The 54,634-nt window shown below is 67.7% G+C and carries 60 protein-coding genes, 3 tRNA genes and 1 pseudogene; 7 read left to right on the forward strand and 57 right to left on the reverse strand.

The features are described 5' to 3' along the window. From O3W51_RS27755 to rpsJ, 32 genes and pseudogenes are all read right to left on the reverse strand, one after another. Nucleotides 1-399, reverse strand: a pseudogene (locus O3W51_RS27755) (tRNA pseudouridine(38-40) synthase TruA); the annotation flags it as partial. Nucleotides 400-505: 106 nt separating this feature from the next. Further along, nucleotides 506-1,024, reverse strand: a complete 519-nt coding sequence (gene rplQ / locus O3W51_RS27760) for a 50S ribosomal protein L17 (protein ID WP_138352919.1) — start codon at nucleotides 1,022-1,024, stop codon at nucleotides 506-508. Between the two features lie 152 nt (nucleotides 1,025-1,176). Next, nucleotides 1,177-2,199: a DNA-directed RNA polymerase subunit alpha gene (locus tag O3W51_RS27765; RefSeq protein WP_033177813.1), complete on the reverse strand. Its 1,023-nt coding sequence runs from the start codon at nucleotides 2,197-2,199 to the stop codon at nucleotides 1,177-1,179. Between the two features lie 116 nt (nucleotides 2,200-2,315). Then, a complete protein-coding gene (gene rpsD, locus O3W51_RS27770; RefSeq protein ID WP_138352918.1) occupies nucleotides 2,316-2,942 on the reverse strand; it encodes a 30S ribosomal protein S4 in 627 nt (208 codons plus the stop codon). Between the two features lie 26 nt (nucleotides 2,943-2,968). Further along, on the reverse strand, nucleotides 2,969-3,373 hold the full coding sequence (rpsK, locus tag O3W51_RS27775) for a 30S ribosomal protein S11 (protein ID WP_138352917.1): 405 nt from the start codon (nucleotides 3,371-3,373) through the stop codon (nucleotides 2,969-2,971). A gap of 99 nt (nucleotides 3,374-3,472) precedes the next feature. Continuing rightward, a complete protein-coding gene (gene rpsM, locus O3W51_RS27780; protein WP_138352916.1) occupies nucleotides 3,473-3,853 on the reverse strand; it encodes a 30S ribosomal protein S13 in 381 nt (126 codons plus the stop codon). Between the two features lie 173 nt (nucleotides 3,854-4,026). Further along, nucleotides 4,027-4,140 carry a 50S ribosomal protein L36 gene (gene rpmJ / locus O3W51_RS27785; RefSeq protein ID WP_003956441.1) on the reverse strand — a complete coding sequence of 38 codons (114 nt, stop codon included), beginning with the start codon at nucleotides 4,138-4,140 and terminating at the stop codon, nucleotides 4,027-4,029. Between the two features lie 59 nt (nucleotides 4,141-4,199). Then, a complete protein-coding gene (gene infA, locus O3W51_RS27790; protein WP_014047798.1) occupies nucleotides 4,200-4,421 on the reverse strand; it encodes a translation initiation factor IF-1 in 222 nt (73 codons plus the stop codon). 288 nt (nucleotides 4,422-4,709) lie between these two features. After that, nucleotides 4,710-5,546, reverse strand: a complete 837-nt coding sequence (map, locus tag O3W51_RS27795) for a type I methionyl aminopeptidase (RefSeq protein WP_138352915.1) — start codon at nucleotides 5,544-5,546, stop codon at nucleotides 4,710-4,712. Nucleotides 5,547-5,636: 90 nt separating this feature from the next. Beyond that, nucleotides 5,637-6,296, reverse strand: a complete 660-nt coding sequence (locus O3W51_RS27800) for an adenylate kinase (protein ID WP_269287651.1) — start codon at nucleotides 6,294-6,296, stop codon at nucleotides 5,637-5,639. After that, nucleotides 6,296-7,609 carry a preprotein translocase subunit SecY gene (gene secY / locus O3W51_RS27805; protein WP_138352913.1) on the reverse strand — a complete coding sequence of 438 codons (1,314 nt, stop codon included), beginning with the start codon at nucleotides 7,607-7,609 and terminating at the stop codon, nucleotides 6,296-6,298. The genes O3W51_RS27800 and secY overlap by 1 nt, the downstream gene beginning before the upstream one ends. A 316-nt stretch (nucleotides 7,610-7,925) precedes the next feature. Further along, the gene (rplO, locus tag O3W51_RS27810; protein WP_138352912.1) at nucleotides 7,926-8,390 is read right to left on the reverse strand and encodes a 50S ribosomal protein L15; all 465 of its coding nucleotides are present in this window, start codon (nucleotides 8,388-8,390) and stop codon (nucleotides 7,926-7,928) included. A 1-nt stretch (nucleotide 8,391) separates the two neighbouring features. After that, complete coding sequence (rpmD, locus tag O3W51_RS27815; protein WP_138352911.1) at nucleotides 8,392-8,574, reverse strand: 50S ribosomal protein L30; 183 nt, start codon at nucleotides 8,572-8,574, stop codon at nucleotides 8,392-8,394. Continuing rightward, complete coding sequence (rpsE, locus tag O3W51_RS27820) at nucleotides 8,574-9,176, reverse strand: 30S ribosomal protein S5 (RefSeq protein ID WP_138352910.1); 603 nt, start codon at nucleotides 9,174-9,176, stop codon at nucleotides 8,574-8,576. The genes rpmD and rpsE overlap by 1 nt, the downstream gene beginning before the upstream one ends. A 43-nt stretch (nucleotides 9,177-9,219) precedes the next feature. Continuing rightward, nucleotides 9,220-9,603 carry a 50S ribosomal protein L18 gene (gene rplR, locus O3W51_RS27825; RefSeq protein ID WP_138352909.1) on the reverse strand — a complete coding sequence of 128 codons (384 nt, stop codon included), beginning with the start codon at nucleotides 9,601-9,603 and terminating at the stop codon, nucleotides 9,220-9,222. 2 nt (nucleotides 9,604-9,605) lie between these two features. Beyond that, nucleotides 9,606-10,145, reverse strand: coding sequence for a 50S ribosomal protein L6 (gene rplF / locus O3W51_RS27830; protein ID WP_138352908.1), 540 nt, complete (start codon nucleotides 10,143-10,145; stop codon nucleotides 9,606-9,608). Between the two features lie 21 nt (nucleotides 10,146-10,166). Further along, nucleotides 10,167-10,565 (reverse strand): 30S ribosomal protein S8, encoded by a 399-nt coding sequence (gene rpsH, locus O3W51_RS27835; protein ID WP_138352907.1) that lies wholly within the window; start codon nucleotides 10,563-10,565, stop codon nucleotides 10,167-10,169. A 220-nt stretch (nucleotides 10,566-10,785) separates the two neighbouring features. After that, entirely contained in the window at nucleotides 10,786-10,971 is a 186-nt protein-coding gene (locus O3W51_RS27840; protein WP_073492416.1) for a type Z 30S ribosomal protein S14, read from the reverse strand. 2 nt (nucleotides 10,972-10,973) lie between these two features. Continuing rightward, nucleotides 10,974-11,531 (reverse strand): 50S ribosomal protein L5, encoded by a 558-nt coding sequence (rplE, locus tag O3W51_RS27845; protein WP_138352906.1) that lies wholly within the window; start codon nucleotides 11,529-11,531, stop codon nucleotides 10,974-10,976. After that, entirely contained in the window at nucleotides 11,531-11,854 is a 324-nt protein-coding gene (gene rplX, locus O3W51_RS27850) for a 50S ribosomal protein L24 (protein ID WP_138352905.1), read from the reverse strand. Before rplX ends, rplE begins: the two co-directional genes overlap by 1 nt. Nucleotides 11,855-11,857: 3 nt before the next feature. Next, nucleotides 11,858-12,226, reverse strand: a complete 369-nt coding sequence (rplN, locus tag O3W51_RS27855; RefSeq protein ID WP_073492414.1) for a 50S ribosomal protein L14 — start codon at nucleotides 12,224-12,226, stop codon at nucleotides 11,858-11,860. Nucleotides 12,227-12,323: 97 nt separating this feature from the next. Next, nucleotides 12,324-12,608 carry a 30S ribosomal protein S17 gene (gene rpsQ, locus O3W51_RS27860; protein ID WP_138352904.1) on the reverse strand — a complete coding sequence of 95 codons (285 nt, stop codon included), beginning with the start codon at nucleotides 12,606-12,608 and terminating at the stop codon, nucleotides 12,324-12,326. Further along, nucleotides 12,608-12,835, reverse strand: a complete 228-nt coding sequence (gene rpmC, locus O3W51_RS27865; protein ID WP_138352903.1) for a 50S ribosomal protein L29 — start codon at nucleotides 12,833-12,835, stop codon at nucleotides 12,608-12,610. The genes rpsQ and rpmC overlap by 1 nt, the downstream gene beginning before the upstream one ends. Next, nucleotides 12,835-13,254 (reverse strand): 50S ribosomal protein L16, encoded by a 420-nt coding sequence (gene rplP / locus O3W51_RS27870; RefSeq protein ID WP_138352902.1) that lies wholly within the window; start codon nucleotides 13,252-13,254, stop codon nucleotides 12,835-12,837. The genes rpmC and rplP overlap by 1 nt, the downstream gene beginning before the upstream one ends. Nucleotides 13,255-13,258: 4 nt before the next feature. Continuing rightward, nucleotides 13,259-14,098, reverse strand: a complete 840-nt coding sequence (rpsC, locus tag O3W51_RS27875) for a 30S ribosomal protein S3 (RefSeq protein ID WP_138352901.1) — start codon at nucleotides 14,096-14,098, stop codon at nucleotides 13,259-13,261. After that, nucleotides 14,098-14,445: a 50S ribosomal protein L22 gene (gene rplV, locus O3W51_RS27880; protein WP_138352992.1), complete on the reverse strand. Its 348-nt coding sequence runs from the start codon at nucleotides 14,443-14,445 to the stop codon at nucleotides 14,098-14,100. The genes rpsC and rplV overlap by 1 nt, the downstream gene beginning before the upstream one ends. 43 nt (nucleotides 14,446-14,488) lie before the next feature. Next, nucleotides 14,489-14,770, reverse strand: coding sequence for a 30S ribosomal protein S19 (gene rpsS / locus O3W51_RS27885; protein WP_138352900.1), 282 nt, complete (start codon nucleotides 14,768-14,770; stop codon nucleotides 14,489-14,491). Nucleotides 14,771-14,782: 12 nt separating this feature from the next. Beyond that, nucleotides 14,783-15,619, reverse strand: a complete 837-nt coding sequence (rplB, locus tag O3W51_RS27890; RefSeq protein ID WP_138352899.1) for a 50S ribosomal protein L2 — start codon at nucleotides 15,617-15,619, stop codon at nucleotides 14,783-14,785. A gap of 39 nt (nucleotides 15,620-15,658) precedes the next feature. Then, the gene (gene rplW / locus O3W51_RS27895; protein ID WP_138352898.1) at nucleotides 15,659-15,994 is read right to left on the reverse strand and encodes a 50S ribosomal protein L23; all 336 of its coding nucleotides are present in this window, start codon (nucleotides 15,992-15,994) and stop codon (nucleotides 15,659-15,661) included. After that, on the reverse strand, nucleotides 15,994-16,671 hold the full coding sequence (rplD, locus tag O3W51_RS27900; protein WP_138352897.1) for a 50S ribosomal protein L4: 678 nt from the start codon (nucleotides 16,669-16,671) through the stop codon (nucleotides 15,994-15,996). Before rplD ends, rplW begins: the two co-directional genes overlap by 1 nt. A 4-nt stretch (nucleotides 16,672-16,675) precedes the next feature. Further along, a complete protein-coding gene (gene rplC / locus O3W51_RS27905; RefSeq protein WP_138352896.1) occupies nucleotides 16,676-17,320 on the reverse strand; it encodes a 50S ribosomal protein L3 in 645 nt (214 codons plus the stop codon). A 13-nt stretch (nucleotides 17,321-17,333) separates the two neighbouring features. Continuing rightward, nucleotides 17,334-17,642 carry a 30S ribosomal protein S10 gene (gene rpsJ / locus O3W51_RS27910; protein ID WP_138352895.1) on the reverse strand — a complete coding sequence of 103 codons (309 nt, stop codon included), beginning with the start codon at nucleotides 17,640-17,642 and terminating at the stop codon, nucleotides 17,334-17,336. A 480-nt stretch (nucleotides 17,643-18,122) separates the two neighbouring features. Between rpsJ and O3W51_RS27915 the strand changes: the two genes are divergently transcribed. Further along, a complete protein-coding gene (locus O3W51_RS27915; RefSeq protein ID WP_138352894.1) occupies nucleotides 18,123-19,703 on the forward strand; it encodes a N,N-dimethylformamidase beta subunit family domain-containing protein in 1,581 nt (526 codons plus the stop codon). 35 nt (nucleotides 19,704-19,738) lie between these two features. Here the strand turns inward: O3W51_RS27915 and O3W51_RS27920 are convergent, their stop codons facing one another. After that, complete coding sequence (locus O3W51_RS27920; protein WP_138352893.1) at nucleotides 19,739-20,758, reverse strand: PD40 domain-containing protein; 1,020 nt, start codon at nucleotides 20,756-20,758, stop codon at nucleotides 19,739-19,741. Continuing rightward, nucleotides 20,755-22,053 carry an MFS transporter gene (locus O3W51_RS27925; RefSeq protein ID WP_198357082.1) on the reverse strand — a complete coding sequence of 433 codons (1,299 nt, stop codon included), beginning with the start codon at nucleotides 22,051-22,053 and terminating at the stop codon, nucleotides 20,755-20,757. Before O3W51_RS27925 ends, O3W51_RS27920 begins: the two co-directional genes overlap by 4 nt. 129 nt (nucleotides 22,054-22,182) lie before the next feature. On the opposite strand from O3W51_RS27925, the gene O3W51_RS27930 reads away from it, so the two are divergent. Next, on the forward strand, nucleotides 22,183-24,276 hold the full coding sequence (locus O3W51_RS27930) for a PIG-L family deacetylase (RefSeq protein ID WP_138352892.1): 2,094 nt from the start codon (nucleotides 22,183-22,185) through the stop codon (nucleotides 24,274-24,276). Nucleotides 24,277-24,549: 273 nt separating this feature from the next. On the opposite strand, the gene tuf is transcribed toward O3W51_RS27930, so the two are convergent. The 14 genes from tuf to O3W51_RS28000 form a co-directional block, all read right to left on the reverse strand. Beyond that, nucleotides 24,550-25,743, reverse strand: coding sequence for an elongation factor Tu (tuf, locus tag O3W51_RS27935; protein ID WP_138352891.1), 1,194 nt, complete (start codon nucleotides 25,741-25,743; stop codon nucleotides 24,550-24,552). Nucleotides 25,744-25,927: 184 nt separating this feature from the next. Further along, nucleotides 25,928-28,063: an elongation factor G gene (gene fusA, locus O3W51_RS27940; RefSeq protein ID WP_138352890.1), complete on the reverse strand. Its 2,136-nt coding sequence runs from the start codon at nucleotides 28,061-28,063 to the stop codon at nucleotides 25,928-25,930. Between the two features lie 38 nt (nucleotides 28,064-28,101). Further along, nucleotides 28,102-28,572, reverse strand: a complete 471-nt coding sequence (gene rpsG / locus O3W51_RS27945; protein ID WP_138352889.1) for a 30S ribosomal protein S7 — start codon at nucleotides 28,570-28,572, stop codon at nucleotides 28,102-28,104. A 2-nt stretch (nucleotides 28,573-28,574) separates the two neighbouring features. Continuing rightward, on the reverse strand, nucleotides 28,575-28,946 hold the full coding sequence (rpsL, locus tag O3W51_RS27950; protein ID WP_138352888.1) for a 30S ribosomal protein S12: 372 nt from the start codon (nucleotides 28,944-28,946) through the stop codon (nucleotides 28,575-28,577). A 295-nt stretch (nucleotides 28,947-29,241) separates the two neighbouring features. Beyond that, a complete protein-coding gene (locus O3W51_RS27955) occupies nucleotides 29,242-29,772 on the reverse strand; it encodes a DUF1707 and DUF4190 domain-containing protein (RefSeq protein ID WP_443048345.1) in 531 nt (176 codons plus the stop codon). A 140-nt stretch (nucleotides 29,773-29,912) separates the two neighbouring features. Beyond that, nucleotides 29,913-33,812: a DNA-directed RNA polymerase subunit beta' gene (locus O3W51_RS27960; protein WP_138352887.1), complete on the reverse strand. Its 3,900-nt coding sequence runs from the start codon at nucleotides 33,810-33,812 to the stop codon at nucleotides 29,913-29,915. A 95-nt stretch (nucleotides 33,813-33,907) separates the two neighbouring features. After that, nucleotides 33,908-37,393, reverse strand: coding sequence for a DNA-directed RNA polymerase subunit beta (gene rpoB / locus O3W51_RS27965; RefSeq protein ID WP_269287653.1), 3,486 nt, complete (start codon nucleotides 37,391-37,393; stop codon nucleotides 33,908-33,910). A 536-nt stretch (nucleotides 37,394-37,929) separates the two neighbouring features. Continuing rightward, nucleotides 37,930-38,310 (reverse strand): 50S ribosomal protein L7/L12, encoded by a 381-nt coding sequence (gene rplL / locus O3W51_RS27970; protein ID WP_138352885.1) that lies wholly within the window; start codon nucleotides 38,308-38,310, stop codon nucleotides 37,930-37,932. 84 nt (nucleotides 38,311-38,394) lie between these two features. Beyond that, complete coding sequence (rplJ, locus tag O3W51_RS27975) at nucleotides 38,395-38,955, reverse strand: 50S ribosomal protein L10 (protein WP_138352884.1); 561 nt, start codon at nucleotides 38,953-38,955, stop codon at nucleotides 38,395-38,397. A gap of 422 nt (nucleotides 38,956-39,377) precedes the next feature. Then, nucleotides 39,378-40,100 carry a 50S ribosomal protein L1 gene (gene rplA, locus O3W51_RS27980; RefSeq protein WP_138352883.1) on the reverse strand — a complete coding sequence of 241 codons (723 nt, stop codon included), beginning with the start codon at nucleotides 40,098-40,100 and terminating at the stop codon, nucleotides 39,378-39,380. Between the two features lie 77 nt (nucleotides 40,101-40,177). Beyond that, the gene (gene rplK / locus O3W51_RS27985) at nucleotides 40,178-40,612 is read right to left on the reverse strand and encodes a 50S ribosomal protein L11 (RefSeq protein WP_138352882.1); all 435 of its coding nucleotides are present in this window, start codon (nucleotides 40,610-40,612) and stop codon (nucleotides 40,178-40,180) included. Nucleotides 40,613-40,757: 145 nt separating this feature from the next. Beyond that, nucleotides 40,758-41,663 (reverse strand): transcription termination/antitermination protein NusG, encoded by a 906-nt coding sequence (nusG, locus tag O3W51_RS27990; protein ID WP_138352881.1) that lies wholly within the window; start codon nucleotides 41,661-41,663, stop codon nucleotides 40,758-40,760. Nucleotides 41,664-41,734: 71 nt separating this feature from the next. Continuing rightward, the gene (secE, locus tag O3W51_RS27995) at nucleotides 41,735-42,013 is read right to left on the reverse strand and encodes a preprotein translocase subunit SecE (protein ID WP_138352880.1); all 279 of its coding nucleotides are present in this window, start codon (nucleotides 42,011-42,013) and stop codon (nucleotides 41,735-41,737) included. 97 nt (nucleotides 42,014-42,110) lie between these two features. Next, nucleotides 42,111-42,183, reverse strand: a tRNA-Trp gene (locus O3W51_RS28000). 182 nt (nucleotides 42,184-42,365) lie between these two features. On the opposite strand from O3W51_RS28000, the gene O3W51_RS28005 reads away from it, so the two are divergent. The 3 genes from O3W51_RS28005 (at nucleotide 42,366) to O3W51_RS28015 (ending at nucleotide 45,927) form a co-directional block, all read left to right on the forward strand. Further along, a complete protein-coding gene (locus O3W51_RS28005; RefSeq protein ID WP_138352879.1) occupies nucleotides 42,366-43,604 on the forward strand; it encodes a pyridoxal phosphate-dependent aminotransferase in 1,239 nt (412 codons plus the stop codon). Nucleotides 43,605-43,721: 117 nt separating this feature from the next. Then, nucleotides 43,722-44,741, forward strand: a complete 1,020-nt coding sequence (locus O3W51_RS28010) for an adenosine deaminase (RefSeq protein WP_138352878.1) — start codon at nucleotides 43,722-43,724, stop codon at nucleotides 44,739-44,741. Nucleotides 44,742-44,826: 85 nt separating this feature from the next. Then, nucleotides 44,827-45,927: a low temperature requirement protein A gene (locus tag O3W51_RS28015; RefSeq protein WP_138352877.1), complete on the forward strand. Its 1,101-nt coding sequence runs from the start codon at nucleotides 44,827-44,829 to the stop codon at nucleotides 45,925-45,927. Here O3W51_RS28015 and O3W51_RS28020 read toward each other — a convergent pair. The 9 genes from O3W51_RS28020 to O3W51_RS28060 all read right to left on the reverse strand — a co-directional run bounded on the left by O3W51_RS28020 (nucleotide 45,881) and on the right by O3W51_RS28060 (nucleotide 52,222). Further along, entirely contained in the window at nucleotides 45,881-47,104 is a 1,224-nt protein-coding gene (locus tag O3W51_RS28020; RefSeq protein ID WP_443048346.1) for a hypothetical protein, read from the reverse strand. The two genes, O3W51_RS28015 and O3W51_RS28020, sit on opposite strands and share 47 nt — an antisense overlap. Nucleotides 47,105-47,226: 122 nt before the next feature. Then, on the reverse strand, nucleotides 47,227-48,282 hold the full coding sequence (locus O3W51_RS28025; protein WP_138352876.1) for a UDP-N-acetylmuramate dehydrogenase: 1,056 nt from the start codon (nucleotides 48,280-48,282) through the stop codon (nucleotides 47,227-47,229). An 81-nt stretch (nucleotides 48,283-48,363) separates the two neighbouring features. Beyond that, a complete protein-coding gene (locus tag O3W51_RS28030) occupies nucleotides 48,364-49,830 on the reverse strand; it encodes an MFS transporter (protein ID WP_138352875.1) in 1,467 nt (488 codons plus the stop codon). Nucleotides 49,831-49,955: 125 nt separating this feature from the next. Beyond that, nucleotides 49,956-50,576 carry a TetR/AcrR family transcriptional regulator gene (locus O3W51_RS28035; protein ID WP_232484678.1) on the reverse strand — a complete coding sequence of 207 codons (621 nt, stop codon included), beginning with the start codon at nucleotides 50,574-50,576 and terminating at the stop codon, nucleotides 49,956-49,958. A 90-nt stretch (nucleotides 50,577-50,666) separates the two neighbouring features. Then, nucleotides 50,667-51,101 carry a MaoC family dehydratase gene (locus O3W51_RS28040; RefSeq protein ID WP_138352874.1) on the reverse strand — a complete coding sequence of 145 codons (435 nt, stop codon included), beginning with the start codon at nucleotides 51,099-51,101 and terminating at the stop codon, nucleotides 50,667-50,669. A gap of 5 nt (nucleotides 51,102-51,106) precedes the next feature. After that, a complete protein-coding gene (locus O3W51_RS28045) occupies nucleotides 51,107-51,559 on the reverse strand; it encodes a MaoC family dehydratase N-terminal domain-containing protein (RefSeq protein WP_138352873.1) in 453 nt (150 codons plus the stop codon). Nucleotides 51,560-51,773: 214 nt separating this feature from the next. Then, on the reverse strand, nucleotides 51,774-51,938 hold the full coding sequence (gene rpmG, locus O3W51_RS28050; RefSeq protein WP_004571794.1) for a 50S ribosomal protein L33: 165 nt from the start codon (nucleotides 51,936-51,938) through the stop codon (nucleotides 51,774-51,776). Between the two features lie 93 nt (nucleotides 51,939-52,031). Continuing rightward, a tRNA-Met gene (locus tag O3W51_RS28055) sits at nucleotides 52,032-52,104 on the reverse strand. A 45-nt stretch (nucleotides 52,105-52,149) separates the two neighbouring features. Next, a tRNA-Thr gene (locus O3W51_RS28060) sits at nucleotides 52,150-52,222 on the reverse strand. Nucleotides 52,223-52,506: 284 nt separating this feature from the next. Between O3W51_RS28060 and O3W51_RS28065 the strand changes: the two genes are divergently transcribed. Together O3W51_RS28065 and O3W51_RS28070 are read left to right on the forward strand one after the other, a co-directional pair. Then, nucleotides 52,507-53,778: an amidohydrolase family protein gene (locus O3W51_RS28065; RefSeq protein ID WP_138352872.1), complete on the forward strand. Its 1,272-nt coding sequence runs from the start codon at nucleotides 52,507-52,509 to the stop codon at nucleotides 53,776-53,778. Nucleotides 53,779-53,915: 137 nt separating this feature from the next. Next, entirely contained in the window at nucleotides 53,916-54,578 is a 663-nt protein-coding gene (locus O3W51_RS28070; protein WP_269287654.1) for an NAD(P)H-binding protein, read from the forward strand. The last annotated feature ends 56 nt before the right edge of the window (nucleotides 54,579-54,634 follow it).

Consider the following 54,634-nt stretch of genomic DNA (forward strand, 5'->3'; position numbering starts at 1 on the left):
CCCGGCCTGCTGGTCGCCGACCCGGTACGCGTAACGCCGCCAGACGGCCGAGAACCGGGCGTTGAAGGCCCGCGGGGCCACGGCGACCCGCCACACCCGCACGTCCTGCGGCAGCTTGCCTGCGAGCCGTCTGAGCAGCTTCTCGCCGTGCTCGGCCCACACGTCCTCGGCCAGGTCCAGGTGCGCGACCTGGCCGCGCGCGTGCACTCCCGCGTCCGTGCGGCCGGCCACCGTCAGGGAGACCGGTTCCCGTAGCCGCATGACGGTCTGCAGCGCCGCCTCCAGGTCGCCCTGCACGGTGCGCCGGGTCCGCTGCTTCGCCCAGCCGGAGAATTCGGCCCCGTCGTACGACAGGTCCAGCCGCACCCGTACGAAACCGGGCTCCACCTCGTCGCTCACCGTGCGGTCCTCTCGTGCCGATGGTGCTGATCATGCCGTGCATGCGGAACGGGCCCGCCCCCAGAAGCTGGGAGCGGGCCCGTCCGTAGTACGCCGAACGCCTGGATCAGGCGTCCTTCGACTCCTCGTCGGCCTTCTCGGCCGGCTTGGCGTCCTCGACGACCTCGTCGGACTTCGCCTCGACGGCGTCGTCCTTCTTGAGGGTGTCTTCCTTCACCGCGCGCTTCGTCGCGGCTTCGGCCTCACCGGTGGCGGCCTGGGCCACGGTCAGGGCCTCGACCAGCTCGATGACCGCCATCGGGGCGTTGTCGCCACGACGGTTGCCGATCTTGGTGATACGCGTGTAACCACCGGGGCGGTTCTCGTAGCGCGGGCCGATCTCCGTGAAGAGCGTGTGCACGATGCTCTTGTCGGTGATGGTGGCCAGCACCTGGCGACGGTTGTGGATGTCGCCCTTCTTCGCCTTGGTGATGAGGCGCTCCGCGACCGGACGCAGACGACGCGCCTTGGCCTCGGTGGTGGTGATGCGGCCGTGCTCGAACAGCGCCTTCGCAAGGTTCGCGAGCAGGTGACGCTCGTGCGCGGCGCTGCCGCCCAGACGGGCACCCTTGGCGGGCTGAGGCATGGTCTTTCTCCTTCTTTTCTGCACCGGCCGGATCAGGTACCGGTGTCAGTGTCCGACGGGCGTGTGCCTGCCAGAAGTCCTTGCCGAACCGCGCGGAGGCGGGGACCAGCGGGGTGAACCGCGGTCGGGCCCGCCTCCGCGACGGAGTCGGATCAGTACTGCTCGGTCTCCACGAAGCCGGCGTCCACGTCGTCGTCGGCGCCGAAGGCGTCGGCGGCGGCGGTGGGGTCGAATCCGGGCGGGCTGTCCTTGAGGGCCAGGCCCATGCCGGCCAGCTTCGCCTTGACCTCGTCGATCGACTTCGCACCGAAGTTGCGGATGTCGAGCAGGTCGGCCTCGGAGCGGGCGACGAGCTCACCCACGGAGTGGATGCCCTCGCGCTTGAGGCAGTTGTACGAACGAACGGTGAGCTCGAGCTCCTCGATCGGCAGCGCCAGATCGGCGGCCAGAGCGGCGTCCGTCGGGGACGGGCCCATGTCGATGCCCTCGGCGTCGACGTTGAGCTCGCGGGCCAGGCCGAACAGCTCGACCAGGGTCTTACCGGCCGACGCCATGGCGTCGCGCGGGCGCATGGCCTGCTTGGTCTCGACGTCGACGATCAGCTTGTCGAAGTCGGTGCGCTGCTCGACACGGGTCGCCTCGACCTTGTACGTGACCTTGAGCACCGGGCTGTAGATGGAGTCGACCGGGATACGGCCGATCTCCTGGCCCTGCTGCTTGTTCTGGACGGCGGAGACGTAGCCGCGACCGCGCTCGACGGTCAGCTCCATCTCCAGCTTGCCCTTGGCGTTCAGGGTGGCCAGAACCAGGTCGGGGTTGTGCACCTCGACACCGGCCGGGGGCGCGATGTCGGCGGCGGTGACGACACCCGGGCCCTGCTTGCGCAGGTACATCACGACGGGCTCGTCGTGCTCCGAGGAGACGACGAGCTGCTTGATGTTGAGGATGACGTCGGTCACGTCCTCCTTGACGCCCGGCACGGTGGTGAACTCGTGCAGAACGCCGTCGACCCGGATGCTGGTGACAGCGGCACCGGGGATCGAGGAGAGAAGCGTGCGGCGAAGGGAGTTTCCGAGGGTGTAGCCGAAGCCCGGCTCCAGCGGCTCGATCACGAACCGGGAGCGGAATTCGTCGACGACCTCTTCGGTCAGCGACGGACGCTGAGCGATAAGCATGATGTTCCTCCAGTCATCGGCATCCGCTATTTGATGCCGAGGGGTACTGCAAGGGTACGGGCGGCAGGACCCGGTTGGGTTCTGCCGCCCGTATCGCTGAGCTTTCGCTCCAAGGACTACTTGGAGTAGAGCTCCACGATCAGCTGCTCCTGGACCTGCGTGTCGATAACAGGCCGCTCGGGCAGCGAGTGCACGAGGATCCGGAGCTTCGACGGGATCGACTCGAGCCACGCGGGCACGGTCTTCTCGCCGGCCTCGGCGGCAGCGACCACGAACGGGGTCATCTGACGCGAGGACTCACGAACCTCGACGATGTCGTTCACAGCCACGCGAGCCGACGGGATGTCGGTCTTGCGGCCGTTCACGGTGATGTGTCCGTGACGAACCAGCTGACGGGCGTGGTCGCGGGACTTGGCGAAGCCGGCCCGGTAGACCACGTTGTCGAGACGGATCTCAAGGATGCGCAGAAGGTTCTCACCGGTCTTGCCGGACTTCTGGTTCGCTTCCTTGTAGTAGTTCACGAACTGCTTCTCGAGTACACCGTAGATACGGGCACACTTCTGCTTCTCGCGAAGCTGAAGGAGGTACTCGCTGTCCTTGGTGCGCCCGCGGCCGTGCTCACCCGGGGGGTAAGGACGGATCTCGATCGGGCACTTTGCGCTCTCGCACTTGCTGCCCTTGAGGAACAGCTTCTGCTTCTCCCGACGGCAACGCTTGCAGTCGGCCCCGGTGTAACGCGCCATATTGTCTTGTCTCCTACTTCAGGTGGTCAGACGCGGCGGCGCTTGGGCGGGCGGCATCCGTTGTGCGGAGTGGGGGTGACGTCCTGAATCGAGCCGACCTCGAGGCCAGTGGCCTGGAGGGAGCGGATCGCGGTCTCACGGCCGGAGCCGGGACCCTTGACGAAGACGTCGACCTTGCGCATGCCGTGCTCCTGCGCGCGACGGGCAGCCGATTCGGCAGCCATCTGTGCGGCGAACGGAGTCGACTTGCGCGAGCCCTTGAAGCCGACATGGCCGGCAGAGGCCCAAGCGATCACGTTGCCCGAGGGGTCCGTGATCGAGACGATCGTGTTGTTGAACGTGCTCTTGATGTGGGCGTGCCCATGAGCGACGTTCTTCTTTTCCTTGCGGCGCACCTTCTTGACTGCGCCCTGACGGCCCTTCGGAGGCATGTATTACTCCCGTGGAGGTGGTCGGTCCTGAGCGAACCGCTTTCTTCTGCGGAGATCCGGGGTCGCCCCCCGGCGGCACCGCAGTTGCGTCCGCTAGGACTACTTCTTGCCCGGCTTCTTCTTACCGGCGATGGCGCGACGCGGACCCTTACGGGTACGAGCGTTGGTGTGCGTGCGCTGACCGTGGACCGGAAGGCCACGACGGTGACGCAGACCCTGGTAGCAGCCGATTTCCACCTTGCGGCGGATGTCGGCCTGCACCTCGCGACGGAGGTCACCCTCGGTCTTGAAGTTGGCGTCCACGTAGTCGCGGAGCTTGACGAGGTCTTCCTCGGCAAGGTCGCGAACGCGGATGTCGGGGTTCACACCAGTGTTCTTCAGGGTCTCCTGGGCACGGGTGCGACCGATGCCGAAGACGTAGGTGAGGGCGATCTCCACGCGCTTCTCACGCGGGAGGTCAACGCCGGAAAGGCGTGCCATTCATGGCTCCTGTTGATTCGGAGGTCTTCCGCAGTACCGTTCCCGGCCGCCGTACGAGGTACGTTCCGGGTCCTCGGCCCCCGCCGAAGGTGTCGTCCCGGCGTACCGGGACGGGTGACTGCGTAATTACTGTGTGTGCGTCGCGGGAAGAACTGCGAGTTGCAGGTCGTGCGTCAGCCCTGGCGCTGCTTGTGGCGCAGGTTGTCGCAGATGACCATGACCCGACCGTGACGGCGGATCACCTTGCACTTGTCGCAGATCTTCTTGACGCTCGGCTTGACCTTCATGTGATGTCAGGTTCTCCGGGTCGTGCCATCGCCCCACGGGAGCGGGGCAGCAGCGAGATCTACTTGTAGCGGTAGACGATCCGTCCGCGCGTCAAGTCGTAGGGAGACAGCTCCACAACGACCCTGTCATCGGGAAGGATGCGGATGTAGTGCATACGCATCTTGCCACTGATGTGCGCGAGGACCTTGTGACCGTTCTGGAGCTCCACCCGGAACATCGCGTTCGGGAGAGACTCGATCACGGTGCCCTCGATTTCGATGGCACCTTGCTTCTTGGCCACGCTTCGCCCTTCGAATCGGCTACCTTGATCGGCCCAGGTAAATCACGCAGACGTGCGGGTATACATGAGCCGACGTGTCAGTCTACGGCAGGCACCCCGGAATGACGAATCCGGGGTAGATGCCCACGTTGGGTGATCGTTACTCCACCCGGCCCAACAGCGTCCGACGATCGTCCGGACTCACCCGAGCGGGTCGAATCCTCTTCATGCCGCTCTCGCGGGCTCGGCGCCGGAGCGCCTCACAAGCTTCGAGCGGCTGCGTCCGACCCCGTCCGCCGGGGCCTCGGCTCACCCGAGCGGGTCGGGGGCCGCCGTGATCCCGTACTCCGCCAGCTTCGCCTTGCCGCCGTCGACGGCGGTGAGCACCAGCGGGCCCTGCTCGGTCAGCGCGATCGAGTGCTCCCAGTGACTGGACCAGGACCCGTCGTCGCTCTTGACCGTCCACTCGTCCTCGAGGACGTGGGTGTGCGGGGTGCCGAGGGTGACCATCGGCTCGATCGCCAGGCAGACACCCGGCACCAGCTTGATGCCCCGGCCGCGCTTCTTGTTGACGTAGTTCAGCAGATGCGGGTCCATGTGCATCTCGGAGCCGATGCCGTGGCCGCCGTACTCCTCGACGATGCCGTACTTGCCGGACGCCGGCCGCGGCTGGCGGCGGATGTAGCCCTCGATCGCCGCCGAGACGTCGGAGAGCCGGTTGCCCTTCTTCATCGCGGCGATACCGGCCCACATGGACTCCTCGGTCACCCGGCTGAGCTCGATGAGCTCCGGAGCGTGACCGGTGCCCACGAAGGCCGTGAAGGCCGCGTCGCCGTGCCAGCCGTCGATGATGGCGCCCGCGTCGATGGAGATGAGGTCGCCGTCCTTCAGGACGGTCTCCCGGTCCGGGATGCCGTGCACCACGACATCGTTGACCGAGGTGCAGATGTTGCCGGTGAAGCCGCCGTACCCGAGGAAGTTCGGCTTGGCACCGTGCTCGGCGATCACCTTCGCGGCGATCTCGTCGAGCTCCTTGGTGCTCACGCCCGGAACCGCGGCCTCGCCGCACGCCCGGTGGATGGCCGCGACGACCAACCCCGCCTCGCGCATCTTGGCGATCTGCTCCGGGGTCTTGATCTCGACCATGCCTGTGGCCCTCTCTGAAAAAGTCGTCACTCAAACAGTACGGCCGCGGTGCCACCTGGGCACCGCGGCCGACCTGTGTACGTGTGGGTACTACGCGCTCTTGTTGCTCTTCAGTGCGTCCATCGCCCGCTGGGTGACTTCCGCGACCGGACCGAGCGCCGAGATCGTCGCCACCAGGTCCTGCTGCCGGTAGTAGTCGATGATCGGCTCGGTCTCCCGGTGATAGACGGCGAGGCGGTTGCGCACGGTCGCCTCGGAGTCGTCGTCACGCTGGTAGAGCTCGCCGCCGCACTCGTCGCACACACCCTCGACCTCGGGCTTCTTGTACGTGATGTGGAACGTGTGCGCCGTGTCCTTGCGGCAGGTGCGCCGGCCGGCGATGCGCTTGACGACCTCGTCCTCCGGGACCTCCAGGTCCAGGACCCCGTCGAGCGCGATACCGCGCTCGACCAGGAAGGCGTCGAGCGCCTCGGCCTGGTGGACGTTGCGCGGGAAACCGTCGAGCAGGAAGCCGCCCTCGGTGTCCGGCTCGACGAGCCGGTCCTTCGCCATCCCGATGGTCACTTCGTCGGGCACCAGGTTGCCGGCGTCCATGTAGGACTTCGCCTGCTTGCCCAGGGCGGTGCCCTGGCTGATGTTCGCGCGGAAGAGGTCGCCCGTCGAGATGTGCGGGATCGACAGGTTCTTGGCGAGGAACGCAGCCTGCGTACCCTTGCCGGCCCCAGGCGGCCCGACGAGGACGATTCGCATCAGCGGAGGAACCCTTCGTAGTTGCGCTGCTGGAGCTGGCTCTCGATCTGCTTCACGGTCTCCAGGCCGACACCCACGATGATCAGGATGCTGGTCCCGCCGAACGGGAAGTTGGTGCTGCCGTTGAACAAGGCGATGGCAACGGTGGGAACGAGAGCGATGAGCCCCAGATACAGCGATCCCGGCCACGTGATCCTGTTCAACACGTAGCTCAGGTATTCAGCAGTAGGTCGACCGGCCCGGATGCCCGGGATGAAGCCACCATACTTCTTCATATTGTCGGCGACTTCCTCGGGGTTGAACGAGATCGCGACGTAGAAGAAGGCGAAGAAGACGATCAGCAGGAAGTAAGCGGCCAGGTAGGCGGGGTGATCGCCCTTGGTCAGGTTGACGCTGACCCACTGGGCCCACGGTGCTGTCGACCCGCTGAACTGAACGACGAGGGCCGGAATGTAGAGCAACGACGAGGCGAAGATGACGGGAATCACACCCGCCTGGTTCACCTTGAGCGGGATATACGTGGACGTTCCGCCGTAGGACCGCCGGCCGATCATGCGCTTCGCGTACTGCACCGGGATCCTGCGTTGCGCCTGTTCGACGAAGACCACAAGGGCCACCATCACCAGGCCGATCAGGATGACGATGAAGAACTCGAACCAGCCGCCCATGATCTTGCCGGAGCTCTTGATGGACCACAGGGCGCCCGGGAAGCCGGCCGCGATCGAGACGAACATCAGGATCGACATACCGTTGCCGATGCCGCGGTCGGTGATCAGCTCGCCGAGCCACATGATCATCACGGTACCGGCGGTCATCGTGACCACCATCGTGACGGTGGTGAAGATCGACTTGCTGGAGATGATGTCGTAGCGCTGGGTGCAGCTGGAGAAGAGGCTGCCGCCGCGGGCGGTGGCCACCAGGCCGGTGCCCTGCAGGATCGCCAGCGCCACGGTCAGGTATCGGGTGTACTGCGTGATCTTCGCGGTGCCCGCCTGGCCCTCCTTCTTGAGGGCTTCGAGGCGTGGGATCACCACGGTCAGCAGCTGCAGGATGATGCTCGCCGTGATGTACGGCATGATCCCGAGCGCGAAGATGGTCAGCTGGAGCAGTGCACCACCGCTGAAGAGGTTGACCAGGCTGAAGAGGCCCTGCCCGCCGCCCGCGTCCTTGATGCACGCGTTGACGACCTTGTAGTCCACCCCTGGCACCGGGACGTGCGCCCCGAGCCGGAACAGCACCATGATGCCCAGCGTGAACAGCAGCTTCTTGCGCAGGTCAGGCGTTTTGAACGCCTGGGCGAACGCGGTGAGCACGGTGCCTCCTGCACCTTCCGCGCAGCAGGGCGGAAGGGTCGGTCGAGATGGTCTGTCACGGACGGCGGATCACCGGCCGGGATGGGGCGCGAGGACAGTCTGCGGGCAGTTTCGCCAGTCGACCCAACGGACTCTAACAGCGCGTGGCGGTCCGTATGAAGCGCGTGTCTCCCCCAGTTGGCGATCGCCACCCGGTAGAGACACGTCAGGGTCGTACTTGCGCAGTTTGTCCTTCGGTGCCTGCTACCGAATCGGGCCCGTCCCTCCGAGGAGGAACGGGCCCGATTCGGTCGCTGTCAGCAGCAGTCGCCGAGACTCAGATGAGCTCGGTGACGGTGCCGCCGGCAGCAGCGATCTTCTCCTTGGCGGAGCCGGAGACGGCGTCAACCGAAACCTGCAGCGCCACGGTGATCTCGCCGGTGCCGAGCACCTTGACGAGCTGGTTCTTACGTACCGCGCCCTTGGCGACCAGATCGGCCACCGTGACCTCTCCACCCTCGGGGTAGAGGGCGGTGAGCTTGTCCAGGTTCACGACCTGGAACTCGACGCGGAACGGGTTCTTGAAGCCCTTGAGCTTCGGCAGGCGCATGTGGAGGGGCATCTGCCCACCCTCAAAGCGAGCCGGAACCTGGTAACGGGCCTTCGTGCCCTTGGTACCACGACCAGCGGTCTTACCCTTGGACGCCTCGCCACGACCCACACGGGTCTTGGCGGTCTTGGCACCCGGGGCGGGACGCAGGTTGTGGACCTTCAGGGGGTTCTGCGGGTTCTCAGCACCCATGTCAGTCAACCTCCTCGACCGTGACGAGGTGGCGGACGGTCTGGACCATTCCGCGAATCTCCGGACGGTCCTCCTTGACCACCACGTCGTTCAGGCGCTTGAGCCCGAGCGAACGCAGGGTGTCACGGTGGTTCTGCTTGCTACCGATGTAGGACTTGATCTGCGTGACCTTGAGGCGAGCCATCAGGCACCCACCCCGGCACGTGCACGCAGCAGAGCTGCGGGCGCGACGTCCTCCAGCGGCAGGCCACGACGGGCAGCGATCTCCTCGGGGCGCTGAAGGCCCTGAAGCGCGGCCACCGTGGCGTGCACGATGTTGATCGCGTTGTCCGAGCCGAGGCTCTTGGACAGAACGTCGTGGATACCGGCGCACTCGAGTACGGCGCGCACCGGGCCACCGGCGATAACACCGGTACCGGGGGAAGCAGGCTTGAGCAGAACGACGCCCGCGGCCTTCTCGCCCTGGATCGGGTGCGGGATGGTGCCCTGGATGCGGGGAACCTTGAAGAAGTTCTTCTTCGCTTCCTCGACACCCTTGGCGATGGCGGCCGGAACTTCCTTGGCCTTGCCATAACCGACACCGACGGTGCCGTCACCATCGCCCACCACGACCAGCGCGGTGAAGCTGAAGCGACGACCACCCTTGACTACCTTGGCGACGCGGTTGATCGCGACAACACGCTCGACGTAGGCGGTCTTCTCGGCCTGCTGGCCGTCCCGCCCAGACTTACGGTCACGCCGCTCGCCGCCACCGGCACCGCTGCCGCGGCGCTGGGGTCCAGCCATTGGAATTACCTCTCTTCGTTGATCCGCTAGCTGCGGGACGAACTCAGAACTCGAGTCCGGCTTCGCGGGCGGCGTCCGCAAGGGCGGCAATGCGCCCTGCGTACTGATTGCCGCCACGGTCGAATACGACAGTCTCAATACCCGCGGCCTTGGCACGCTCGGCCACGAGCTGGCCGACCTGCTTCGCCTTGGAGGACTTGTCGCCTTCGCCGCCACGGATGGACGGGTCGAGGGTCGACGCCGACGCGAGGGTGTGCCCCGCGAGGTCGTCGATAACCTGCGCCACGATGCCGCGGTTGGACCTGGTCACGACGAGACGCGGACGCGCCTCCGTGCCCGAGATCCGCTTGCGGACGCGGATGTGGCGACGCTTGAGAGCCGCGCCCTTGTAAGCCTTGCCCTTGGCGATCTTCACACCGTATGCCATGGCTACTTACCAGCCTTTCCGACCTTGCGGCGGATGACTTCGCCCGCGTACTTAACACCCTTGCCCTTGTACGGGTCGGGCTTCCGCAGCTTGCGGATGTTCGCGGCTACCTCGCCGACCTTCTGCTTGTCGATTCCCTCGACACTCAGCTTGGTCGGCGACTCCACCTTGAACGAGATGCCCTCCGGCGGCTCGATCACGACGGGGTGGCTGTAGCCCAGGGCGAACTCCAGATTGGAGCCCTTCGCCTGGACGCGGTAGCCGACGCCGTTGATCTCGAGCGCCTTGCTGTAACCCGCGGTCACGCCAGTGATCATGTTCGCCACCAGCGTGCGGGACAGGCCGTGCAGGGCCTTCGAAACACGCTCGTCGTTAGGACGCGACACGATGAGCGTGCCGGTCTCGTCCTTGGCGACATCGATCGGGGCAGCGACGGTGTGGGAAAGGGAACCCTTGGGGCCCTTCACCGAGACCGTACGGCCGTCGATGGTGACGTCCACGCCGGCGGGAACCGGGATGGGCAGCTTGCCGATGCGCGACATTGCAATGCCTCCTGTTCCCGATTACCAGACGTAGGCGAGGACTTCCCCACCTACGCCCTTCTTGCTGGCCTGCTGGCCGGTGAGGAGACCGTGGGACGTGGAGATGATCGCCACGCCCAGGCCGCCGAGCACCTTGGGCAGATTGGTGGACTTTGCGTAGACCCGAAGGCCCGGCTTGCTGATGCGCTTGATGCCGGCGATCGAGCGCTCACGGCTCGGACCGAACTTCAGCTCGAGGATGAGGTTCTTGCCAACCTCGGCATCCTCGACCTTCCAGCCGGTGATGTAACCCTCCTGCTGGAGGATCTCCGCGATGTGCGACTTGATCTTGCTGAACGGCATCACGACGTCATCGTGATACGCCGAGTTCGCATTACGCAGACGGGTGAGCATGTCTGCGATGGGGTCGGTCATGGTCATGAGTTGGCCCTAGGCCTCTCTCGCCGGGGTTTCCATTGCGCCATCCTTCTCCCCGAGCAAAGTCGGGACGGGTGCGGCGCGGGGACCTACGGCGTAGTAAGTCGGTCATGGGCGACAGGGCGCCCAACCCCTCTACCTTACGGCAGACGGGGAGGGCATCCTGCCGTCCAGATGCTTACCGAGAGTTCCTGGTCACCGGATTCCCCGAAGGGAACCGGATCTACCAGGAGCTCTTGGTCACGCCCGGCAGCTCGCCACGGTGAGCCATCTCACGAAGGCACACGCGGCAGAGGCCGAACTTGCGGTAGACAGAGTGCGGCCGGCCACAGCGCTGGCAGCGGTTGTAACCGCGCACAGCGAACTTGGGCTTGCGAGCGGCCTTAGCGATCAGAGCCTTCTTCGCCACGGTCACATCTCCTTGAACGGGAAGCCGAGGTGACGAAGCAGGGCACGACCCTCGTCGTCGTTGGTCGCCGTGGTAACCACGGTGATGTCCATGCCCCGGACCCGGTCGATCTTGTCCTGGTCGATCTCGTGGAACATGACCTGCTCCGTGAGACCGAAGGTGTAGTTGCCCCGGCCGTCGAACTGCTTCGGCGACAGGCCGCGGAAGTCACGGATACGCGGCAGTGCGAGTGACAGCACGCGGTCCAGGAACTCCCACATACGGTCACCGCGGAGGGTGACGTGGGCGCCGATCGGCTGGCCCTCACGCAGCTTGAACTGCGCGATGGACTTGCGGGCCTTGGTGACCTGCGGCTTCTGGCCGGTGATCGTGGCGAGGTCGCGAATCGCGCCCTCGATCAGCTTGGAGTCGCGGGCGGCGTCGCCCACACCCATGTTGACCACGATCTTGGTCAGACCCGGGATCTGCATGACGTTCTCGAAAGAGAACTCCTCGTGCAGCTTGCCCGAGATTTCCTCGCGGTAGCGCGTCTTCAGACGCGGCGTGGTGGTGGCAGTCATCAGATGTCCTCACCCGTCCGCTTGGCAACGCGGATCTTGTTGCCTTCGTCGTCGAAGCGGTAACCGACGCGGGTAACGACCTTCTTGCCGTCCTTCTCCACGATCAGCTGAACATTGCTGATGTGAATCGGGGCCTCGGTCGTGATGATCCCACCGGTCTTGCTACCGCGGTCGGACTGGCCGGCCTTGGTGTGCTTCTTGACCCGGTTGACACCCTCGACGAGGACACGGCTCTCAGTGGGGTAGGCCACAATGACCTTGCCCTGCTTGCCGCGGTCCTTACCGGTGATGACCTGGACCAGGTCGCCCTTCTTGATCTTCATCGGTTACAGCACCTCCGGCGCGAGAGAAACGATCTTCATGAACTTCTTCTCGCGCAGCTCACGGCCCACCGGGCCGAAGATACGGGTGCCGCGGGGGTCGCCGTCGTTCTTCAGAATGACGGCGGCGTTCTCGTCGAACCGGATGTACGAGCCGTCTGCGCGACGGCGCTCCTTGACGGTCCGGACGATGACCGCCTTGACGACCTCGCCCTTCTTCACGTTGCCACCGGGGATCGCGTCCTTGACGGTGGCAACGATGACGTCACCGATTCCCGCGTAGCGGCGACCCGAACCACCGAGAACACGGATGCAAAGGATTTCCTTCGCACCAGTGTTGTCGGCGATCCGCAGTCGCGACTCCTGCTGGATCACGTCTATCTCCTGTTTGTCGCGTCGGTTCCCGGTAGGGGCGGGTTGCCCCGCCCCTACCGAGCCTGACGGAACGGTCCTGAGGGAAAGCCCTCAGGGATTACTTGGCCTTCTCGAGGATCTCCACGACGCGCCAGCGCTTGGTGGCAGAGGTCGGCCGGGTCTCCATGAGGAGGACACGGTCGCCGATGCCGGCAGCGTTCTGCTCGTCGTGCGCCTTGAGCTTGTTGGTGCGCCGGATGACCTTGCCGTACAGGGCGTGCTTCACACGGTCCTCGACGGCGACCACTACGGTCTTGTCCATCTTGTCGCTGACCACAAGGCCCTCACGGGTCTTGCGGAAGCCGCGCTGCTCGGAGGTCTCAGTCACATTCTTCTCGCTCATCAGGCGCTCTCCACCGTCTCGATGCCCAGCTCGCGCTCGCGCATCAAGGTGTAGATCCGGGCGATGTCCTTGCGGACGACCTTGAGCCGGTTGTTGTTCTCGAGCTGTCCCGTGGCCGCTTGGAAGCGGAGGTTGAACAGCTCCTCCTTGGCTTCGCTCAGCTTGGCGAGGAGTTCCTCGTCGCCCAGCGTGCGCAGCTCGGTGGCCTTAGTGGTGCCGGCCGCCATCACGATTCACCTGCCTCGCGCCGCACAATGCGGCACTTCATCGGAAGCTTGTGGGCGGCGCGGGTGAGCGCCTCCTTGGCAACCTTCTCGTTCGGGAAGGACAGCTCGAACATCACCCGACCGGGCTTGACGTTCGCGATCCACCACTCCGGCGAACCCTTACCGGAACCCATGCGGGTCTCAGCAGGCTTCTTGGTCAGCGGACGGTCCGGGTAGATGTTGATCCAGACCTTGCCGCCGCGCTTGATGTGACGGGTGATGGAGATACGAGCGGACTCGATCTGCCGGTTCGTCACATAGGCCGGGGTGACGGCCTGCAGGCCGTACTCACCGAACGCGAGTTCGGTGCCGCCCTTGGCCATGCCCGAGCGCTTCGGGTGGTGCTGCTTGCGGTGCTTGACCCTGCGGGGGATCAGCATTGGGTCAGGCCTCCGTTCCGGGAGTGTCCGCAGCCGGAGCCTCGACAGCGGCGGGGGCCTCGGCCTTGGGAGCCGAACCGCCGTCCGTCTGGGGCTTACGGCCGCGGCCGCCGCGCTCGCCACCGCGGCGCTGCGGACGGTCGGTTCCACCGGCGCCGGGACCACGCGACGGGCGGTTGCCCGCACGGGCCGCGGCGTTGTCGGCGCGAACCTCTGCGATGTTCTTGACGTTGCCCTTGTAGATCCACACCTTCACACCGATGCGGCCGAAGGTGGTCTTGGCCTCGAAGAAGCCGTAGTCCACGTTGGCGCGCAGGGTGTGCAGCGGCACACGGCCTTCGCGGTAGAACTCAGAGCGGGACATCTCGGCGCCGCCGAGACGGCCACCGCACTGGATCTTGATGCCCTTGGCGCCGGCCTTCATGGTGCCCTGCATGCTCTTACGCATGGCACGACGGAAGGAGACACGCGAGGAGAGCTGCTCGGCGACGGCCTGGGCCACCAGCTGAGCGTCCATCTCGGGGTTCTTGACCTCGAGGATGTTCAGCTGCACCTGCTTGCCGGTCAGCTTCTCCAGGTCGCCGCGGATGCGGTCGGCCTCGGCACCACGACGGCCGATGACGATGCCGGGACGCGCGGTGTGGATGTCCACACGCACGCGGTCACGGGTGCGCTCGATCTCAACCTTCGAGATGCCGGCGCGCTCCATGCCCTGCGTCATCATCTTGCGGATGGCGACGTCTTCCTTGACGTAGTCCTTGTACAGCTTGTCGGCGTACCAACGAGACTTGAAGTCCGTGGTAATTCCGAGCCGGAACCCGTACGGGTTAACCTTCTGGCCCATTACCGGGTCCCTTCCTTGCTGCTGACGACCACGGTGATGTGGCTGGTCCGCTTGCGGATCCGGTAGGCACGGCCCTGGGCACGCGGACGGAACCGCTTCAGGGTCGGACCTTCGTCGACATACGCCTCAGTGATGACGAGAGACTCGGCATCGGAGTGGTCGTAGTTGTGCGCGGCGTTGGCAATGGCGCTGTCAAGCACCTTGCCCACCGGCACGCTCGCGGCCTGCGGGGCGAAACGCAGGACCGCCTGAGCCTCCGTGGCATTCATGCCACGGATGAGGTCCACCACGCGGCGGGCCTTCATGGGCGTGACGCGGATGTACCGCGCCTGGGCCCTGGCTTCCATGGTTGTCCCTTCGGTGTCAGTCATAGTCTTCGCACTCCGCCGATCAGCGACGCTTCGTCTTGCGGTCGTCCTTGACGTGGCCGCGGAACGTGCGGGTCGGCGAGAATTCGCCGAGCTTGTGGCCGACCATGGACTCGGTGACGAACACCGGGACGTGGATCTTGCCGTTGTGCACCGCGATCGTGTGGCCCAGCATCGCCGGAATGATCATGGAGCGGCGGGACCAGGTCTTGATGACGTTGTGGGTGCCTGCCTCGTTCTGTACGTCCACCTTCTTGATGAGGTGGTCGTCGACGAAGGGCCCCTTCTTGAGACTGCGCGGCATCTAAACCTGCTCCTAGCGCTTCTTGTTCGTCTTGCGGCGGCGGACGATGTACTTGCTGCTTGCCTTCTTCGGCGAGCGAGTACGACCCTCCTTCTGACCCCACGGGGAGACCGGGTGGCGACCACCGGAGGTCTTACCCTCACCACCACCGTGCGGGTGGTCGACAGGGTTCATCGCGACACCGCGGACGGTCGGGCGGACGCCCTTCCAGCGCATACGGCCGGCCTTGCCCCAGTTGATGTTCGACTGCTCGGCGTTGCCGACCTCGCCAACAGTGGCGCGGCAGCGGACGTCGACCAGGCGGACCTCACCGGACGGCATACGAAGGGTGGCCATGGAGCCCTCCTTCGCCAGCAGCTGGACCGAAGCACCCGCGGAACGGGAGATCTTCGCACCGCCGCCGGGACGCAGCTCGATAGCGTGGATGGTCGTACCCACCGGGATGTTGCGCAGCGGGAGGTTGTTGCCCGGCTTGATGTCGGCCGTGGGGCCGTTCTCAACCCGGTCGCCCTGGCTCAACTTGGCCGGGGCAATGATGTAGCGCTTCTCGCCGTCTGCGTAGTGCAGCAGCGCGATGCGTGCGGTGCGGTTCGGGTCGTACTCGATGTGAGCGACCTTCGCCGGAACGCCGTCCTTGTCATGACGACGGAAGTCGATGACTCGGTAAGCACGCTTGTGACCGCCACCCTGGTGGCGAACAGTGATGCGACCCGAGCTGTTACGCCCGCCCTTGCTGTGCAGGGGGCGGACCAGCGACTTCTCCGGCGTGGACCGCGTGATCTCGACGAAGTCGGCGACGCTGGAGCCACGACGGCCCGGCGTCGTCGGCTTGTACTTGCGGATACCCATTTCTCAGTCCTCGTCCGATATCGGACGACACGGACTCCGTTAGGAGACCGGGCCGCCGAAGATGTCGATTCGGTCGCCCTCAGCGAGGGTCACGATGGCGCGCTTGGTGTCCTTGCGCTTGCCGAAACCGGTCTTGGTGCGCTTGCGCTTACCCTGCCGGTTGATCGTGTTGACCCCGGTGACCTTGACCGAGAAGACCGCCTCGACGGCCTGCTTGATCTGGGTCTTATTGCTGCCCGGCGCGACGATGAACGTGTACTTGTTCTCGTCCAGGAGCGCGTAGCTCTTCTCGGAAACCACCGGCTTGACCAGGATGTCACGGGGGTCCGTGAAGGTCTTGCTGGTGACGACCGCGGCGGTTTTGGTCTCACTCATCAGGCGTCGTTCCCTTCGAGCTCATCCTCGGAGGCAACGGCCTTGGCGGACGCGGCGGGACCCGCCACGAAACGCTCGAAGGCATCCTTCGTGAAGACCACTTCGTCGGAGACGAGCACGTCGTAGGTGTTCAGCTGACCGGCTTCCAGGATGTGGACCTGGGGCAGGTTGCGGGCGGACAGCCACGCGGCCTCGTCAGCGCGCTCGACGACCAGGAGCACGTTCTTACGCTCCGAGATCTTGCCGAACAGCGTCTTGGCGGACTTCGTGGAAGGCGTCGTGCCCTCGATCACGCCGGAAACGACGTGAATGCGGGAGTGACGCGCCCGGTCGGTCAGGGCGCCGAGGAGGGCGGCCCGGATCATCTTCTTCGGCGTCCGCTGGGAGTAGTCACGCGGCTTCGGACCGTGGACGACGCCACCGCCCGCGAACTGCGGAGCGCGGGTCGAACCCTGGCGGGCGCGGCCGGTGCCCTTCTGGCGGTAAGGCTTGCGCCCACCACCGCGGACCTCGCCGCGACGCTTGGTGCTGTGCGTGCCCTGACGGGCGGCAGCGAGCTGCGCCACGACGACCTGGTGGATCAGCGGAATGCTGACCTTGGCGTCGAAGATCTCGGCGGGAAGCTCAAGGCTCCCGGTCTTGTCGCCCGCGGGCGACAGGATGTCAATGGTGCTCATATCCTCAAGCCCCCTTGGCCGCGGTACGGACCAGGATGAGGCCGCCGTTCGGACCAGGTACCGCTCCCTTGATGAGGAGCAGGCCCTTCTCCGCGTCAACGGCGTGGACGGTCAGATTCTGTGTGGTCACACGCTCTCCACCCATCCGGCCGGCCATCTTCATGCCCTTGAAGACACGACCCGGGGTGGCACAGCCACCGATGGAGCCGGGGGAACGGTGCTTGCGCTGAACGCCGTGACCAGCGCCGAGACCCTTGAAGTTGTGACGCTTCATGACACCGGCGAAACCCTTGCCCTTGCTGGTGCCGGTCACATCGACCTTGACACCGGACTCGAAGGTCGCAGCGGTGATCTCCTGGCCCAGCGTGTACTCGCCGGCGTCAGGCGTACGAAGCTCCACCAGGTGGCGGCGCGGGGTTACGTCGGCCTTGGCGAAGTGACCCTTGAGGGGCTTGTTCACCTTGCGCGGGTCAATCTCGCCGAAGGCGATCTGAACCGACTCGTAGCCGTCGACGTCGTTGGTGCGGACCTGGGTCACGACACACGGGCCGGCCTTGATGACGGTCACCGGCACAATGCGGTTGTTCTCGTCCCAGACCTGCGTCATGCCGAGCTTCTCGCCCAGGACGCCCTTAATGCTCTTAGCCATCTCGCGCGTCACCTCAGAGCTTGATCTCGATGTCGACGCCAGCCGGGAGGTCGAGACGCATCAGCGAGTCAACCGTCTTCGGCGTGGGGTCGAGAATGTCGATGAGCCGCTTGTGGGTGCGCATCTCGAAGTGCTCGCGCGCATCCTTGTACTTGTGCGGCGACTTGATGACGCAGTACACGTTCTTCTCAGTGGGCAGCGGCACCGGGCCTGCGACGTGCGCACCAGTACGCGTCACCGTCTCGACGATCTTCTTCGCCGAGGAGTCGATGACCTCGTGGTCGTACGCCTTGAGCCGGATGCGGATCTTCTGTCCCGCCATGGCTACTCCGTAGTCCTTTGTCTCGTAACGCTCTGGAACCCGGTCGGTAGTGACTCTCCGCCGACCCACGCGGTCGGGCGTGTCGCACCCCTTCTCATAAATTTCCGCAAGCGGAAATCCCTCGGAGAAGGAAGCGCGGCGCTCTGACCGCAGGATGTGGTGAAGACTCCCACCGGGTGCCTGGCCGGAACCGCACTAACGCTTCCCGGAAGATTCCCGTACGTCCGTCATGCCACCAAGAGGCGGATCATGACGACGAGTACTGTGGGACTCGCTTCCGGTCCTCCCGACGGGAGGCGCGCAGCATCGGCGCTCGACCGAGCAACTTGGCTAGTGTGCCATATGGGGCACACTCCACGCCAATCGAGCCGGTGACACTACCACCTGGGCAGGCGGAGCAACCAAAGGCTCCCCCGGACGGTCCTCATCTGCGGAGTTCCCTGACATGGCGGGGACACGTCGGACGAGAAAGAGTGTTCGTTGAAGAGGCTGCCCCGTCTGGTACTGCTCACGGTCGTCCTCGCGCTGTTCGCCGGCGCGTGCGGCACCCCCGGCACCGGAGCGCTGACCCCGCCCGCCAGGACTCCCCAGGCCGCCCCGCCGCTCGACATGGACAACTGGTCGGTGACGGAGGAGAACCGGCGGCCCGGCAGCACCGCCTGGCGGCTGCGCGACCCGGGGCCGTCCGACGCGATCGAGGGCTTCGCCGACCACGTGAGCGTCACCTCAGGAGAATCGTTTCGGCTGTTCGTCTCCACCACCGCCAGGAGCTTCCGCGTCGAGGCGTACCGGATGGGCTGGTACCAGGGGAAGCAGGGCCGCAAGGTCTGGTCGTCGGCATCCCGGCCCGGTGAGCGGCAGGCGGGCCCGAAGACGGTGCCCGGCATATACCTGATCAGCGCGCCCTGGAAGCCGTCCCTGACGGTGAGCACCAGGAACTGGCCGCAGGGCAGCTATCTGCTGAAGCTCGTCTCCAGCCAGGGCCACGACCGCTGGGTGACGCTGACGATCCGCTCCACCTCCACCGTCGGCCGCACCGTGTTCGTGAACGCGGTCACCACCTGGGCCGCGTACAACAAGTGGGGCGGCGGCACCAATGTCTACGGCGACTCCCGCGGCACCACGGGACCCGGCTACGACAAGCGCTCGCGCAAGGCCGGCTTCGACCGGCCGTACGACGGCAAGGGCTCGCCCTTCAACTGGTACGAGCTGCCGATGCTCAGCATCGCGGAGCGGATGCGCATACCGCTCGCCTACGAGACCGACACCGACCTCGACAACTCGGCGGAGCTGTTCCGCGGCGCCCGTGCGGTGATCTTCCCCGGGCACGACGAGTACTGGTCGGCGGGCATGCGCGACAACACCCTCACGATCCGCGACGCCGGCGTGAACATCGCCTTCTTCTCCTCCAACGCCGCCTACCGGCACATACGGCTGGAGCCCAGCTCGCTGGGCAAGGACCGCGTGGTGGTGGTCTACAAGGACCCCGCCGAGGACCCGATGATCCTCAAGGACCCCAGCCAGGCCACCCAGCAGTGGCGGCTGCCGCCCGACCCGCGCCCGGAGAGCGTCCTGACCGGCGTGCTGTACGAGTGCAACCCGGTCTACGCGCCGTTCGTCGTCACCGACCCGGACGCGTGGATGTTCCGCGGCACCGGCGCCAGGGCCGGCAGCAAGTACATCGGACTGGTCGGCGTGGAGTCGGACCGGCTGATGGCCGGCGTCCCGGTGCCGCGCCCGATCCAGGTCGTCGGGGACTCCCCGCTGACCTGCCGCGGCGCGAAGACCCGGGCCAACGCCGCCTACTACACGGTGCCTTCGGGCGCCGGGGTCTTCGCCACCGGCACCATGAGCTGGGCCTGCAGCGTGTACGGCAACACCGGCTGCCGGGACCAGGCCGGCGAGCAGCGGGTGCCCGAGGCGTCCGGGGAGTTCGCCCGCCAGGTCTCCGAGAACATCCTGCGGGTCTTCGCCGCCGGACCGGCGGGCCGTACGTACCCGGCGCAGGACAACTACGCCCGGTACGTCTCACCGCCCAGCAGGATGTCCTTCGCGCACTGAGACTGAGGGCCTGTGGCCGGGCGGGCGGGGAGCGCTCAGCGCACCACGCTCGGCCCGTAGGCGCCCGACACCATCAGCTCAGGCCGGCCCGAACCGTCCGCGGGCTGCTTCCACACGTCGAAGGCGCTGCTGCCGGTCGGCAGGGAGTAGGCGATGGTGCGGTCGTCCAGCCAGTCGCCCTGGTCGTCCACGCTGCGGGTCTCGGCGAGCGCCGTCTCCCGCAGGGTCGCCAGGTCCAGCACGTACAGCCGCCACGGCTTGGACGGGTCGTCGGAGATCTTCTTCTTGAAGACCAGCCGGGTGCCGTCGGGGGAGAGCGACGGGCACTCGACGTTCTCCCGCAACACGGTCATGGTGCGGGCCGCGAAGTCGCCGCGGACCAGGAACGTTCCGCCGCTGGAGGAGCTGCCCAGCGTCGCGTAGAAGGTGTTGTCGTCCTTCAGGAACGACACCCCCCAGAAGTTCCGGTCCGGCGGTGTGAAGTCCTTGCCGTTCCGCCGGACCTCGAACGTCTCCAGGGTCGGCACCACCGTGTCGGTGCGCGAGTCGTAGATGCCGGTGCGGGTGGAGAAGCCGGCCGAGGTGTACGAGTCCCCGTAGACGAACGCCGTCCAGGCCGCCATCCGGCCGTCGGCGGAGAGCCGGGCGCGGCTGGGCAGGCCGGGCAGCTGGATCCGCTTGAGCAGCTTCATCCGGCTGTCGCGCAGCTCCGCGTAGTGGTGCACCACCAGGCCGTTCTGGCCGGCCAGGCAGAGCAGCCGGCCGGCCGCCGCGTAGCTGCGCTCGCAGGCCTGCGTGTCGACCTTCCGGCCGCCGCCGGGGCTGCCCACCCGCACCTCGGCCAGCCGGCCGAAGCCGGGGCCCTTGGCGGTGTCGCGGAAGATCAGCCGGGCACTGCCGCCCGGGGTGAGGTCGACGGCGCCGGCGACCGGGCGCACTCCCTCACCGCCCCCGGCGCGGGCCTTGTCGCGCTGCAGGGCGTACACCGTGTACCCGATGGCCACCGAGGCCAGCACGGCCACGCACACCGCGAAAACTATGATCCGGTTCTTCATACGTCGGCCACCTCGGGACCGTGGGCGGCACCCGGCCGCAGCAGCACCATGCACAGCAGCACGGCGGCCGTCAGAGCGACGGTGAATCCTTGGATGGTGTTCTCCGGGCCCCAGCGCATCCAGGCGGCGCCGAACGCCACGGAGGAGACGGAACGGCCCAGGGTCTGGGTGGTCTGCAGCACGGACAGCCCGCTGGTGCGCAGCTCCTCGGGGATCAGCGGCCCGGCGTGCGCCATCAGGACGCCGTCGGTCGCCGCGTAGAACAGCCCGTGCAGGGCCAGGACGATGAGGATCAGGGCCGTGCCCCGCAGGTCCAGGACGCCGCCGATCAGCAGATAGGCGCCGATCAGGCAGGCGTGCCCGGCCAGGAAGATCTTCCAGCGGCCGATCCGGTCGGCCAGCCCGCCCAGCGGCACCGCCGCCAGCAGGTACACCCCGGTCGTGCCCAGCGGGAGCAGCGGGAACCAGGAGATCGCCAGGTCGGTGCGGTTCTGCAGCGCCAGGTAGATGAACGCGTCGGAGACCGTCGCCAGGCCGAGCAGGCAGGCCCCGATGCAGGCCCGCCGGAACGCCGCGTTGCCGAGCATCCCCAGCCCGGCGCGGAGCGAGACCGCGACCCGGGCGGTCTTCTTCCGCGTGAACGGGTCCCTTACGAACAGCGCGAGGGCCACCACGCCGATCGCGCCGATGCAGAAGCTCACCACGAACACGGCGTCGTACGCGGTGCCCAGCGAGGTGCTCATCATCGACATCAGGGCGAAGGCGATGACCGGGCCGATGAAGGCGCCGACGGTGTCCATCGCCCGGTGCACGCCGAACGCCCGGCCCTGCGACTCCGGCGGGGTGGACAGCGAGATCAGCGCGTCCCGCGGGGCGGTTCTGATCCCCTTGCCCGCCCGGTCGACGGCCATCATCATCCCGATGCCCGGCACCGAGGCGCCCACCAGGGGGAATCCCAGCTTCGTCACCGCCGACATGAGGTAGCCGGAGCCCGCCACGGCCTTGCGTGCGGTGAACTTGTCGGCGAGGTAGCCGCCGACGATCCGCAGCAGGGCCGTCGACCCCGAGTACACGCCGTCCAGGAAGCCGAACTGCAGCATGCTCAGACCGAGTCCGGTCACCAGGTACACGGGAAGGACCGCGGTGACCATCTCCGAGGAGATGTCGGTGATCAGGCTCGTCATCCCGAGCGCGAAGACGTTCGCCGACACCAGACCGCGCAGTCCCCGGCGGCGGCCCGGACGTTCGCCCTCGGACCGGGCCTTGTCACTCGCCCGGGTCTCCGACAGATACACGCATCGCTCCCTTAACGCCCTGGTAACCCGACGGACCACCCTAGGTCAGCCGGCGTGCAGGTTCTCGCACGCAACCTCGGAGCCGTCCGAACGCTCCTATCTGTTGTGAGCGTCTCTACGAGGCGAAGGTTGTCCCGCAGGGAACTACTTGTCGCCACAGCCCTAGCAACCGCGGCCGCGGCAGCCGGCTGCACCAGCACGCCGTCCGACGCGAAACCGGTCACCGGTTCCGACCCGAGCGCGGTCCAGGCCTACCGGCCCGGCGCCAAGCCGCTGCTCCTCCAGGTCCTCGCGCACCCGGACGACGACCTGTACTTCATGAACCCCGACACCCTGCACGCCGTGCGCAGCGGCGTCCCGGTGGTCTCGGTCTACGTGACGGCGGGCGAGTCCGTGGGCGTGAACCACGCGCCGCGCACCCCCACGCCCAAGGCCAACCGGCAGGCGTACTCCTCCGCCCGGCACCAGGGGCTGCGCCAGGCGTACGCGACCATGCTCGGCCTCGACAAGTTCACCCCGTGGCGCCATTCCGCGCTGCGGCTCACCGGCGGCCTCACCGTCGAGCTCGACCAGCTGGCGAACGGTGAGCGCCGGGCCGATCTGGTCTTCGTGAACCTGTCGATGGGCGAGGGGAACCCGAACCTGATGGGACTCCCCCATCTGTGGGCGGTCCCCGGCATCACCCTGGACACCGTGGTGGCCACCGGTTCCCCCGTCGGAAGGTCCACCAAGGTGAGCCACCGGACCCTGGTGGACTCGCTGGCCGCGCTGCTGGAGCGCTACCAGCCGACCCTCGTGCAGACCCTGGACCCCGATCCCGACATCCAGGTGCACGACGCGGCCCACCACCAGAACAGCGACCAGAACGGCTACTCCGACCACCGCGACCACACGCCCGCCGCGCTCTTCGCCTGGAAGGCCCTCGCCCAGTGGGTGGCCGACAGCGCGAAGGCGGACGGTGACGTGCCGCGGTTCGTGACCACCTCCTACCGCGGCTACTACAACCAGCGCTGGCCCCGCAATCTCCCGCAGTCCGTGGTCCGGGAGAAGAACGAGTACCTCCTGCCGTACGGCGGAGATCCGGAGTGGGACTGCGGCAACGCCGCCGGCTGCGGGGACTACGGAGTCGGCCAGAACACCCCGCTGACCAACCCCAAGGGCTGGGTCCGTTCCACCCACTACCGCTACCCCGGCGCCCGGCCCGCGACGTTCACCGGCGCCGACGGCCGGCTGGAGGCGTTCAGCGTCCTCGGCACCCGGGCCGTGCGCTGGCAGGAGAGCGCCCCCGGCAGCGGCCAGTGGAGCGATCCCCAGGACCTCGGCGGCGGGCCGCTGGCCCCCGCGCTGGCCGCCGTGAAGGACACCACGGGCCGCCGGCTGCTGTTCGCCCTGCGGTTCTCCTCCCTGCAGGGCCAGGGCGGGCACAACTCACGCGAGATCGTCCTGCTGGAACAGAGCTCCCCCGACGGCGCGTTCCGGGCCTGGACCGGTATGGGCAACCCCGAGCGCACCGAGGACAACGGCCGCCGGATCGGCTGCCCGGTCGCGATCTCCACCCCCGACGGGCGGGTCCACCTCTTCGTCCGCAGCGCCGCCAAGGGTGTCTGGACCAAGGTCAGGGAGCCCGGCGGGAAGTGGGGCGACTGGCGTGACCTCGGCGGCGACGAGGTGCAGGACGGCCTGGCGGTGGTGCTCGACGGCCAGGCGCGGATCCATGTCTTCGCCGCCGGCCGCGAGACCGTCCACCACTGGACGCAGCCCGCGCCCGGGCAGCCGATGGCCTTCCAGGCGCTGAAGGGCATGCCGCAGCCCGGTGAGCCCCCGTCCGCGGCGCTCGCCCCCGACGGCTCCCTCACGGTCGCCTACCGGCGGCCGGTGACCGGCGAGCTGGTACTGCGCACGGTCGACGGCACGGCGTCACGGGACGGCGTGCTGACGCCCGCGCAACTGAGCGGGTACGGCGGCTACGCCGATGTCGCGGTCGGCGCCGCGCCGGCCCGCAGCGGGCACCGCGGCCTGCTGCTGCTCGGCAAGGAGCTCGACGGCACCGTCAAGCTCGTGGACACCACGCAGCCCGGCCGGCCGCTCAAGCGGCCGCCCTTCGCGCTCCCGGTCGGCACCCCCACGCTGCTGCACGGCGCCGACGGCCGGGCGTACGTGGTCGGCCTGGACTTCGCCGCGACCCCGTGGGTGTGGCGGGCCGAGACGCAGTCCACGGCGTAACCGCCCGGGGGACCTCCCCGCAGATACGTTCTGGAAAAAGGCCAAGGGCCCTGCCCCACCGCGAACGGTGGGACAGGGCCCTTGGTGTGATGCTCGCCAGGACCTGTCCGGCCAGCCCAGGCCGGGCCCGCGACGCCTGGCACGCACGCTCGCTGCGTTGCCGAAACGACCGGATAGCTCCGCTATCAGGACGCTCCGGCGCCTTGCGATCGCACGCACCAGACGCCGCGGCCTATCCGACCCAGACCGGCCGGACAGGCCCTAAGCGTCAGATCACTTGGTGATCTTGACGACCTGGCCGGCGCCCACGGTACGGCCACCCTCGCGGATGGCGAACTTCAGGCCCTCTTCCATGGCGATCGGCTGGATCAGCGCGACCGTCATGGCGGTGTTGTCGCCCGGCATGACCATCTCGGTGCCCTCGGGGAGGGTCACAACGCCGGTCACGTCGGTCGTCCGGAAGTAGAACTGCGGACGGTAGTTGTTGAAGAAGGGGGTGTGACGGCCACCCTCGTCCTTCGACAGGATGTAGGCCTGGGCCTCAAACTCGGTGTGCGGCGTGACCGAACCCGGCTTGATGATGACCTGGCCGCGCTCGACGTCCTCGCGCTTGATGCCACGGAGGAGCAGACCGACGTTCTCGCCCGCCTGGCCCTCGTCGAGCAGCTTGCGGAACATCTCGATACCGGTGACCGTGGTGGTGGTCTTGGTCTCCTTGATGCCGATGATGTCGACAGTCTCGTTGACCTTGAGGACACCACGCTCGATACGACCGGTGACGACGGTGCCACGACCGGTGATCGTGAAGACGTCCTCGATCGGCATCAGGAACGGCTTCTCGACGTCACGAGCCGGAGTCGGGATCGCCTCGTCGACGGCCGCCATGAGCTCGAGGAGCTTCGCGCCCCACTCCTTGTCGCCCTCAAGAGCCTTGAGCGCCGACACGCGCACGACCGGAAGGTCGTCGCCCGCGTACTCGTACTCGGAGAGGAGCTCACGGACCTCGAGCTCGACGAGCTCCAGGATCTCCTCGTCGTCCACCATGTCGGCCTTGTTCAGGGCCACGACGATGTACGGAACGCCGACCTGGCGGGCCAGGAGCACGTGCTCCTTGGTCTGCGGCATCGGGCCGTCGGTCGCGGCGACAACGAGGATGGCGCCGTCCATCTGCGCCGCACCCGTGATCATGTTCTTGATGTAGTCCGCGTGACCGGGGCAGTCGACGTGCGCGTAGTGACGCGACTCCGTCTGGTACTCGACGTGCGCGATCGAGATCGTGATACCGCGCTGGCGCTCCTCAGGAGCCTTGTCGATCTGGTCGAAGGCCGAGGCCTCGTTCAGGTCCGGGTACGCGTCATGCAGCACCTTGGTAATCGCCGCGGTCAGCGTCGTCTTACCGTGGTCGATGTGACCGATGGTGCCGATGTTGACGTGCGGCTTAGTCCGCTCGAACTTCGCCTTCGCCACTGGGGTCCTCCTGGGGAGTTGTTCTGTACGCCTTGCTTCATCGGCGCCAGGTGATCTTTGCTGGAATGCGGGCTGCCGGGGAATCCGCCACGCTTCTCAGGGCCGAAGCCCCGGTGGATTGCGACGAATGCCCCGATGCCTGCTATCAAGCCTAAGGGTTGAGCAACACTGCGAAAATTGAGCGCTACTCGCCCTTGGCCTTCGCGATGATCTCCTCAGCGACGTTCCGCGGAACCTCGGCGTAGGAGTCGAACTGCATCGAGTAGCTTGCGCGACCCGAGGTCTTGCTGCGGAGGTCTCCGACGTAGCCGAACATCTCCGACAAGGGCACGAGACCCTTGATGACACGGGCGCCGCTGCGCTCCTCCATGGCCTGGATCTGGCCACGGCGGGAGTTCAGGTCGCCGATGACGTCGCCCATGTAGTCCTCGGGCGTGGTGACCTCAACGGCCATCATCGGCTCGAGCAGTACGGGGCTCGCCCTGCGAGCACCCTCCTTGAACGCCTGCGAACCGGCGATCTTGAAGGCGAGCTCGGAGGAGTCGACCTCGTGGTAGCCACCGTCGAGAAGGGTGATGCGAACACCCACCATCTCGTAACCGGCCAGGATGCCGAACTTCATGGCTTCCTGGGCGCCGGCGTCCACCGAGGGGATGTACTCACGGGGGATGCGGCCACCGGTGACCTTGTTCACGAATTCGTACGAGGCGTCGCCGCCCTCGATGGGCTCCATCGAGATCTGTACCTTCGCGAACTGGCCGGTACCACCAGTCTGCTTCTTGTGCGTGTAGTCGATCCGGTCGACAGTCTTGCGGATCGTCTCGCGGTATGCGACCTGGGGCTTGCCGACGTTCGCCTCGACGCGGAACTCGCGCCTCATGCGGTCGACCAGCACCTCGAGGTGGAGCTCGCCCATACCACCGATGATGGTCTGGCCGGTCTCCTCGTCGGAGTGAACCTGGAACGAGGGGTCTTCCTCAGCGAGACGCTGAATCGCGATACCCAGACGCTCCTGGTCACCCTTGGACTTGGGCTCGATGGCGACCTGAATGACCGGGGCCGGGAAGTCCATGGACTCCAGGATGACCGGCTGCTTCTCGTCGCACAGCGTCTCACCGGTGGTGGTCTGCTTCAGGCCCATGACGGCGATGATGTCGCCGGCGCCCGCCGTCGGGATCTCCTCACGCTTGTTCGCGTGCATACGGTAGATCTTGCCGATGCGCTCCTTCTTGCCCTTCACCGAGTTCAGCACAAAGGTGCCGGTCTCGAGGCGGCCCGAGTAAACCCGGACGAAGGTGAGCTTGCCGAGGTGCGGGTCGCTCATGATCTTGAAAGCAAGACCGGAGAACGGCTCGTCCTCGGACGGCTGGCGCTTCACGGCTACCGACGAGTCCTTGACGTCGTGGCCTTCGATGGCCTCGATGTCCAGGGGGGAGGGCAGGTAACGGACCACGGCGTCGAGCAGGGGCTGTACGCCCTTGTTCTTGAACGCGCTGCCACAGAACACCGGCGTGAAGGTCGGCTTGCCCTGGTGCTCCGAGTCGGTCGAGGCGATGGTGGCGCGACGGATCGCGGCCATCAGCTGCTCTTCGCTGGGCTCCTGGCCCTCGAGGAACAGCTCCATCATCTCGTCGTCGTGCTCCGCGATGGTCTCGAGGAGCTTGCCGCGCCATTCCTGGGCGGCTTCGACGTGCGTGCTCGGGATGTCGACAGTGTCGTACATCTCGCCCTTGGTGGCCTCGGCGGACCACACCATCGCCTTCATGGCGACGAGGTCGACGACGCCCTTGAAGTCCATCTCAGTGCCGATGGGGATCTGCATGACCAGCGGAACCGCACCGAGGCGGTCCACGATCATGTCGACGCAGCGGTGGAACTCGGCACCGGTCCGGTCGAGCTTGTTGACGAAGCAGATGCGCGGAACGCCGTAGCGGTCCGCCTGACGCCAAACGGTCTCGGACTGCGGCTCAACACCGGCGACACCGTCGAACACCGTGACGGCACCGTCGAGGACGCGGAGCGAACGCTCCACCTCGACCGTGAAGTCGACGTGCCCCGGGGTGTCGATGATGTTGATCGTGTGATCGACATCGTTCAGCGGCCAGTGGCAGGTCGTCGCGGCCGACGTGATCGTGATGCCGCGCTCCTGCTCCTGCTCCATCCAGTCCATGGTGGCTGCGCCGTCGTGGACTTCACCGATCTTGTACGAGACGCCGGTGTAGAACAGGATCCGCTCGGTGGTCGTCGTCTTGCCCGCGTCGATGTGGGCCATGATCCCAATGTTGCGGACCTTGGCCAGGTCAAGCGAAGTGGTGGCCATTAGGCTCGGTCTTCTCTCGGTCTCGATGTGGGTAGTGACTACCAGCGGTAGTGCGCGAAGGCCTTGTTCGACTCGGCCATCTTGTGCGTGTCCTCGCGACGCTTGACAGAGGCGCCGAGACCGTTGCTGGCGTCCAGCAGCTCGTTCATCAGGCGCTCGGTCATGGTCTTCTCACGGCGGGCGCGGGAGTAACCCACGAGCCAGCGCAGCGCGAGCGTGGAGGCACGGGCGGGGCGAACCTCGACCGGCACCTGGTAGGTCGCACCGCCGACGCGGCGGGACTTGACCTCCAGAGTCGGCTTGATGTTCTCAAGAGCGCGCTTCAGGGTGATGACCGGGTCGGTACCGGTCTTCTCCTTGAGGCCCTCGAGGGCGCCGTAAACGATCCGCTCGGCGGTGGAACGCTTGCCGTGCAGGAGGATCTTGTTGACCAGCGAGGTCACCAGAGGAGATCCGTAGACCGGGTCGATGATGACCGGGCGCTTCGGGGCAGGACCCTTACGAGGCATGCTTACTTCTCCTTCTTGGCGCCGTAGCGGCTGCGGGCCTGCTTGCGGTTCTTGACGCCCTGGGTGTCCAGGGAGCCGCGGATGATCTTGTAGCGAACACCCGGCAGGTCCTTCACACGACCGCCACGCACGAGCACGATGGAGTGCTCCTGGAGGTTGTGGCCCTCGCCCGGAATGTAGGCGGTGACCTCAATCCCACTGGTCAGACGCACACGGGCCACCTTGCGAAGCGCCGAGTTCGGCTTCTTCGGGGTGGTCGTGTACACACGCGTGCAAACACCGCGGCGCTGAGGGGAACCCTTCAGCGCGGGTGTCATATTCTTCTTGACCTTGTCCTGCCGGCCGTTCCGGACCAGCTGCTGGATCGTAGGCACCGTTTCTCCGGTTTCTGTGTGCCGATCTCGATAAAACTAACCTGGGGCACCGACCCACGCGGTCGGGTGTGTCGCGGACCCCGCACGTCCCCGTGGAGCAGGGAACGTACGTATGTCGGGTGTCGCGGCCTCGGTATCCCCACGCGGTATCGGTAACCTCCCCCGGCCAGAGGCTGGGGGCACGCGCAAGGACCCGGGCACACCCCAGGCACAAGGTCAGATCGTACCTATCGCATCGGCTCCGGTCAAAACAAATGCATCAGCGCAGGACACGCCGCCCGTCGGGCTCGAACTCTCAGCCGGAACCGAAGACCATCCCGATCATCACGAAGAACAGGATGAGACCGAGGAATCCGGAGACGATCCAGCCCAACACCAGGCCGGCGACGGCGAATCCGTCCCCCGCCTCGCCGGTGCCGCGGATCTCCTTGCGGGCCTTGTGCCCGAGGATCACCGCCGGAATCGCCGTCACGAGGGTGAAGGTGCCCGCCAGACCACAGACGAACGAGGCGATGGCGGAGGTGTTCGTGCGCGGCGGGGCCGGCAGGAAGGTCCGCGGCACGTATCCCATCGGTGGGGACATCTGTACCGACATCGGCGACGGCCCCTGTGGGAGGTCGCGCACCAGCAGCTGCAACTCACCGTAGGTACGCGCCTGGTAGGCGGTGGACATCCGGTGCTCGTACTCCTGCTGCTGCAGACGCCCCTCCGCGAAGGCGGCCTTCAGGACGTCCACCGTGCGCTCCCGGTCGGCGTCGGCCGCCAGCATGCCAGGTACCTGGCCGGACTGCGGCAGCCGCCCGTTGCCCCACGGATCGAGTGACACGCGCGACACCTCCCCGCCTCGGAATGGTCTCTCCATACTGACGGACGCGCGGCGCCCGTGCGAAGTTCCGCGAAAAGCCGCAAGGCGGCCATCCCGGGAGGGGACGGCCGCCTTGCGGATCAGACTCTGCGGGACACGACTCAGCCGTTGTAGGGCCCGTAGTCGTAGTCCTCCAGGGGAACGGCCTGGCCGGAGCCGGTGCCGAAGGGCGAGTAGTCGATGTCGTCGTAACCGACGGCCGAGTACATCGCTGCCTTCGCCTCCTCGGTGGGCTCCACCCGGATGTTCCGGTAACGGGCCAGACCCGTACCGGCCGGGATGAGCTTACCGATGATGACGTTCTCCTTCAGGCCGAGCAGCGAGTCCGACTTGGCGTGGATCGCCGCGTCGGTCAGCACTCGGGTCGTCTCCTGGAAGGAGGCGGCCGACAGCCAGGACTCGGTCGCCAGCGAGGCCTTGGTGATACCCATCAGCTGCGGACGACCGGAGGCGGGGTGACCGCCCTCGGAGACCACACGACGGTTCTCGGTCTCGAAGCGGCCGCGCTCGACCAGCTCGCCGGGCAGCAGCTCGGCGTCGCCGGACTCGATGATCGTCACACGGCGGAGCATCTGCCGGATGATGATCTCGATGTGCTTGTCGTGGATCGACACGCCCTGGTTGTTGTAGACCTTCTGCACTTCGGCCACCAGGTGGATCTGAACCTGGCGCTGGCCGAGGATACGCAGCACGTCGTGCGGGTTGGTGGCACCCACGGTCAGCTTCTGGCCGACCTCGACGTGGTCGCCCTCGCCCACCAGCAGACGGGACCGCTTGGAGATCGGGTAAGCGATCTCCTCGCTGCCGTCGTCCGGGGTGACGACGAGCTTCTTCGTCTTCTCGGTCTCCTCGATGCGGACCCGGCCGACAGCCTCGGAGATCGGGGCGACACCCTTGGGGACACGGGCCTCGAAGAGCTCGACGACACGCGGCAGACCCTGCGTGATGTCGTCACCCGCCACACCACCGGTGTGGAAGGTACGCATCGTCAGCTGGGTACCGGGCTCACCGATCGACTGGGCCGCGATGATACCGACGGCCTCACCGATGTCCACCAGCTTGCCGGTGGCCAGCGAGCGTCCGTAGCAGAAGGCACACGTGCCGACCGTGGACTCGCAGGTGAGGATCGAGCGGGTCTTGACCTGCTCGACACCGTGCTGGATCAGCTGGTCGATGAGCACGTCGCCCAGGTCGACGTTGGCCGGCGCGATCACCTTGCCGTCGATGACGACGTCCTCGGCGAGCATGCGGGCGTAGACGCTGGTCTCGACGTCGTCCGTCTTACGAAGGACGCCGTCCTCGCCGCGCGCACCGATCTGCAGCTTGAGGCCGCGCTCGGTACCGCAGTCCTCCTCGCGGATGATGACGTCCTGCGAGACGTCCACCAGACGACGGGTCAGGTAACCCGAGTCGGCGGTACGCAGGGCGGTGTCCGCGAGACCCTTACGGGCACCGTGGGTGGAGATGAAGTACTCCAGCACGGACAGGCCCTCACGGAACGAGGCCTTGATGGGACGCGGGATGGTCTCGTTCTTCGCGTTCGACACCAGACCACGCATACCGGCGATCTGACGCATCTGCATCATGTTTCCTCGGGCACCCGAGTCAACCATCATGAAGATGGGGTTCGTCTTGGGGAAGTTCGCGTTCATCGCCTCGGCAACCTCGTTGGTCGCCTTGGTCCAGATCGCGATGAGCTCCTGCGTGCGCTCGTCCTTGGTGATCAGGCCGCGCTCGTACTGCTTCTGGACCTTCTCGTCCTGCTCCTCGTACCCCTTGACGATGGCCTTCTTGGCCTCGGGGACGACGATGTCCGTGACGGCCACGGTGACGCCGGAACGGGTGGCCCAGTGGAAGCCGGCCGCCTTCAGGTTGTCGAGCGTCGCCGCCACGATGACCTTCGGGTACCGCTCGGCGAGGTCGTTGACGATCTCGGAGAGCTGCTTCTTGCCGACCGCGTAGTCGACGAACGGGTAGTCCTCGGGCAGCAGCTCGTTGAAGAGCGCGCGTCCCAGGGACGTCCGCAGCCGGAACGTGTCGCCGACCTGGTAGCCCTGCTCGCCCTCTTCCTGGGCGGGCGGGGTCCAGCCACGCGGCGGGACGGTGCCGACCGGGAAGCGGATGTCGACCTTCGACTGGAGCGACAGCTCGCGGTTGTCGAACGCCATGATCGCTTCGGCGGTGGAACCGAACGCCCGGCCCTCGCCGATGAGCACGCGCTCTTCCGGCTCGGTGGTGAGGAAGAACAGACCCAGCACCATGTCCTGGGTCGGCATGGTGACGGGACGACCGTCGGCCGGCTTCAGGATGTTGTTCGAGGACAGCATCAGGATGCGGGCCTCGGCCTGCGCCTCTGCCGACAGCGGCAGGTGCACGGCCATCTGGTCACCGTCGAAGTCCGCGTTGAACGCGGTGCAGACGAGCGGGTGGATCTGGATGGCCTTGCCCTCGACCAGCTGGGGCTCGAAGGCCTGGATGCCGAGGCGGTGCAGGGTCGGTGCACGGTTCAGCAGCACCGGGTGCTCTGCGATGACCTCTTCGAGGACGTCGTAGACGACGGTGCGGCCGCGCTCGACCATGCGCTTGGCCGACTTGATGTTCTGCGCGTGGTTCAGGTCCACCAGGCGCTTCATCACGAACGGCTTGAAGAGCTCCAGCGCCATGGCCTTCGGCAGACCGCACTGGTGCAGCTTGAGCTGCGGGCCGACGACGATGACCGAACGGGCCGAGTAGTCGACTCGCTTGCCGAGCAGGTTCTGACGGAAACGACCCTGCTTGCCCTTGAGCATGTCGCTCAGGGACTTCAGCGGGCGGTTGCCGGGACCGGTGACCGGGCGACCACGGCGGCCGTTGTCGAACAGCGCGTCGACGGCCTCCTGCAGCATCCGCTTCTCGTTGTTCACGATGATCTCGGGGGCACCGAGGTCAAGGAGACGCTTGAGGCGGTTGTTGCGGTTGATCACACGGCGGTACAGGTCGTTCAGGTCGGAGGTCGCGAAGCGGCCACCGTCCAGCTGCACCATCGGACGCAGGTCCGGCGGGATGACCGGGACGCAGTCCAGCACCATGCCGTTGGGCTTGTTGGTGGTCTGCAGGAACGCCGAGACGACCTTGAGGCGCTTGAGCGCACGGGTCTTCTTCTGACCCTTGCCGGTACGGATGATCTCGCGGAGACGCTCGGCCTCCTCCTCGAGGTCGAAGGTCTCGAGGCGCTTCTGCAGCGCCGCGGCACCCATCGATCCGGAGAAGTACGTACCGAAGCGCTCGCGCAGCTCGCGGTAGAGCAGCTCGTCGCCCTCGAGGTCCTGGACCTTGAGGTTCTTGAAGCGGGCCCACACCTCGTCGAGGCGGTCGATCTCGCGCTGGGCGCGGTCACGGAGCTGCTTCATCTCACGCTCGGCACCTTCGCGCACCTTGCGGCGCACGTCGGCCTTGGCACCCTCGGCCTCCAGCTCGCCGAGGTCCGCTTCGAGCTTCTTCTGTCGGTTCTCGACATCGGAATCCCGGCGGTTCTCGACCTGCTGGCGCTCGACGGAGACCTGCGCCTCGAGGGAGGGCAGATCGCGCGTACGGCGCTCGTCGTCGACCCACGTGATCATGTAGGCGGCGAAGTAGATGACCTTCTCGAGGTCCTTCGGGGCGAGGTCGAGCAGGTAGCCCAGCCGCGACGGAACGCCCTTGAAGTACCAGATGTGGGTCACGGGAGCGGCCAGCTCAATGTGGCCCATCCGCTCACGACGCACCTTGGCGCGAGTTACCTCGACGCCGCAGCGCTCGCAGATGATGCCCTTGAAGCGGACACGCTTGTACTTACCGCAGTAGCACTCCCAGTCCCGGGTCGGGCCGAAGATCTTCTCGCAGAAGAGCCCGTCCTTTTCCGGCTTGAGCGTGCGGTAGTTGATGGTCTCCGGCTTCTTTACTTCGCCGTGCGACCAGGTCCGGATGTCGTCCGCGGTGGCGAGGCCGATCCGCAGCTCGTCGAAGAAGTTGACGTCGAGCACTTGTCGTCAATCCCTCTTTCAGGGTCGAGTGTCAAACATGGTCTGAACGGTCCGGGGCGGCCGGGACTCCGGTGAGGGAGCCCCGACCAGGCCCGTCAGACCTCTTCGACGCTGCTCGGCTCACGCCGGGACAGGTCGATACCGAGCTCTTCCGCAGCGCGGAAGACATCCTCGTCCGTGTCGCGCATCTCGATGGACATACCGTCCGAGGACAGCACCTCCACATTGAGGCAGAGCGACTGCATTTCCTTGATGAGCACCTTGAAGGACTCGGGAATGCCGGGTTCGGGGATGTTCTCGCCCTTGACGATCGCCTCGTAGACCTTCACGCGGCCGAGCACGTCGTCAGACTTGATCGTGAGCAGCTCCTGGAGCGCGTAGGCGGCACCGTATGCCTCAAGGGCCCACACCTCCATTTCACCGAATCGCTGTCCACCGAACTGCGCCTTACCACCCAGCGGCTGCTGCGTGATCATGGAGTACGGGCCGGTGGAGCGGGCGTGGAGCTTGTCGTCCACCAGGTGGTGGAGCTTCAGGATGTACATGTAGCCGACCGAGATCGGGTCCGGGAACGGCTCGCCGGAGCGGCCGTCGAACATCCGGGCCTTGCCCGAGGGCAGCACCATCCGGTCGCCGTCGCGGTTCGGGATCGTGGCCTCGAAGAGGCCGGTGATCTCGTCCTCGCGCGCACCGTCGAACACCGGGGTGGCGACGTTGGAGCCCGGGGGCACCTTGTCGGCACCGATGGACTCCAGCCGGCGGGCCCACTCGGTGGTGATCCCGGAGGTGTCCCAACCCTGCTGGGCGAGCCAGCCGAGGTGGATCTCCAGGACCTGTCCCGGGTTCATTCGGGACGGGACACCCAGCGGGTTGAGGATGATGTCGACCGGGGTGCCGTCCTCCAGGAACGGCATGTCCTCGACCGGCAGGATCTTCGAGATGACGCCCTTGTTGCCGTGACGGCCGGCAAGCTTGTCACCGTTGTTGATCTTGCGCTTCTGTGCGACGTAGACGCGGACCAGCTGGTTCACGCCCGGCGGCAGTTCGTCGCCCTCTTCGCGGTCGAAGACGCGGACGCCGATGACCTTGCCGGTCTCGCCGTGCGGCACCTTCAGCGAGGTGTCGCGCACTTCGCGCGCCTTCTCGCCGAAGATCGCGCGGAGCAGGCGCTCCTCCGGGGTCAGCTCGGTCTCGCCCTTGGGCGAGACCTTTCCGACCAGGATGTCGCCGGCGACGACGTCGGCACCGATGCGGATGATCCCGCGCTCGTCGAGGTCCGCGAGGACCTCTTCGGAGACGTTCGGGATGTCCCGGGTGATCTCCTCCGGGCCGAGCTTGGTGTCACGGGCGTCGACCTCGTGCTCCTCGATGTGGATCGAGGAGAGGACGTCGTCCTGGACCAGCCGCTGGCTGAGGATGATCGCGTCTTCGTAGTTGTGGCCCTCCCACGGCATGAATGCCACGAGGAGGTTCTTGCCGAGGGCCATCTCGCCCTCGTCGGTGGAGGGGCCGTCGGCCAGGACCTGGTTGGCGACGACGCGAGCGCCCTCGTCGACGACGACCTTCTGGTTGAAGGACGTGCCCTGGTTCGAGCGGCTGAACTTCGCCACCCGGTAGGTGGTGTAGGTGCCGTCGTCGTTGGCGACCGTGACGTAGTCCGCGGAGACCTCCTGGACCACACCGTCCTTCTCGGCCTTGATGACGTCACCGGCGTCGACCGCGCAGCGGTACTCCATGCCGGTGCCGACCAGCGGGGCCTCGCTCTTGATGAGCGGCACCGCCTGGCGCATCATGTTCGATCCCATGAGCGCGCGGTTGGCGTCGTCGTGCTCGAGGAACGGGATCATCGCGGTCGCGACCGACACCATCTGGCGCGGCGAGACGTCCATGTAGTCGACGTCGGCGCCGGGGATGTAGTCGATCTCGCCGCCACGGCGGCGGACCAGGACTCGGGCCTCTTCGAAGTGGTTGTCGTCCGTCAGCGGCGCGTTTGCCTGCGCGATGACGAAGCGGTCCTCCTCGTCGGCCGTCAGGTAGTCGACGTCATCGGTGACGATGCCCTCGACGACCTTGCGGTACGGGGTCTCCACGAAGCCGAAGGCGTTGACCCGGCCGTAGGAGGCGAGCGAGCCGATCAGGCCGATGTTCGGGCCTTCCGGGGTCTCGATCGGACACATGCGGCCGTAGTGCGACGGGTGAACGTCACGGACCTCGAAGCCGGCGCGCTCACGGGAGAGACCACCCGGGCCCAGCGCGGACAGACGACGCTTGTGGGTCAGGCCCGACAGCGGGTTCGTCTGGTCCATGAACTGGGACAGCTGGCTGGTGCCGAAGAACTCCTTGATGGAGGCGACGACCGGCCGGATGTTGATCAGGGTCTGCGGCGTGATCGCCTCGACGTCCTGGGTGGTCATCCGCTCGCGGACGACGCGCTCCATACGAGCCAGGCCGGTACGGACCTGGTTCTGGATGAGCTCGCCGACGTTGCGCAGACGACGGTTGCCGAAGTGGTCGATGTCGTCGGTCTCGACGACGATGTTGCGGCCGTCCTCGCCCACGGTCTCGGTCTCACCGGCGTGCAGCTTGACCAGGTACTTGATGGTCGCGAGAACGTCGGCCGTGGTCAGCACGCCGGCGTCGAGCGGCTTGTCGCTGCCGAGCTTCTTGTTCACCTTGTAGCGGCCGACCTTCGCGAGGTCGTAGCGCTTCGGGTTGAAGTAGAGGTTCTCGAGCAGCGTCTGCGCGGCCTCGCGGGTCGGCGGTTCGCCCGGACGCAGCTTGCGGTAGATGTCGAGCAGCGCGTCGTCCTGGCCCTGGGTGTGGTCCTTCTCCAGGGTGGCGCGCATCGACTCGTACTCGCCGAACTCCTCCAGGATCTGCTCGGTCGTCCAACCGAGAGCCTTCAGGAGCACGGTGACCGACTGCTTGCGCTTGCGGTCGATGCGGACACCGACCATGTCGCGCTTGTCGATCTCGAGCTCGAGCCAGGCACCGCGGGACGGGATGACCTTCGCCGAGAAGATGTCCTTGTCGGACGTCTTGTCGATCGAGGAGTCGAAGTAGACGCCCGGCGAGCGGACCAGCTGCGACACGACGACACGCTCGGTGCCGTTGATGCAGAAGGTGCCCTTGTTGGTCATGAGCGGGAAGTCGCCCATGAAGACCGTCTGCGACTTGATCTCGCCGGTCTCGTTGTTGGTGAACTCGGCGGTGACGAAGAGCGGAGCGCCGTACGTGAAGTCGCGCTCCTTGCACTCGTCGATCGAGTTCTTCGGAGGCTCAAAACGGTGGTCGCGGAAGGTGAGCGACATCGACCCGGAGAAGTCTTCGATCGGAGAGATCTCCTCGAAGATCTCTTCCAGACCCGACTTCCTGGGGACGTCCTGGCCACTTTCCAGAGCCGCCTCGACACGAGCCTTCCACGCGGCGTTGCCGAGCAGCCAGTCAAAGCTCTCGGTCTGCAGCGCGAGGAGGTTCGGTACCTCGAGGGGTTCCTTGATCTTCGCAAAAGAGATGCGCAGCGGTGAAGTGCTGGCACCGTTGTTCGTATTGGCAGTCGAGGCGTTGCGCGAGGCGGCCAAGAGGGGGTCCTTCCGAGGGCTCGGACTCACTACGCGCATACCGGTGTCCGCCCCCGAGCACACAGGGATGTCCTCAAAGCGGGACATCTCTTCATTCAGTGCTCAGGCTTGGGGCTGTCCCTGGTGACGGGCCAGGCTACAGCTAACAGGCAGCGCAAAGGGTCAGTGTAGCCACTCGGCACACTGATGTCCAGGCAGAGATTCGGAGTACCGAATCATTGCCCCCTCGCCACTGTTGTCGACCCGGTCTCGGCACCGGATCTGTGCTTGACGCTAGGCATTCCCGCATCGCGGTCGATCCATGCCTCGGACCCCGGATCGAACTTACGACGCGTCCTGAGAATTGCGCGCCGCGTGCGGTTCGTCAAGGCCTCAGCCCCCCGGAGATCCGCACGGCCCCCCTGGCCCGGCGGGGATGATCACCTTACCCCCGGGCGGCTACAGGTCCCCTGGAGGACCCCGGGAACGACCGAGGGCGGCCACCCTTTCGGGTGGCCGCCCTGCGGCTGTTCAGCCCCCTGGAGAGGGGCTGGGACTTACTTGACCTCGACGCCCGCGCCAGCGGCCTTGAGGGACTCGGCAGCCTTCTCGGCGGCCTCCTTGGTGACCTTCTCGAGGACCGGCTTCGGAGCGCCGTCGACGAGGTCCTTGGCCTCCTTCAGACCCAGCGAGGTGAGCTCACGCACAACCTTGATGACCTGGATCTTCTTCTCGCCGGCACCGGTGAGGATGACGTCGAACTCGTCCTGCTCCTCCGGGGCGTCCGCGACGGCGGCAGCGCCACCGGCGGCGACGGCGACCGGGGCGGCAGCCTTGACGTCGAACTTCTCTTCGAACGCCTTGACGAACTCGGAGAGCTCGATGAGGGTCAGGGTCTCGAACTGCGCGAGCAGCTCTTCCTGGGACAGCTTCGCCATGATTGGCGTCCTTCCACTATTCGGCAGGTGCCGGGTGTACATGAAGGCGGGCGTGAGGCGCCCGCTGCGACCAGGGGCGGAGAGTTACTCCGCCACCTCGGCCTCGGCGGGAGCCGGCGTACCGGCACCGCCCTGCTCGACCTTGGCGCGAAGCGCGTCCGCAGTGCGGACGAACTCCGTGAGCGGGGCCTGGAAAGTCGCCGCGGCCTTGGCCATCGACGCCTTGATGCCACCGGCCACCTTGGCGAGCAGAACCTCGCGGGACTCGAGGTCCGCGAGCTTCTTGATCTCATCAGCGGTCAGCGCCTTACCGTCAAGGACACCGCCCTTGATGATGAGGTTGGGGTTGTCCTTGGCGAAGTCACGCAGACTCTTCGCCGACTCCACCGGGTCACCGGTGACGAAGGCAACCGCCGTCGGACCTGCGAACAGGTCGTCCAGCGTGCTGATCCCGGCCTCGTTGGCCGCGATCTTGGTCAGCGTGTTCTTCACCACGGCGTACTGAGCGTTCTCACCGAGCGAACGGCGCAGCGTCTTGAGCTGCGCCACGGTGAGACCGCGGTACTCGGTCAGCATTGCGGCATTGGAGCTGCGGAACTTGTCCGTCAGCTCGGCAACCGCAGCAGCCTTATCGGGCCTCGCCATGAGTCTCGGCCTCCTTCCGGGTGATTCGGACCGCACGGAAGGGGCTGGGCAACACGAACGCCCCGGCGCAGGCGCACGGGGCGTTACTCAACCAGAATGAATTCCAGGAGTTCTTCCACAGCAACCTGAGCGGGTCGTCCGCAGCTAGCGGATCCTTCGGCCGCCGCGCTCCTCAACGAGGGCACAGCAGCGACCAGCGGTCTTTGGCTTCTTCGGTAGCGTACGCGAACGGGTCGCGATCCGGCAAATCGCCTCAACGGGCCGCTCAGCGGCCGCGTTCGGGCCGGAACGCCGTGGGGGCGCCGGCGCCCCCGTCCGGGCGGGACAGGGGCGTACAGGGCCGGGACAGCTGACAGGCCGGGCCCCGCTCCGGAGAGGAGCGGGGCCCGGCCCGAGTCGCGTACGCGGCGGCGTCGTCAGAATCAGACGGCGGCCGGGTCCTCTTCGACGAGGAGGTTGCGGGTACGACTCTGGTCCACCGGGATACCGGGGCCCATCGTGGTGCTGATGACGGCCTTCTTGATGTACCGGCCCTTGGAGGCGGACGGCTTCAGACGAAGGAGCTCGTCCAGGGCCGCGCCGTAGTTCTCGACCAGCTGCGCGTCATCGAACGACACCTTGCCGATGATGAAGTGCATGTTCGAGTGCTTGTCGACGCGGAACTCGATCTTGCCGCCCTTGATCTCGGTCACGGCCTTGGCCACGTCCGGGGTCACGGTGCCGGTCTTCGGGTTCGGCATCAGGCCACGGGGACCGAGCACGCGGCCGAGGCGGCCGACCTTGCCCATGAGGTCCGGGGTGGCGACGACGGCGTCGAAGTCGAGGCGGCCCTTGGCCACCTCTTCGATGAGCTCGTCGGAGCCGACGATGTCGGCGCCGGCGGCACGCGCGGCCTCGGCACGGTCACCGGTCGCGAAGACCAGGACCCGGGCGGTCTTGCCGGTGCCGTGGGGGAGGTTCACGGTGCCGCGGACCATCTGGTCGGCCTTGCGCGGGTCGACACCCAGGCACATGGCGACCTCGACGGTCGAGTCGAACTTCGTCGCTGCGGTCTCCTTGGCGAGACGGACGGCCTCGAGCGGGGCGTAGAGCTTCTCCCGGTCGATCTTCGCGTCCGCAGCGCGGAGAGTCTTGCTGCGCTTCACTGCTGCTCCTCAATGGTGAGTGGAGTCGTGGTACGGACCGCGCGCGGCCCTTCCACAGACGTGCTTCGGGGTGGGTGTCAGCCCTCGACCGTGATGCCCATGGAACGGGCGGTGCCGGCGATGATCTTCGACGCGGCGTCCAGGTCGTTGGCGTTCAGGTCCGGCATCTTGACGGTGGCGATGTCACGCACCTGAGCGGCGGTGAGCTTCGCGACCTTCTTGACGTGCGGCTCGCCGGAGCCCTTCTCCACGCCCGCGGCCTTGAGGATCAGCTTCGCGGCCGGCGGAGTCTTGGTGATGAAGGTGAAGGAGCGGTCGTCGTAGACCGTGATCTCCACCGGCACGACCATGCCACGCTGCGACTCGGTCGCGGCGTTGTAGGCCTTGCAGAACTCCATGATGTTGACGCCGTGCTGGCCCAGTGCGGGGCCGACGGGCGGGGCGGGGTTGGCCGCGCCCGCGTTGATCTGGAGCTTGATAAGCCCCGTGATCTTCTTCTTCTTGGGAGGCATTGCTCTCTCCGGGTCCTAGTGAGAGTTGTTTCGCCTGCTAGCAGGCATACCGCACCACGATAACGGGTATCGCGGCGTGGCCTGAAACCAAACAGGCCAGACCGGCGATGAAATCCGGTCTGACCTGGTCGGACGTGTAAAAAAGTCAGTTCTTCTGGATCTGGTCGAAGCTGAGCTCGACCGGGGTCTCACGGCCGAAGATCTCGACGAGGCCCTTGATCTTCTTCGAATCCGGGTTGATCTCGTTGATCGTCGCCTGCAGCGTCGCGAACGGGCCGTCGGTGACGGTGACCGAGTCGCCGACCTCGAAGTCCAGCACCTGGACCTCGATCTTGCGGGCCGGACCCGTGCCGTCCGCGGCGGCGGCGGCCTCGGCGGCCGCCTCGACCTCGGGAGCGAGCATCTTGAGGATCTCGTCCAGCGTCAGCGGGTACGGGTCGTACGCGTTGCCCACGAAGCCGGTGACGCCCGGCGTGTTGCGGACGACACCCCACGACTCGTTCGTCAGGTCCATGCGGACGAGCACATAGCCGGGAAGCTTGTTCTGCTTGACCGTCTTCCGCTCGCCGTTCTTGATCTGGGCTACTTCTTCCTGGGGCACTTCTGCCTGGTAGATGTAGTCCTCGACGTTCAGCGAGACGGCGCGCTGCTCCAGGTTGGACTTCACGCGGTTCTCGTAGCCGGCGTACGTGTGGATGACGTACCACTCGCCGGGCAGAGTGCGGAGTTCCTCGCGGAAGGCGGCGACGGGGTCGACCGGCTCCGGCTCCTCGACGGGCTCGGCGTCCTCGGCCAGCTCGGCGTCGGCCTCGGCAAGCACGGCGTCGGCCTCTTCGTCGACGGCCGCCTCGGTCTCGTCCTGGGCGTCCTCGGCGACTGCCGCACCGGTCTCGTCGATGACGTGGACGGCGGCCTGCTCGGCGGCTTCGCCCGCGGCTTCATCGGCAGCTTCGGCCTGGTCGATGTCGCCGTCGGCTGCCTCGACGATGTCGAGCGCAGTGTCGTCGCCCTCGACGGACTCGTCGGCGTCGTACACGTTCGGGTCAGACACGGTGACTGCTTCTTCCTGACTTCAAGGGGTGGAACATGCGGAAAGGCGCCGCAGGGGCGTCGTCCGCAGGATCATCCGAAGACGTACGAGACGAGCTTCGCGAAGCCAAAGTCAATCACGGACACAAGCCCGATGACGACGACAACGAAGACAATTACGACGCTCGTGTACGTCGTGAGGTCGTGACGCGAAGGCCAGACGACCTTGCGGAGCTCGGCGACGATCTGCCGGTAGAAGAGGCCGAGACGGGCCAGGGGGCCCTTCTTTCCGCGCTTACCTCCGCGGCGGGCCTTCTTGTCCTGGGATGCGTCAGGCTCAGGGACCTCGATGGAGTCCGTGATTTCAGTCACTCGTCTTCACCTGACTCCGGGTCGTGGCCATACCGCGCCCGTCGCGCGGTACGGCGAGTGCAATTACCTGCCCGCATCCTGGTGAGGACGCGTGTAGCAGGGCCGGAGGGACTTGAACCCCCAACCGCTGGTTTTGGAGACCAGTGCTCTACCAATTGAGCTACGACCCTTTGAAGACGCCCCTCAACGTACCGCAGTTCGCGAGAGGGCCATCGACGGATGAGTGTACGTGTTCACAGGCCGGTCGTCGAACGGCTCCGCCGCAGGCCCCGCCGTCCACTCCGTAAACACCGGGGTGTCCACTCCGCAAACCGCGGTGCCGGGGCGGTACGCCGTCTGGGACCATGCACTCATGACCGCTGCCACTCCCCCCGTACAGTCCCCCTCCGACCGTCGGGTGTCGGCCCGCGTCGGGTCGATCTCCGAGTCCGCGACACTCGCTGTGGACGCCAAGGCGAAGGCCCTCAAGGCCGCCGGGCGTCCGGTCATCGGCTTCGGTGCCGGCGAGCCCGACTTCCCGACCCCCGACTACATCGTCGAGGCCGCGGTGGAGGCGTGCCGCAACCCGAAGTTCCACCGCTACACCCCGGCCGGCGGGCTGCCGGAGCTCAAGGCCGCCATCGCCGCCAAGACGCTGCGCGACTCGGGCTACGAGGTCGACGCCTCCCAGGTGCTGGTCACCAACGGCGGCAAGCAGGCCATCTACGAGGCCTTCGCCGCGATCCTCGACCCGGGCGACGAGGTCATCGTCCCGGCGCCGTACTGGACCACCTACCCCGAGTCGATCCGGCTCGCGGGCGGCGTGCCCGTCGACGTCGTCGCGGACGAGACGACCGGCTACCGGGTGACGGTCGAGCAGCTGGAGGCGGCCCGCACCCCGCGGACCAAGGTCGTGCTCTTCGTCTCGCCGTCCAACCCGACCGGCGCCGTCTACAGCGCGGCCGACGCCGAGGCGATCGGCCGCTGGGCCGTCGAGCACGGCCTGTGGGTGCTCACCGACGAGATCTACGAGCACCTCGTCTACGGTGACGCGACCTTCACCTCGCTGCCGGCGGTCCTTCCCGAGCTGCGCGACAAGTGCATCGTGGTGAACGGCGTCGCCAAGACGTACGCCATGACCGGCTGGCGCGTCGGGTGGATGATCGCCCCCAAGGACGTCATCAAGGCCGCGACGAACCTCCAGTCGCACGCCACCTCCAACGTCAGCAACGTCGCCCAGATCGCCGCGCTGGCCGCGGTCTCCGGGAACCTGGACGCGGTCGCCGAGATGCGCACCGCCTTCGACCGGCGGCGGCAGACCATCGTGCGGATGCTGAACGAGATCGACGGTGTGGTGTGCCCCACTCCCGAAGGCGCGTTCTACGTCTACCCCTCGGTGAAGGAGCTGCTCGGCAAGGAGATCCGCGGCAAGCGCCCGGCGTCCTCGGTCGAGCTGGCGGCCCTCATCCTGGACGAGGTCGAGGTCGCCGTGGTCCCGGGTGAGGCCTTCGGCACCCCCGGCTACCTGCGGCTTTCCTACGCACTGGGTGACGAGGACCTGGTCGAGGGCGTCTCCCGGATCCAGAAGCTGCTCGGCGAGGCCCGCGACTGACGGCTCTCCCTCTGACGGGCCCCCGGCTGCTGCCGGGGGCCCGTTTCTGTTTTCGGGCAAGTCCCCGTTCGGTGAAACCGGTACCGGACAGCGTCACCCGTACGGCAGGATCTTCGGATGGCACGTGATGTCCGTCTGCTCCCCAAGGCCCATCTCCATCTGCACTTCACCGGCTCCATGCGGTCCGAGACCCTGCTGGACCTCGCGGACCAGCACGGTGTGCACCTCCCCGAGGCGCTGACCTCGGGCGAACCACCGAAACTGCGGGCCACCGACGAGCGGGGCTGGTTCCGCTTCCAGCGGCTCTACGACAGCGCGCGCTCGTGTCTGCGCACCGCCGAGGACATCCAGCGGCTGGTCCATGAGGCCGCCGAGGAGGACGCCAGGGACGGCTCCGGGTGGCTGGAGATCCAGGTCGACCCGACGTCCTACGCACCCCGGCTGGGCGGCCTCATCCCGACCATGGAGATCATCCTGGACGCGGTGGCGACCGCCTCCCGGGACACCGGCGTCGGGATGGCCGTCATCGTCGCCGCCAACCGCATGAAGCACCCGCTCGACGCCCGCACCCTCGCCCGGCTCGCGGTGCGCTACGCCGACCGGGGCGTCGTCGGCTTCGGTCTCTCCAACGACGAGCGCCGCGGGCTCGCCCGCGACTTCGACCGCGCCTTCGCCATCGCCCGGGACGGCGGGCTGCTCGCCGCCCCGCACGGCGGTGAGCTCGCCGGGCCCAGCAGCGTCCGCGACTGCCTCGACGACCTGCACGCGGGGCGCGTGGGGCACGGCGTACGGGCCGCCGAGGACCCGCGGCTGCTGAGACGGCTCGCCGAGCGGCAGATCACCTGCGAGGTCTGCCCGGCGTCCAACGTGGCGCTGGGCGTCTACGAGAAGCCGGAGGACGTGCCGCTGCGCACGCTCTTCGACGCGGGCGTACCGATGGCGCTGGGCGCCGACGACCCGCTGCTCTTCGGCTCCCGGCTCGCCGCGCAGTACGAGATCGCCCGGGACTCGCACGCCTTCACGGACGAGGAGCTGGCGGAGCTGGCCCGGCAGTCGGTACGGGGCTCGGCGGCGCCGCCGGAGGTACGGGAGCGGCTGCTGGCCGGCATCGAGGACTGGCTGGCGCTGCCGGCCTGACCGCCCGCCGGACGGTTTACTCGACGGCCCGGCCCCCGCAGTACAGTCGTGCGCCGTCGGGGCGGTGAGTGTTACGGGGGCGGGGATGGCCGAGGCCGAAAAGCGGGTCACCTGGGCGGAGTTGTTCTTCGACCTGGTGTTCGTGTTCGCGATCACGCAGGTGAGCGCGCTGCTGCACGAGGACCACTCCTGGGCGGGCGTCGGGCGGGCGCTCATCGTGTTCGTGCCGCCGTACTGGGCCTGGGTGGGGATGTCCCTGCACGCCAACCGGCAGGACGTCGACAATCCGCTGGACCGGATCGGGATCTTCGCCGTCGGACTCAGCGCGCTGTTCATGGGGCTGGCGCTGCCGCTGGCCTACGACGGGCGCGGAGTGCTCTACGGGGCCTCGTACTGGGCGGCCCGGCTGGTGCTCTGGGCGCTGGTGCTGCGCTGGCAGGACGTACGGCTCAGCGCCTTCGCCGTCGGCGCCTGCCTCACCGGACCGATGCTGCTGGCGGGCGGCTTCCTCGACGGCCCGGCGCGCACCGCCCTGTGGGGGTCGGCCGCGCTGATCGACCTGTCGATGCCGTTCCTGCTGCGCCGCCGGCTGTCCCGGGTGCGGTTCCACCCCGGGCATCTGCCGGAACGTTTCGGGCTGTTCCTGATCGTGGCGCTCGGTGAGTCGATCGTGGCGATCGGCGCCCCGGCGTCCGCTGCCGCGCACCTGGACGCGGCCGAGCTCACCGCCGTCGCGGCGGCCTTCACCCTCGCGGCCGGCCTGTGGTGGGTGTACTTCGCGTTCGCGGCGAGCGCCATCCAGCACGCCCTGGCCACCTCCGACCGGCAGACCGACACCATCCGCGAGGTGCTGTCCTACGCCCACGTCGGATTCCTCGGCGGGGTGATCGCGGTGGCGGTCGGCATGCACGACGCGGTCGCGCACCCGGCGGCCCGGCTCGGCACGGGCGTGGCCGGGCTGCTCTTCGGGGGCTGCGCGCTCTTCCTGGCCGTCTTCGGTTACACCCGGTGGCGGATGTTCCGCCTGTGGTCGACGACGCGGCTGGCGGCCTCCGCCGTCGTCCTCGCCGTGCTGCCGCTCGCGGCGCGGCTGCCCGCGGTGGGCGCGCTCGGGCTGCTCGCGCTGCTCATAGCCGCCCTCAACGTCCTCGAATGGGAGCGGGTGCGCCGCGCCGGCTCCCTGTAGCGGCGGCGCGCCGGCCGCCCGCCCGGGGTCTCGTCCGCTTCTTCATGGGCCACAGCAGGACGTACGCCGCCGACACGGCCGCGAACGAGAGCCGGATCAGCCCCTGCGCCGACTCCGACGGGACCAGCAGCGCGCTCCCGTAGAGCGAGAGCAGCGCGATCCAGCTCCACCAGGGCACCAGGCGGCGCTGCCCGACCGCGTCCCACAGCAGCGTCCCGAGCAGGACCGACGCGCTGTAGTACGTGTAGACGCTCGGGTCGAGGGCGATCCTGGCGTCCGCGCCGAGCAGCACGACGGCCGGCCAGCGGCCGCGCAGCACCGCCACCGTGCCGAGCGCGAGGCCCAGCAGGGCCTGCGCGGGACGGTCCCAGCCGGGGGTGACGGCATCGGCCACCCCGAACCAGCGCAGCGCGGACGCGGGCTGGTTGGGGATCGCGAACCGCGCGGCGGCGGCCGAGCCGAGGTGGGTGACGTAGAACGGCAGCCAGGCCACCGCGACGAGGGCCACCAGCCAGCAGGCGGCGCAGCGCCAGTGCGCGCGCGGCAGCGCCAGCAGCAGCGGGAGGAAGGACAGCGCCCAGGGCTTGGAGTCCACGGCCAGCGCCAGCAGGATGCCGACGGCGGCCGGCCGGCCGCGGACCAGGGCGCGCACCGCCAGGGCGGTGAAGAACAGCGCCAGTACGTCGTCCAGGTGCGCGAACCGCACCGAGACCTCCACCCACATCGGGATGAAGGCCAGCCCGGCTATGAGCACCCGCTGCTGCAGCCTGCGGTGGTTGATGCCGGTGCCGGCGTAGAAGTCCGCGGCCGTGCGGCCCACCACGACCAGCATGTACAGGCCCAGGCCCGACATGAACGCCTCGGCCAGCCGCTCCCCCACTCCCGGCGGGAAGGGCTCGAAGAGCGCGGCGGTCAGAAAGCTGACCGGGCCGATCTGCAGCTCCGGGTGGTTCTGGTAGATCGCGAGCCCGCCGCCCGGGCCGCCGCCGGTCAGCAGCCGGCCACCGGTCCTCAGGTAGTGCCAGGAGACGCCGCCGTTGCGGGACGTGACCACGAACCAGCAGACGGTCCAGAGCGTGAGGGCCACGGTGTGCCGCCGGACGGGCCACCGGCCGAACCACGCCGCCACCCCGTCGGTGGCTCCGGTCGCGGCCCTGGTCGTCCCCGCCCTGCGCACATTCCGCCCTTACCGTCAGCTTCCGTCAACTGCGTTCGCCGGGGCGGCAATTCCCTCTCTCGGACCTCGTCACCAGCCCGCGCGGAAACCGCCGGGAGGTCTCTCCGAGACTCTTCCCTGCTTCACAGACGGGTTCCGACCATGACCGGTTCATTGACGAGCGTGACTCCGAAGGCGGATCGCACTCCGTCGCGGACCTCACGGGCGAGGGCCAGCAGGTCCTCGGTCTTGGCCTGGCCGCGGTTGGTCAGCGCCAGGGTGTGCTTCCCGGAGATGCGGGCCGGGCCGTCCCCGTACCCCTTGGCGAACCCGGCGCGGTCGATCAGCCAGGCAGCCGACGTCTTCCGCAGGCCGTCCCCCGCGGGGTAGGCGGGCGGTTCGGTGTCCGCGCCGAGCCGGTCGTGCACCCGGCTCACGAACTCCGCGAACTCCCGCTCCGTCAGGATCGGATTGGTGAAGAACGAACCCGCCGACCAGGTGTCGTGGTCGGCCGCGTCCAGCACCATCCCCTTGCCGGCGCGCAGCGCCAGCACCGTCGTCCTGGCGGTGGCCACCGGGACCCGGTCGCCGGCCTCGACGCCCAGGGCGCGGGCCACTTCCGCGTACTTCACCGGCGCCGACAGCCCGCCGGCGTCCTCCAGGCCGAAGCGCACCCGCAGCACGACGTACCGCTCCGGGTCGGCCTTGAATCGGCTGTCGCGGTAGGCGAAGCCGCAGTCGGCGGCGGGGATCGTCACCGTCTCGCCACTGCGGCGGTCGTACGCGACGACCTCGGTGACGGTCGCCGAGACGTCCTGCCCGTACGCCCCCACGTTCTGGATCGGCGTCGCCCCGGCGGATCCGGGGATGCCCGCCAGGCACTCGACACCGGCCAGGCCGGCCTCGACGGTCCGGGCGACCGCGTCGCTCCACACCTCGCCGGCCGCCAGTTCCAGCGCCGTGCCGTCGAGGGTGAAGCCGGTGGTGGCGATGCGCAGCGCGGTGCCGTCGAATCCGGCGTCCCCGATGACGAGGTTGCTGCCGCCGCCGATCACCAGGAGCGGCGTGCCGGCGCGGTCCGCCGCGCGGACCACCTCGACGACTTCGGCGTCGGTGGTGGCCGTCACGAGGCGGGCCGCGGGGCCGCCGAGCCGGAAGGTCGTCAGGGGGGCGAGGGGGGTGTCGTGGGTTACGTGCACGCCGTCCACCCTACGGGGACACCCCCCGGTGACCGGTCGGCCGGTCCCCAGGGGGTGTTCTCTCCGCGTGCTCCCCGCCGGTCAGGCGACCGGCTCCAGGGTGCGCTGCGGCTGGGCGTCGGCCGGGGTGGCCGTCGCCTTGCGCCGCCTCGGGATGAGCACCGCGGCGACCGCCGCGAGGCCGACCGCGACCGCGCCGACCCACAGTGCGGGCACCAGGCCGTCCACGTAGCGGCCGGCGGACTCGTAGCCGCCCTGGGAGGAGAAGACGGAGGCGAGGATCGCGACGCCGAGGGCGCCGCCGAGCTCACGGAAGGCGTTGTTGGCGCCGGAGGCGATGCCCTGTTCCTCGGGGCGGACGCTGGACATCACGACGTTGGCGGTGGGGCCGAAGTACATCGCCATCCCGATACCGCTGATGATCAGCGCGGGCAGCTGGGCCGTGTAGGAGACGTCCGTCGTGACCACGAGGGCGAAGAGCGCGAGGCCCACGGCCTGGAGCGCCAGCCCGGCGGCGATGATCGGGCGGCCGCCGATGCGGTCGGAGAGGATGCCCGCGATGGGCGAGACGATCATCGGCATGGCCGTCCAGGGGAGCATCCGGACGCCGGCTTCCATCGGCGAGTAGCCGGACACGTTCTGCATGAACTGGCTGAGCAGGAAGATCGAGCCGAACATGCCCAGGAACATCAGCAGGCTGGCCGCGTTCACCGCGCTGAAGGCGCGGTTGCGGAAGAGCCGCATCGGCAGGATGGGGTGCGCGGCACGGTTCTCGTAGGCGACGAAGGCGACTATGAGCGCGGCGCCGGCGATCAGCCCGGTCAGGACGGAGGGGCTGGTCCAGCCGTCGGCGTTGCCGCGGATGAGGGCGTAGACGATGCCGAAGAGGCCGGCGCTGGCGAGCGCGGTGCCGGGGACGTCCAGCCGGGAGTTCGGGCCGCGGCTCTCGTTCAGGCGGAGCCGGGCGAGGGGCAGCAGGAGCAGCCCGATCGGCACGTTCAGCCAGAAGATCCACTGCCAGGAGAAGTGCTCGGTGAGGGTGCCTCCGATGAGCGGGCCGGTGGCGACGGCGAGACCGTTGACCGCGCTCCAGATGCCGAACGCCATACCGCGGCGCTCCGGCGCGACGGTGGCGGAGAGCAGGGTGAGGGTCAGCGGCATCATGATCGCGGCGCCGACGCCCTGGGCGGCGCGGGCGGCGATCAGCTCGCCCATGCCGGGGGCGAGCGCGGCGGCGGCGGAGGCCGCGGTGAACAGCCCGAGGCCGACGGTGAAGAGCCGGCGGCGGCCGAACCGGTCGCCGAGGGCGGCGCCGAACATCAGGAGGACCGCGAAGGTGAGGGTGTAGGCGCTCACCGTCCATTCGAGGTCTTCGAGCGCCCCGCCGAGGTCCTTGCGGATGGAGGGCAGCGCGGTGGTGACGACGAGGTTGTCGAGGCTCGCCATGAAGCCGGCGAGGCTGGTGATGATCAGGGCCCATACGGCGGTACCGCGCCGGGGTCCCTTCTCCTGTCCTGCCTCTTGCTGCTGGTGCTCCTGCTCCTGCATGACCCCTCCCGGGGATTAGTTATCAGTCACTAACTTCTGTGGGTACACGTGTGCGGCGATCTGCGCTGATCTGCTGCTGTCCGCCGGAGGTCCGGCGATCCCGGGGGTCAGGGGGGTCCGGGGGGTCAGGCGGCCGGCTCTGCCGGATCAGCCGGCCCGGCCGACTTGTTCGACTCGGCCGGCTCCGCCTGCTCGGTCGACTCGTCGAACGGGAAGCCCAACCAGCAGCGGTCGTCCGAGGGGATCCCCAGCGACACCAGCGTGTTGATCAGCATCCCGGTCGAGAAGAACTTGTTCATCCACTCGTCGTCGAGACCGGTGCGGGCGCGCACCATGTCCCACATGTCGAGCCACCGGCGGCGGACCAGCTCGGCCACGTCACCGTCGCCCGACGCCGCGGCGGCGACGTAGAGCTGCATCTGCATGAGCAGGACATCACGGTCCTCCTCGATCATCTCGCCGTAGGCCTGCCCCATGGCCTCCAGCGCGCCCTCCCCCTCCAGGCCCTCCGCGGCCTGCTCGAAGGTGGCGATGGTGCGGTCGAAACAGCGGTTCGCGGCGGCTTTGAACAGATCCACCTTGGTGGGGAACAGCCGGAACAGATACGGCTGCGAGACCCCGACCCGGCGGGCGATCGCTTCCGTGGACGTTCCGAAATAACCGCCCTTGGCGAACTCGGTCATCGCGGCGCGGGTGACACTCTCGCGCCGGTCCTCCGCGCTCATCCGCATGCTCGTCTTCGCCATGTCTCTAAGGTAGTGACCACTAACTAACTTCGTCAAGCGGGAAACGGGAGGACTTCCTTTCCGAGGAAGCCCTCCCGTTCCGGAGCGTGTTCAGGCCAGTCGGACGACGGCGCGGGACAGGCCCAGCACCTTCTGGCCGGCGGCGGTGGCCACCAGGTCCACGCGGACCGTGCGGGCCTCGTCGTCCAGCTTGACCGCGACCTTGGCCGAGACCTCGATCACCGCGCCCTTGTCGTCGTCCGGGACGACGACGGGCTTGGTGAACCGGACGCCGTACTCGGCGACCGCACCCGGGTCGCCGACCCAGTCGGTGACCACACGGATCGCGGCGGCCATCGTGAACATGCCGTGCGCGATGACGTCCGGCAGTCCGACCTCCTTCGCGAACCGCTCGTTCCAGTGGATCGGGTTGAAGTCACCGGACGCACCCGCGTACCGCACGAGCGTGGCGCGGCTCACAGGAAACGTCTGCGCCGGGAGCTCGGTGCCGACCTCGACCTCGTCGTAGGAGATCTTCGCTGTCATCCGGATCACACCCCTTCCTGCGCGCGGGCCACGAGCATCGTGTACGCCGTCACGACATGCTCACCGTTCTCGTCGTGCACCTCACCACGGACCGACAGGACGTCGTTCCCCGCGAGGGACTTGATCGAATCGATGTGCGAGACGACCGTGAGCCGGTCCCCGGCACGCACCGGGCGCGAGTGGACGAACCGCTGGTCGCCGTGGACCACCCGGCTGTAGTCCAGCCCCAACTCGGGGTCCTGCACGACCAGGCCGGCCGCCTTGAACGTGATCGAGAACGCGAACGTCGGCGGCGCGATCACATCCGGGTGCCCGAGGGCCCTGGCGGCGTCGGGGTCGGTGTACGCGGGATTGAGGTCGCCCACCGCTTCGGCGAACTCGCGAATCTTCTCCCGGCCCACCTCATAGGGGGCGGTGGGCGGATAGCTCCGCCCGACGAAGGACTGGTCCAGTGCCATCGGTACCTCCGGCTACGGGATGCTGATCGGGGTGGCGGTCATCATCATGGCGGCCATGGTGACGACACTGACGTTCGGGGTGCTGACGTTCGGGGCGTGCTGACATCAGGGTGCTGACGCTCGAGGTGATCATGCCGCCTGCGGGCGGGCGGATCAACGCCACGAGGCCGCCCCCAAGAATGGGGACGGCCTCGTGGTGTGTTACGGCCTGTTGTTAGCGCGTTTCGCGGTGCGCGGTGTGCGCGTTGCAGCGCGGGCAGTGCTTCTTCATCTCAAGACGGTCCGGGTCGTTACGCCGGTTCTTCTTGGTGATGTAGTTCCGCTCCTTGCACTCCACGCAGGCCAGCGTGATCTTCGGGCGGACGTCGGTGGCGGCCACGTGAGTGCTCCTTGACGAACGGATGGGTATATGAACACAACGAGAGTAGCCGATTGAAGGACTAAACCCACAATCGACTACGACTACGCAGGGTAGCGGTGACCGGACTTGAACCGGTGACACAGCGATTATGAGCCGCTTGCTCTACCAACTGAGCTACACCGCTGCGATGAACTGACCCCCACCAAGCGGTGGATGGCCGATCCATCAGAGCCCCAATGCGGAATCGAACCGCAGACCTTCTCCTTACCATGGAGACGCTCTACCGACTGAGCTATTGGGGCGAGCGAGGAAGACATTACACGGTCCGCAGCCGAAGGTGAAATCCATATCTCACGACACACTTCGGGCTCTTCCGTCGCTCTTCAGGAGCCCGTCCGGAGCACCTTCCGACCCCTTCCGAGCGCGCCGCGAGGCTCCCCCGAGGACCCAGCGAGACAGCCTCGATCGACCACGCCAGTACGACTATTGGCCTCCTCCCGGACCCTGCGTGAGCTGCCCCATAGGCTCGCCCCGTCCCTGCGTGATCTTGCCTCCCACCCGAGAGCCGCAGTACCGGAGGAGCGCGATGACCGAGAACCAGCGCGGCACCGCCGCCGAGACCACCACGCTGCTGCTGTGTGGTGCGCATCTCACCGACGGCCGCACGGTCGACGTGCGGCTGAGCGGCACCCGTATCGAAGCCGTCGGCACCGCCGGCAGTCTCACCGCCGCCCCCGACCACAGCGACGCCGACGGAACCCGCATCGACCTGCGCGGCTACCTCCTGCTGCCCGCACCCGCCGAACCGCACGCCCACCTCGACGGCGCCCTCACCGCCGACGCGAGCGTCGCCTCGGGCCCGCCCTCGTACGAACCCGAGGACGTGCAGCGGCGCGTCACCGAGGCCGCGCTCCTCCAACTCGGCCATGGCGCAACGGCGATCCGCACCCACGTCCGGATCGGCGACATCCAGGGACTCGGCACCCTCGCCGCCGTGCTCCAGGCCCGCCGCGCGCTGCGCGGGCTCGTCGACCTGCACGCCGTCGCCGTCCCCCGCCTCCTCACCGGCGTGGCCGGCGCCGACGGGCTCTCCGCGCTGCGCGACGCACTCAAGATGGGCGCCGGCGTCGTCGGCGGCTGCCCCGACCTCGACCCGGACCCGAGCGGCTATGCAGAGGCCGTCCTCGCCGTCGCGGCCGAATTCGGCCTCCCCGTGGATCTGCACACGCAGGGTGACGATCCGGCCCGGCTGGCCCGGCTCGCCGCCATGGCCGGCGGGCTGCGCCCCGGCGTCGTCATCGGCCCCTGCAACGGCCTCGCCCGCCTCCCGCAGGCCGCCGCCGCCCGCGCCGCGGGCCAGCTCTCCGCGGCCGGCGTCTCCGTGGTGGCCCTGCCGCAGGGCGGCTGCGGCGCGCTGGAGTCCTCCCGGCGCGGCGCCGCGGGGCTGCTCGCCCCGGTACGCGAACTGCGCGCGGCCGGCGTACGGGTCGCGGCGGGCAGCGGCTCGCTGCGCGACCTGGCCAACCCCGTCGGACGCGGCGACCCCCTGGAGGCCGCCTTCCTCCTCACCTCCTACGGCGAATGCGGCGCGGCGGACGCCTACGACGCGGTCAGCGGCCAGGCGCGGGCGGTCCTGGGGCTGCCCGAGGTCCGGGTGGAGGCGGGCTTCCCCGCCGAACTGCTCGCCGTACGCGGGGAACGGATCGAGGGCGTGCTCTCCCTCGCGTACAGCCGCATCATCATCCACCGCGGCCGGGTGGTCTCCCGCACCAGCGCCGTCCGCGAGTACTGCGACTCGGCGACCACCGCCGCCCTCGACCTGCCCCGCCAGTCACGGAGCGACGGCGGCCTCGCCTGAGGCCTTCTGACGATGCGCCAGCCCCACGGGGCAGGCCGCCGTCGCGAGCGCGGCAGACGATTCCGGGCGTCACCCGATGGTGATCCGTTCACGCCGTGCACGCGCGCGGGACGCCCGGCGGGCGTAGCGTCGCAATCATGCGCATTGTGATCGCAGGTGGACATGGAAAGATCGCGTTGCGGCTGGAGCGACTGCTCGCCGCCCGCGGAGACGACGTGGCGGGCATCATCCGCAAACCCGAGCAGGCCGACGACCTGCGGGCGGCCGGCGCCGAGCCGATCGTCTGCGATCTGGAGTCGGCCACCGTCGACGAGGTCGCGGCGGCCCTGCGCGGTGCGGACGCGGCCGTCTTCGCGGCGGGCGCGGGGCCGGGCAGCGGCCCGGAGCGCAAGCACTCCGTCGACCACGCCGCGGCCGTGCTCTTCGCCGACGCGGCCGAGCGGGCCGGGGCCCGCCGCTACATCATCGTCTCGTCGATGGGCGCGGGAACCGAACCGGCCCCCGGCACCGACCCCGTCTTCGCCGAGTACCTGCGCGCCAAAACGGCGGCCGACGTCGACCTGAGCGCCCGCAAGGACCTCGACTGGACGATCCTGCGCCCGGGCGCCCTCACCGACGACCCCGGCACCGGCCGTCTCCAGCTGGCCGCCAAGACCGGCCGCGGCCCCATCCCCCGCGACGACGTGGCCGCCGTCCTCGCCGAACTCCTGGACACGCCGTCCACGGCCGGCCTCACCCTGGAAGTCATCTCGGGCCCCACCCCGGTCCCGGTCGCGGTAAAAGACATCTCCGGCAACTGACCCCGGGCGACCCTCACCCACCCCAACGAAGAAGGGTCCTCCGGACCGCGTTTCCG

This window comes from Streptomyces sp. H39-C1 (assembly GCF_027158125.1).
In the GTDB taxonomy this organism is placed as follows: domain Bacteria; phylum Actinomycetota; class Actinomycetes; order Streptomycetales; family Streptomycetaceae; genus Actinacidiphila; species Actinacidiphila fildesensis.

What these genes read in the sequence shown, in the direction of transcription:
- O3W51_RS27920 (WP_138352893.1), bottom strand. Translation starts at nt 20,758, where the DNA reads ATGAAGAACCGGATCATAGTTTTCGCGGTGTGCGTGGCCGTGCTGGCC.
- rplV (WP_138352992.1), bottom strand. Translation starts at nt 14,445, where the DNA reads ATGGAAGCCAGGGCCCAGGCGCGGTACATCCGCGTCACGCCCATGAAG.
- rplC (WP_138352896.1), bottom strand. Translation starts at nt 17,320, where the DNA reads ATGGCTAAGAGCATTAAGGGCGTCCTGGGCGAGAAGCTCGGCATGACG.
- rpsJ (WP_138352895.1), bottom strand. Translation starts at nt 17,642, where the DNA reads ATGGCGGGACAGAAGATCCGCATCCGGCTCAAGGCGTACGACCACGAG.
- O3W51_RS28035 (WP_232484678.1), bottom strand. Translation starts at nt 50,576, where the DNA reads ATGGCGAAGACGAGCATGCGGATGAGCGCGGAGGACCGGCGCGAGAGT.
- rplL (WP_138352885.1), bottom strand. Translation starts at nt 38,310, where the DNA reads ATGGCGAAGCTGTCCCAGGAAGAGCTGCTCGCGCAGTTCGAGACCCTG.
- rplF (WP_138352908.1), bottom strand. Translation starts at nt 10,145, where the DNA reads ATGTCGCGCATCGGCAAGCTGCCCATCCCGGTTCCCGCCGGCGTGGAC.
- O3W51_RS28040 (WP_138352874.1), bottom strand. Translation starts at nt 51,101, where the DNA reads ATGACAGCGAAGATCTCCTACGACGAGGTCGAGGTCGGCACCGAGCTC.
- rplK (WP_138352882.1), bottom strand. Translation starts at nt 40,612, where the DNA reads ATGCCTCCCAAGAAGAAGAAGATCACGGGGCTTATCAAGCTCCAGATC.
- O3W51_RS27800 (WP_269287651.1), bottom strand. Translation starts at nt 6,296, where the DNA reads ATGCGAATCGTCCTCGTCGGGCCGCCTGGGGCCGGCAAGGGTACGCAG.
- rpsC (WP_138352901.1), bottom strand. Translation starts at nt 14,098, where the DNA reads ATGGGCCAGAAGGTTAACCCGTACGGGTTCCGGCTCGGAATTACCACG.
- rpsQ (WP_138352904.1), bottom strand. Translation starts at nt 12,608, where the DNA reads ATGAGCGAGAAGAATGTGACTGAGACCTCCGAGCAGCGCGGCTTCCGC.
- O3W51_RS28045 (WP_138352873.1), bottom strand. Translation starts at nt 51,559, where the DNA reads ATGGCACTGGACCAGTCCTTCGTCGGGCGGAGCTATCCGCCCACCGCC.
- rplQ (WP_138352919.1), bottom strand. Translation starts at nt 1,024, where the DNA reads ATGCCTCAGCCCGCCAAGGGTGCCCGTCTGGGCGGCAGCGCCGCGCAC.
- O3W51_RS27765 (WP_033177813.1), bottom strand. Translation starts at nt 2,199, where the DNA reads ATGCTTATCGCTCAGCGTCCGTCGCTGACCGAAGAGGTCGTCGACGAA.
- rpsS (WP_138352900.1), bottom strand. Translation starts at nt 14,770, where the DNA reads ATGCCGCGCAGTCTCAAGAAGGGGCCCTTCGTCGACGACCACCTCATC.
- rplJ (WP_138352884.1), bottom strand. Translation starts at nt 38,955, where the DNA reads ATGGCGAGGCCCGATAAGGCTGCTGCGGTTGCCGAGCTGACGGACAAG.
- rplW (WP_138352898.1), bottom strand. Translation starts at nt 15,994, where the DNA reads ATGAGTGAGACCAAAACCGCCGCGGTCGTCACCAGCAAGACCTTCACG.
- rplE (WP_138352906.1), bottom strand. Translation starts at nt 11,531, where the DNA reads ATGACTGCCACCACCACGCCGCGTCTGAAGACGCGCTACCGCGAGGAA.
- rpmD (WP_138352911.1), bottom strand. Translation starts at nt 8,574, where the DNA reads ATGGCTCGCCTCAAGGTCACGCAGATCAAGTCCTACATCGGTAGCAAG.
- rpsD (WP_138352918.1), bottom strand. Translation starts at nt 2,942, where the DNA reads ATGGCGCGTTACACCGGGGCCGACTGCAAGCGTTGCCGTCGGGAGAAG.
- rplB (WP_138352899.1), bottom strand. Translation starts at nt 15,619, where the DNA reads ATGGGTATCCGCAAGTACAAGCCGACGACGCCGGGCCGTCGTGGCTCC.
- rplD (WP_138352897.1), bottom strand. Translation starts at nt 16,671, where the DNA reads ATGAGCACCATTGACATCCTGTCGCCCGCGGGCGACAAGACCGGGAGC.
- rpsK (WP_138352917.1), bottom strand. Translation starts at nt 3,373, where the DNA reads ATGCCTCCGAAGGGCCGTCAGGGCGCAGTCAAGAAGGTGCGCCGCAAG.
- rpmC (WP_138352903.1), bottom strand. Translation starts at nt 12,835, where the DNA reads ATGGCGGCCGGCACCACTAAGGCCACCGAGCTGCGCACGCTGGGCGAC.
- rplP (WP_138352902.1), bottom strand. Translation starts at nt 13,254, where the DNA reads ATGCTGATCCCCCGCAGGGTCAAGCACCGCAAGCAGCACCACCCGAAG.
- O3W51_RS28005 (WP_138352879.1), top strand. Translation starts at nt 42,366, where the DNA reads ATGACCGCTGCCACTCCCCCCGTACAGTCCCCCTCCGACCGTCGGGTG.
- rpmJ (WP_003956441.1), bottom strand. Translation starts at nt 4,140, where the DNA reads ATGAAGGTCAAGCCGAGCGTCAAGAAGATCTGCGACAAGTGCAAGGTG.
- O3W51_RS28065 (WP_138352872.1), top strand. Translation starts at nt 52,507, where the DNA reads ATGACCGAGAACCAGCGCGGCACCGCCGCCGAGACCACCACGCTGCTG.
- O3W51_RS28015 (WP_138352877.1), top strand. Translation starts at nt 44,827, where the DNA reads ATGGCCGAGGCCGAAAAGCGGGTCACCTGGGCGGAGTTGTTCTTCGAC.
- O3W51_RS28010 (WP_138352878.1), top strand. Translation starts at nt 43,722, where the DNA reads ATGGCACGTGATGTCCGTCTGCTCCCCAAGGCCCATCTCCATCTGCAC.
- rplR (WP_138352909.1), bottom strand. Translation starts at nt 9,603, where the DNA reads ATGGCATACGGTGTGAAGATCGCCAAGGGCAAGGCTTACAAGGGCGCG.
- rplX (WP_138352905.1), bottom strand. Translation starts at nt 11,854, where the DNA reads ATGAAGATCAAGAAGGGCGACCTGGTCCAGGTCATCACCGGTAAGGAC.
- rpsM (WP_138352916.1), bottom strand. Translation starts at nt 3,853, where the DNA reads ATGGCACGCCTTTCCGGCGTTGACCTCCCGCGTGAGAAGCGCGTGGAG.
- fusA (WP_138352890.1), bottom strand. Translation starts at nt 28,063, where the DNA reads ATGGCCACCACTTCGCTTGACCTGGCCAAGGTCCGCAACATTGGGATC.
- rpsG (WP_138352889.1), bottom strand. Translation starts at nt 28,572, where the DNA reads ATGCCTCGTAAGGGTCCTGCCCCGAAGCGCCCGGTCATCATCGACCCG.
- O3W51_RS28070 (WP_269287654.1), top strand. Translation starts at nt 53,916, where the DNA reads ATGCGCATTGTGATCGCAGGTGGACATGGAAAGATCGCGTTGCGGCTG.
- O3W51_RS28030 (WP_138352875.1), bottom strand. Translation starts at nt 49,830, where the DNA reads ATGCAGGAGCAGGAGCACCAGCAGCAAGAGGCAGGACAGGAGAAGGGA.
- rpsH (WP_138352907.1), bottom strand. Translation starts at nt 10,565, where the DNA reads ATGACCATGACCGACCCCATCGCAGACATGCTCACCCGTCTGCGTAAT.
- rpsE (WP_138352910.1), bottom strand. Translation starts at nt 9,176, where the DNA reads ATGGCTGGACCCCAGCGCCGCGGCAGCGGTGCCGGTGGCGGCGAGCGG.
- map (WP_138352915.1), bottom strand. Translation starts at nt 5,546, where the DNA reads ATGGTCGAGATCAAGACCCCGGAGCAGATCGCCAAGATGCGCGAGGCG.
- rplO (WP_138352912.1), bottom strand. Translation starts at nt 8,390, where the DNA reads ATGGGTGCTGAGAACCCGCAGAACCCCCTGAAGGTCCACAACCTGCGT.